Genomic DNA, 57671 nt, shown 5'->3' with positions numbered 1-57671 from the left:
GGATGAGGCTGTCCCCGGCGTTGACCAGGCCGGTCACGACCGGTCCGTCGTCGTCGGTGAGGGCCGTCCAGCGGTTGTCGAGACCCGCCATCGCCAGGACGGCGGACTGCGGTTCGGCGTCCAGGCCGAGCCAGGCGGCGGTGGCGGGGAAGCGGCGGGCGGCGGCCTCGAACACCGCCGGATCGGTCAGCGCGGCGCGGGTCGGATCACCGGTGGAGAGCACCAGGTGCAGGGCGAACGTGTCGTTGTCGGAAGGGAAGACACCCGCGAGGGCGAAGGGGACGGCCGAACCGGTCTTCACCCGGCCGGGGTCACGCGGGCCCTCGGCACGCAGGCGGTACCAGCGGCACAGATAGGCGATACCGATGCGCTGGTTGTCGACCACGGGCGGGCGGCAACCGGCTTCGACGAGCCAGCCGGGAACCGGCGAGCGCCGGCCGGACGCATCGACGACGAGGTCGGCCCGGTGCGTGTCCGCGCCCACCCGCACACCGCTGACCCGGGCAGGGCTGCCCTCCCGGACGGTCAGGCCGCTCACCCGGCAGCCCCGTCGCAGTTCGACGCCGGGTTCGTGCCGCACGGCCGCGGCCAGGGCGGCCTCCAGCACGATGCGCCGGGTGCGCACGGTCACCAGGTCCTCGTCGCCGGGCCGGTGCGGCGGATGCTCACCGAACCAGTCGAACTCGTGATACTCGCGGGCGCCTCGTGCCAGCAGGTCGGCGTAGACATCGGGAGTCTCGGCGCGCAGTACGGTGCGGACGGGAGCCAGCAGCGAGTGCGGCTGCGCGGCCTGCGGGACGCGTGGACGGTGCCAGGCGAAGAAATCCCGGTCCAGGTCCTCTCCGGCCTGCCGCGCGTCCTGTTCGAACAATGTGACCGTGTGACCCCTTCGGCCGAGCATGAGCGCCGTCCCCAGCCCGCTGATGCCCCCGCCTATCACCGCAACCCGCGCCACCGAGCTCCCCTTCGCGTCGTGTTGCGCGATGAGCGTACTACTCGATGATCTTCGGTCGGGAACCGCCCTCGTCCGTCGGGAGGATTGCGGGCACGCTCGGCCGCGGCCGCCCGTCGACGCGCGTCCGGGAAGGATCGGCAACACACGCTGCTCATGTCCCCTCCTCATACGCTCGGGACGAAGGACGTCAGATGCCCTGTGTGTCCGCGCTGAGGAGGCGATGGTGCTCGGTAGGGAAACGCGGTTGCTCGCGGGCGGCGTGATCGCGGCGTGCGTGGTGCTCGTAGGCCCCAGCACGCCGGCCGGCCCCCTCTTCGGCAGGCCACAGGCCGTCAGTGCCGAAAGGGATGTCGTACCCAACCGGGTCATGACGTGGAACATCTGCAACCCCTGCGAGGAGAGCAACACCGACCGGGCCGCGGAGATCGCCAGGTACGCGCCCCAGGTCATCGGCCTGCAGGAAGCGTGTGGGCGTGACGTCGAGAGGATCCGGGAGTATCTGGAGACCCGTCACGGGCTGGTCTACCACGTCGAGTACGGACCGGTTCTTCGGAAGTGGAGCCGCTGCGGGGGAGCGCCCTGGCGCCCGGGAGCGTACGGCCAGGCGATCCTCTCGGCGGCACCGATGACCGACCGCCTCAACGTCGAATACCCCGACGGAGGGTCCGAGGACCGCGGCTACATGGCGGTCACCACCACGGTCGGCGGTGAGCGCGTCCGGGTCTTCAACACACATCTCGCCGAACGACGTCAGGAAGTAGTGCGCGCGAATCAGACACGTGTGCTCGCCCCGGCGGTGGCCCGGCACGACCGCGCCATCGTCCTCGGTGACTTCAACGCCGTACCGGACGCTCCCGAACTCAACCCGATCTGGGCACTGGCAACGGACACGGACCCCCAGTGCCGCCCCTCGCTCTACGGCGCCTGCCAGACCACCGCCGACTGGAACACCAAGTTCGACTACGTCTTCCTGCGAGGCATCACCTCGCGCACGCACCACGTCCGGCCCAGCGCGTACTCGGACCACCACATGCTGTACGCCGACCTCGACCCGCTCCAGGCGGCGCCCGGGCGATAGGGCCCATCACACCGCGACGGCACACCTCCGGGAGCCGAGCGCGGGAGCGTCGGGGTGTGCGGCGGCCGAGGTCCGGTGGGACGAGTTCCGGGCACTGGCGGGAGACCGTCCGCCGGCGACACCGGACCCGGCCCGTCCCGGCCGTTCGGACGATGACATGCCCCGCTCGTGATCGGCGGTGTCGCCCGACTCGTCGCGGCACTCGCCGGTGCGGGCGTACGGCCGGCCGAGGGCACCGCGACGTACGCCGGGACGCGGACCGCATGCGGTACGTCATGCGGTCTCCGCACCACTGAGGGTCCGGACAGGCACGCGTCGCCGAGGGTGTGTGCGGACCCGGCCCGCGCGGAACGGCACCATTCGCTCGCCATACCGGCACAGTGCTAGAAATGGGACATGATCGGTCCTTATCGCCGGTCCAGGACGGGAGCGGCGCCGTACGGCGACGGACGCTCCACCGACTCGTCCCGCCGTTCGGGGGAGCGGCATTTCGCAGGGCGCCGTCTCACACCGCCGCTGAGTGTCCGCCCGCTGGCCGCACAGGTCTTCCTGCTCCAGGTACTGATCATGCTGGTGCTGATCGCGGCGGCGGTCGGGGCCCTGGTCGTACAGGGGCGCTACGAGGCCGAGCAGGGCGCCAAGCACCGCTGTCTGGCTGTGGCGGAGGGGTTCGCGCAGCCGCCGGGTACCGCCGCCGCGCTGGCGTCGCCGGATCCGACGGCTCTGCTCCAGCCGGCGGCCGAGGCGGCCAGGAGGGGATCCGGCGTCGACTTCGTCACCGTCCTGGACAGGCAGGGGGTGCGGCTCACCGACCCCCTGCCCGAGCTGATCGGCACCAGGACGGCGGGGGTGGAGCGGGCCGCCGCGGGAGAGGCCTTCACCGAGACGTTCAACGGCGAGCCCGCCGACGCCGTGCGCGCGGTGGTCCCCGTCATGGACGCCGACGGGCAGGTGGTCGGCATGGTCAGTGCCGGGATCCGGTTCGACACCCTGGGGCAGGTGCTGAACCGCCAGGTCCCGGCGATGGTGGCCGCCGCTGCGGCCGCGCTCGCGCTGGCCGTCGTCGGCACTGCCCTGGTCAGCAGGCGGCTGCGTCGGCAGACGCACGGTCTGGGCCCGGTCGAGATGACCCGGCTGTTCGAACACCACGACGCCGTGCTGCACGCCGTGCGCGAGGGCGTCCTGATCGTCGGCGGAGACGGGCGCCTGATGCTCGCCAACGACGAGGCGCGCCGCCTGCTGGACCTGCCGCGGGGCGCCGACCGCAGCCCCGTGGCGGAACTGGGGCTCAGCGCCCGCCTCACCCAGCTGCTGGAGTCGGGCGAACCCGTCTCCGACGAACTGCTCCCGGCCGGTGAGCGACTGCTCGCCGTGAACACCCGCCTCACCGAGCCCTACGGCGGCGGACAGGGCCTGGTCGCCACCCTGCGCGACACCACGGAACTGGAGGCCCTGTCGGGTCAGGCCGAGACGGCGCGGGGACGGCTGACCCTCCTGTACGAGGCGGGCGTACGCATCGGCACCACGCTCGACATCCGGCGCACGGCGGAGGAGCTCGCCGAAGTGGCGGTCCCGCGCGTGGCCGACTTCGTCACCGTGGAACTCCTCGACCTGGTCCTGCACGGTGAGGAGCCCACCGGCGCCGTCCGGCGCATGCGCCGCACCGCGCTCAGCGGCGCCCGGGGGCATCCGCTGCAGCCGGTGGGGGACCTGATCCAGTTCGTGGTGGCCGACACCCCGATGGTGGCGGCGCTGCACCGAGGCAAGGCAGTCCGCGTGGCGGACCTGAACACCGCGCAGGACTGGCGGGCCCAGGACCCCCGGGGAGCCCGCGAGGCGCTGGAGTACGGCATCCACTCGATGATCTCCGTTCCCCTGCAGGCCCGGGGCGTGATCCTCGGCATGGTCAACTTCTGGCGGGGCACGGGCTCCCCTCCCTTCGAGGAGGAGGACGTCGCGGTCGCCGAGGAACTGGTGGCACGGGCCGCCGTCGCGATCGACAACGCCCGCCGCTACGCCCGCGAGCACACCATGGCCGTGACGCTGCAGCGCAGCCTGCTGCCTCATGACGTGCCGGAGCAGGAGGCGCTGGAGATCGCGTGGCGCTATCTGCCCGCGCAGGCCGGGGTGGGCGGCGACTGGTTCGACGTCATCCCGCTGCCGGGATTCCGGGTGGCGCTGGTGGTCGGCGATGTCGTGGGGCACGGGCTGCACGCCGCGGTGACCATGGGCAGGCTGCGGACGGCGGTACTGAACTTCTCCTCGCTCGACCTCGCCCCGGACGACCTGCTCGGCCACCTCGACGAAATGGTGGCCTCGTGGGACACCCAGACGTCGAACCCCGACGCCCATGACGCCCAGGTCACCGGAGCCACCTGTCTGTACGCCGTCTACGACCCGGTCGGCGGGCGCTGCACCGTCTCCCGCGCCGGGCATCTCGCACCGGCCGTGGTCGATCCCGACGGCGGCGTGAGCTTCCCCGACCTGCCTCTGTCACCGCCGCTGGGCGTGGGCGGGCACCCCTTCGAGGTCGGTGAGCTGGACCTGCCCGAGGGCAGCCGGCTGGCGCTGTTCACCGACGGACTGGTCGAGGACCGCGGCAGCGACATCGACGAGGGCCTGCACCGGCTCCGCACGGCCGTCGCCGGTGCGCACCGCACGCCCGAGGAGACCTGCCGAGCCGTCATCGACTCGATGCTGCCCGAGCATCCCAACGACGACGTGGCCCTGCTCGTCGCCCGGACCCGGCTGCTCGACCCGGCCCATGTCACGACCTGGGACGTGCCCTTCGACGCCACGGCCGTCTCCCGCGTCCGCAAGGAGCTGGGCCGCCGGCTCGACGACTGGGGTCTGGAGGCGTCGTCCTTCAGCACGGAACTCATCCTCAGCGAGCTCCTCACCAACGCCATCCGGTACGGCGCCCCGCCCATACGGGTCAGGCTGCTGCTGGGCCGCACCCTCGTCCTGGAGGTCTCGGACGGCAGCAACACCTCACCCCGCCTGCGCCGCGCGGCCACCACCGACGAAGGAGGCCGCGGCCTCTTCCTCGTCTCCCAGTTCGCGGACCGCTGGGGCACCCGTTACGCGGCGAACGGAAAGGTGATCTGGGCCGAACAGACCCTGGGCCGCACCCCCGACCCGGACCCGGCCGCACTGATCGACGAACTGGCCTGGTGACCGTGAGGCCGCTCCGGCGGGCGGCCCGGAGCTCATGCCGCGTGCGCGCCCCGCGCGGCGGACTCGGGCGCCGATCCGGAGGCCGATCCCGGCACCGTCGCGTGCGCTTCACCGGCGACGGACCTCAGACGGCGGCGCGCACGGGCGTGCCGGGGCCCGGAGACCGGAGCGGACAGCCAGTTCTCGACGTGGTCCAGCAGAAGCAGCAGCACGCAGAGCCCCGGCAGCAGCAGGGCCGCTATGACGATCACGGCAGCGTCCTTTCGTCGAACCGTGCCGAGCGAGTGCCCGGATCACGCGGGTTCGTCGCGGGCAGGGTGTGACGATTCGGTGAAGGTGCGCATCCGGTGCCGTACCTCGGGTGCGGCCGCAGGGGACGCGGCCGCCGGAGCCCCCGCCACGACCAGGCCGCCGGAGCCCCCGCCACGACCTTTCTGGGCCCTCGACGTGCGTCAGCGGTGTGTCAGATCCAGTCGGACGTCGACGACCCCCTCGACGGCGCGTACCGCACGGGCGATCACGGGTGCCAGGCCGCGGTCGGGGAGGGACCCGCCGAGCGTGGCCACGCCGTCGGACACCGACGCCGTCAGGACGTCGCCGTAGGGCAGCGTGCCGAGCACGCCGTGGCGGATCTCCTCGGCGATGTCCTCGTCGGAGCGCAGGAACACCTTCAGCAGATCGCCGCGGCTGACCACGCCCTGCAGGAGTCCCGCGCCGTCCACGACCGGCAGGCGCTTGACGTGCCGTCGGGCCATGATGCGTGCGGCGTCGGCCACGGCGGCGTCCGCGTGCACGGTCACGGCCGGGGCGCTCATCAGCTCCCCGGCGGTCACGGCGCCCGCCTTGACCCGCTGCGCCAGGTCGCCCTCCTCCGTGTCGCGGAACTCTTCCTTGGCGAGCAGATCGGCCTCGGAGACGACTCCGACGACGCGGCCCTCACCGGCCAGTACCGGCAGGGCGCTCACCTTCCACTGGTCCAGCAGCTCCACGACTTCCTTGAAGGGCGCCTCGCTGCCGACCGCGACGACCGTGTGGGTCATCACGTCGCTCACGGTGTAGGGGGATTCGGGCATCGCGACCTCCCGAGGTGGGACCGAGTGCCCGGTGGGGGCGCTCACACTTCGACCCTGCCGGACCGCTCGCGCGAGGCACAGGTGCCCAACGGCCTGAACGGGGTACCGGTCGGCCCCGGCCCACCGCCCCCACCCCAAAGGCTTCCGTGGACCCGCCGTTGGGAGACCGGCCAGGGCCGGTCGGCCCCCTGCCGGGCCCTGCGGCCCCTGCCGAGGACCGTGCCGGAGAGGGAGGCTCGAATCGCAACCCCCGGTCCAGATCGCAACCCCCGGTCCAGGAGGTGGAAGGTCATGACCCGCAGCGTCATCGTCGGGCTCGACGGCTCGCGCGAGAGCCGTGCGGCGGCCGAGTGGGCGGCACGTGAGGCGCGGCTGCTCGGCGTCCCGTTGAAACTGGTCCATGTCATGGAGCCGGTGCCGGAGCCCTGGGCGCAGGCACCGCTGCTCGGCGCCGAGACCCAGCAGCACTGGGCGGAGCGCATCCCCCGCGAGGCGGCTCAGGGCATCCGCCTGCGCCACCCGGGCCTCGACGTCGGCATGGAGCAACTGGAGGGCCGGCCCGCCGAGACGCTGCCGGACGAGGCGAGGAACGCCGAGCTTCTGGTGCTCGGCTCGCGTGGGCTGGGCGGGTTCGGCGGATTCGTGGTCGGCTCGGTCGGCCTGTCCGTCGTGGCACACACCGAGCGGCCCGTCGTCCTCGTCCGGGCGGGCGAGGAGGCCGCCGACGAGCACGAGACGCCCCCGACCGGCAGCCCGTCCGCCGAGACCCCGTTCCGGCCCGTCGTCCTCGGGCTCGACGTCGAGAGCCCGGACGCGGCGCTGATCGAGTTCGCGTTCGCCGCCGCCTCCCGCCGCGCCACCGCGCTGCGGGTCGTCCACGGCTGGAACCCGCCGCCGTACTACGCCTACGGCCTGTCCGCGAGCCTCGAACTCCACGGGGCTCTGGCACGGCAGCAGAACCACGCGCTGAGCGACGTGCTGCGGCCCTGGCGCGAGAAGTTCCCGGACATCGAGGTCACCGGGGAGTCACCCTACGGATCCGCCTCCGACCACCTCGTCGACGTCTCCCGCGAAGCCTCGCTGATCGTCGTGGGGCGCCGCCTCCGCCGTCATCCGTTCGGTGCGCACATCGGGCATGTGACCCATGCCGTCCTGCACCACGCCGTCGCCCCCGTCGCCGTCGTCCCGCACCCCTGACCGACCCGCCGCTGAGCAGGCACCTCGACCCGGCGCGCCCGTCGCCTGGGCCGGCCGGGCCCCGACGCACCCCGGTCGGCCCTACGGCGCTCCACCGATCCGCTGGATGCTCGAAGCACGAGAGTCCTGGAGGAGGCACCATGCCCACGACCACCAGTGACAAGGGCGATCCGCCACCGGTCCACGCCCTGCTCACGGACGGCACCACGGTGTGCGTCCGGCCGGTCGTGCCCGGCGACCACGACCGGCTGGAGGCGCTGTACGAGGAGATGTCCCCGGAGAACCTCAGGCTCAGGTTCTTCGCGGTGAGCCGTCGGTCGGTCGCCATGGCCGCCGACCGGGCCTGTGCCCCCGCCCGCGCGGGCCACCGGGCGCTGCTCGCCGAGACGCGGGACCGGATCGTAGGACTCGCCGAGTACGACTCGGGCGGCGACAAGGACTCCGCGGAGATCTCCATCGCCGTGGCCGACGGGGTGCATCACCGCGGCGTGGGCACCCTGCTCGTGGAACACCTCGCCTCCGCGGCCCGCGCCGAGGGCATCGCCTCGTTCACCGCCGACGCACTCAGCGAGAACTACGAGGTGCTGCGCCTCTTCGTCGACCTGGGACTGCGCGTCACCCGCCGCTTCGACGGCCCCGAGGTGCGCTGCGCCGTCGGGCTCGACCCGGACGACACCTATCTGTCCGCCGTGGAGGCCCGCGGCAGCCACGCCGACGTGGCCAGCCTCCGGCCCCTGCTGCGGCCGGACGTGGTGGCCGTCGCCGGCGCGGGACGCAGGCCCGGCTCCGTCGGCCGCGCGATCCTCCACCATCTGCGCAGCGGCGGCTTCACCCGGCGGCTGTTCGCGGTGAACCCCGCCGCCGACGCGATCCTCGGCGTCCCCTGCCACCCCGCCGTCGGTGCCCTGCCCGTCACCCCCGACCTGGTGGTCGTCGCCGTACCCGCCGCCGCGGTGCCCGACACCGCCGAGGAGTGCGGCAGGGCGGGCGTACGGGCGCTGCTCGTGGTGACCGCCGGACTCGACGACGAGCAGGCGAAGGCGCTGCTGTCGGCCTGCCGCACCCACGGCATGCGCCTGGTCGGACCGAACTGTCTGGGCATCGCCAACACCGAACCCGGCCTTCGGCTCGACGCCACCTTCGCCTCCGGCCACGCCCGCCCCGGCACGGCGGGAGTCGCCGTACAGTCCGGCGGGGTGGGCATCGCCCTGCTCGACGGGCTGTCCCGCCTGGGCATCGGCGTCTCCTCGTTCGTCTCCCTGGGCGACAAGTACGACGTCAGCGGCAACGACATGCTCCAGTGGTGGGAGCACGACGGCCGGACCGACCTCGCCCTGCTGCATCTTGAGTCCTTCGGGAACCCGCGGGCGTTCTCCCGTACGGCACGCCGGGTGACCCGCCGTATGCCGGTACTCACCGTGGACGCAGGACGCACCGAGGCCGGTCGCCGCGCAGCCGCCTCACACACCGCGGCCGCCGCCACCCGCATCATGACCCGCCAGGCCCTGTTCACCCAGGCCGGCGTCACCGCCACGCGCTCGATCGGCGAACTCCTCGAAACGGCGGCGCTGCTGCACTCCCAGCCGCTGCCGGAGGGAGCTCGGGTGGCGGTCGTCACCAATGCCCGCGGCGCCGGTGTCCTGGTGGCGGACGCCTGCGCGGAGGCGGGCCTCGCGCTGCCGCCGTTCGCCCCCTCCACGATCGACGACCTGCTCGCCGTACTGCCCGAAGGTGCCACGACCGGCAATCCGGTCGACGCTACGGCGGCGGTGACCGAAGACCAGCTCGGCGCGTGTGTCGACCGGCTCGTGCGCTGCCCGGGCGTCGACGCCGTACTCGTGGTCCTCGTGCCGACCGCGGTCGCCGAGGCGACCGGGGACGACCTGGTCCGGGCCCTCACCAGGGCCCCCGGACGCAGGGCCCGGCCCGTCGCGCTCGTACGGCTGGAACAGGCACAACCGGTCGAACTGCTGCCCGCCGCAGACGGAACCATCCCCTCGTACGCCGAACCGCACGCGGTGGCACGGGCGTTGGCCCATGCGGCCCGGCGCGCTGCCTGGCTCGCCCGCCCCGCAGGCACGGTGCCGGAACTCCAAGGCGTCGACAGCCCGCGCGCGCACGCGGTGGCCGAGGCGTACCTCGCCGCCCACCCTGACGGCGGCTGGCTCGATCCGCGGTCCTGCACCGACCTGTTGGCCTGCTACGGCGTCTCCCAGACGCCGTGGGCGTGGGCCGAGACGGAGGACGAGGCCGTGCGCGCCGCCGAGCGGCTGCGCGGACGCGACGGACGCGTCGTCCTGAAGGCGTACTGGCCCGGACTGGTGCACAAGAGCGTCGAGCGAGCGGTCCTGCTGGACCTTCGCGGCGAGCCGGAGGTGCGGGCGGCCTTCAAGGACCTGCGAACGCGGTTCGCCGGTCTGATGACCGGCGTGGTCGTGCAGCCACTGGCCGCGCGGGGCACCGAACTCCTCGCCGGTGTCGTCCAGGACGAGGTCTTCGGGCCCCTCGTGCTGTTCGGGCACGGCGGTACGGCCGTCGAGGTCCTCGCCGACCACGCGGCCCGGCTCGCCCCGCTCACCGACCACGACACGCACGATCTGATCACGTCCCCGCGCTGCGCCCCGCTCCTGTTCGGCGCGCACGGCAGCCCGCCCGTCGACCTCGAAGGACTGGAACAACTGCTGCACCGGCTGTCCCGCATGGCGGCGGATCTGCCGCAGCTCGCCGAGGCCGACCTCAACCCCGTCCTCGCGACACCGGACGGGGTCGTCGCGCTCGACGCCCGGGTCCGTCTGCTGCCACGCCGGTCCCACGACCCCTACCTGCGTCGACTCCGCTGAGGAGGTCAAGCCATGAAGCACGACAAGGTCGGCTCCGTGATGACGAGCGACACCGTCCGCGCCGGGTCCACCACACCGTTCAAGGAAGTGGCACGGCTGCTCGCCGACCACCACATCAGCGGGCTTCCGGTGATCGACGAGGACGACAAGGTGATCGGTGTCGTCTCCGAGACGGACCTGACGACGCGCCAGGCCGTGACGGACGACACCGGCTCCGGACCTTGGCACCGGCTGCGGCCGAAAGCGCTGACGCGCGGCGCCCGGAAGCAGGCCGGGAAGGCCGCGGCTCGCACCGCGGGTGAGCTGATGACCACACCCGCGGTGACCGTGCACGCCGACGACACCATCGCCCAGGCCGCCCGCACCATGGCCCGGTGGCGTGTGGAACGGCTGCCGGTCCTGGACGAGGAGGACCGGCTCGTCGGCATCGTGACCCGGCGCGATCTGCTCCAGGTCTTCCTGCGCCCCGACACGGACATCCGCCACGAGGTCGTCCAGGACGTGCTGCTGCGCACCCTGTGGCTGACGCCCGGCAGCGTCGACGTCTCCGTCGACGACGGTGTGGTCACGCTCACGGGCGGGGTGGAGCGCAGGAGCGAGGCGGAGATCGCCGTGTCGATGACCCGCCAGACCGACGGAGTGGTCGCGGTCGTGGACCGGCTGACCCACCGGCTCGACGACACCGGATCGCAGCCCGACGAGCAGGCCCCGCACGGCGTGGCCGACGACTGGCTGCGCGGGTGGTGACGAGCAGGCCCCGCAAGGCGTGGCCGACGACGGGCTGCGCGGATGGTGAGGGCGGGTGCTGCAAAAGGGAGGACGGGCCATGCGCGTGACGGGCGGGCGGCAACCTGCCGCCCGCTCCGCGCGGTTCAGCAGGCGGGGCCCGGGTCGGCGCGCAGGTTCCACTCCACGTCCACGACACCCTCCACCGCGCGCACCAGGCGGGCGGCGACGGGCACCAGGGAGGTGTCCCCGACACGGCCGGTGAGGGTGACCACGCCGCCCGAGACGTCCACCCGGACCGGCTCCGGGGGAGCGGGGAACAGAGGGGCGACGACCTCCCGGCGCACCTCCTCGGCGATCTCCTCGTCCGGGCGCAGGAAGACCTTCAGCAGATCGGCCCGGCTGACCAGCCCCTCCAGCACGCCGTCCGCGTCGACCACCGGCAGCCGCTTGATCCTTCGCTGCGCCATGACACGCGCGGCCTGGGCGAGGGTCGTGCCGGCGCGCACGGTCACCGCGGGGGCCGTCATCAGCTCCCCGGCGGTCACGGCTCCGGCCTTCGCCAGGTCGGACAGCCGGCGCAGCTGGACCTGCCGGGCGGGGTCGCTGTCGCGGAACTCCTCCTTGGGCAGCAGATCGGCCTCCGAGACGACTCCGAGGACGCGGCCCTCGCCCTCCAGCACCGGCAGGGCGCTGACCTTCCACCGCTCCATGATGGCGACGATGTCCTTGAACGGGGCCTCCCGGCCCACCGACACGACGGTGCGCGTCATGACGTCGCTCACGAGGTGCGGGCTGCCGTACATGGTCTCCTCCTGAAGGACTCTCACAGGTCGGATGCGGACGACGGACGGGTCGAGGAAGTGCGCGGGGCCCGTCCTGACGAGCCGACCTGTCGCTTCCAGCGTGTGCCTTCGGGGCCACGTGGACCACGGGCCGCTCGGGCCCGTCCCGGAGTCCGTTCGGCCCAGGCGGCGGAGGCCGCGAGACGGTCGGCCGCGGGTGGGGTCCGGTCGGCCCTATCCGGCCCCGCCGGCCCGGTGGAAGCGTGGGAGGAGAGGAACCTCGCGGCGGGAAGGCGGTGGGGACCATGCAGTCACCCCTGGTCGTCGGCGTCGACGGTTCCGACGGCGCTCTCGTGGCCACGGACTGGGCCGTGGACGAGGCCGTACGGCACGGGATCTCCCTCCGCATCGTTTATGCGTCGCTGTGGGAGCACTACGAGGGAGACGTGCCCGCCTGGAGCCCGGACCGCCCCTCGGAGCAGGTTCTCGCCGAGAACATCGCGTGGACGGCGGTGGAGCACGCGCGGCGCAGGGCGTCCGGCCTCGTCGTCTCGACCGAGGTCCTGCCCGAGGACGCGGCCGCCGCGCTGCTGTCGGAAGGGGCGGCGGGGCGGACCGTGGTCGTCGGTTCCCGGGGCCGGGGAGGACTGGCCGATCTGCTGCTCGGGTCCGTCGGGCTGGTCGTGGCCGCCCGTTCACCGAGCCCCGTGGTCGTCGTACGGGGCGAGCGCGCGGCCCTGGAGTCGCGCCACGAACGCGTACTGCTCGGCGTCGGCGGCGCGGACATCGACGCCCCCGCCGTTCACTTCGCCTTCGGCGAGGCCGCGGCCCGCGGCTGCGAGCTGGACGTCGTCACCGCATGGCGCCGCTCCGCCCGCGAACCGGCCCCGGCCGGTCACCCGCTCATGACCGCGGGCCCGGCCTCCCACCTCGAACGACGCGCCGCCCGGCTCCTCGACAAGGCGATCGAGGCGGCGTCCGAGGACCACGCGGGCGTCCGGGTGCGCCGCACCACCCTGGAGGGACCGGCCCGCACGGTGCTGGTCCAGCGTTCGGCGGCCGCCGACCTGCTGGTGATCGGAGCCCGGCGGCGCGCCGGGCTGGTCGGCATGGAACTTGGAGCGGTGGCCCACCGGGCCCTGCACCACGCCGCCTGCCCGGTCGCCGTCGTACCACAGGGTCACCGCGCGACAGCGGACACCCGAGCGGATCACAGGGCCGAGTGGCCCCTGCCCGCCGGGTGAGGCGGGTGCCAGAGTGAGAGGTGTTCCCTCGGTGTTCCCCCGGACGTACGCCGGCCCGTGGAACCGTCCCTCCCGAGGAGGAGTCATGACCAGCGACATCCTCGCCCGTCCCGAGCTCGGCACTGTCGTCGTCGGTGTCGACGCCTCCCCGACCGCGCGGACCGCCGCCCTGTGGGCCGCCGCCGAGGCCGACCGCAGAGGCAGGCCCCTGCACCTCGTCCACGCCGCCGACACCGACCGGCGGGCCGTGTTCGCCAGAGCGGAGGCGATCCAGGCGGTCCGGGAGGCCGGCCGCGACCTGCTGCTCGCCACCGCCTCGGCCGTCCAGAACCGCTTCCCCGAACTCACCGTCACCCGCGAACTGAGCCGTCAGGAACCGGTGGCGGGTCTGCTGGCCACCGCCGGGCAGCGCGCCACGCTCGTGGTCGGCCGACGGGGCCTCGGAGGGTTCGCCGCCATGGCGCTGGGCTCGGTCAGCCTCGGTGTGGTCTCCCGGGCCCGGGTTCCGGTGATCGTCGTACGAGGCGATGGCGATCGTCCGGAGACGGGCACCGTGACGGCGGCCGTGCGGGGCGCCTCCGACCTCGGCTGGCTGCTGATCGCCGCCGCGGAGGCCGAGGCCCGCAAGGCCTCGCTGCGGATCCTCTCCGTCTGGAACGTCCTCGGACACATCGGCACCGTCGCCACGATGCTGGACGACCTCGACGACATCGCCCACGCCCGCGTCCACGAGGTGAAGCAGCTGGGCGACGCCGTACGGCGGTCCTGCCCGGGTCTGATCGTCCACCACCATGTCGAGACGGCCACCAGCACACCGGGTCTCCTGGTCGAGGCGAGCGCGCACACCGACCTCCTCGTCATGGGGAGCCACCACCGCGCCCTGGGCGTCGGGCCGGCCCTGGGCCGGGTCGCCCACACCGTGCTGCATCACGCGCACTGCCCGGTGGAGATCGTCCCGCCCGACTTCGCCGCCCCCGCTCAGCCCCGGTGACGCGGACGCGCTCGCCGCCGGGCGCGCCGCCGTCGGAGGAACTCCAGTACCCCGGCGCCCGGCACTGCGCCCGGTGGGGTCGCCGACGGGGCCGCCGCCCAGCCGCACGAGCATGTGCACACAGCCCATGGCCGAGTGGGGGCGCGGGCCGTCTCCCGCAGGTCGGGCCACGGGGAAGGTCGCCGCCGAACTGCCGGAGATGCGCGGCCGGCAGCCCCCGCGCCTACCCGCCTCAGGCGGCGGCCGGGAGAGCGGCGACGCGGCGAGGCCGTCGAGCGTCGCCTGCGGCAGCACCCGCCACCGTGCCTGACCCGCAGCCAGTCAGCGGGCTCGTCGTCCCCGGCGCCGAGAACGACGATCCGCGGCCGCTTCTCGAAGCGCGGACCGCCGGGCGCCCGGCGATCCGCGGGACGGGGTCGAAATCGCACTCACCCCGTGCCGGCGCCGGGCCAGGGGGCCAGGGCGTGACGACGACCCGATCGCGGGGACAGCACCGCGGGCCAGGCGTCCACCACCTGCCGACCGCCTCGCGACCGAGCCCGGTGCCCGGCTCCGGCTCGACCTGCGGCATCTCTCCCCGTACGACCCGCAGATCGCGGCCGGGGACGGTGCTCGCCCCCACGCGTACGAGGGCGTCTGCCGGGTCCTCGATCGCCGGGTCCTGCACGACGTCCGGGGCGATCTGCCCTGCGGTGTGGTGGACGAGCGCACGCATTGACCTCACCCCCCACCAGACCTGGCGCGGGGGTCCGGGCCGGGGAAGGGCCGTCCGGTCCCTCGGCGCCGGTCCATGTGCCCGCTCGCGGTGCCGACGGGACGTCAGGTCGCCAGCTGGTAGACGCTTCGGCCCACCAGGAACAACCCCGCCGTCAGCGACACGGCCACGAGCGCCCTGTTCTGGTGGCTCTGGAGCCAGGCCCGCAGCCTCCCCAGGCGGTCGTGGGCGGAGCCGGGCGCGACGGCCGCGTAGATCTCCATCGCCAGCAGACTGCTCGTGGCGAGAACGCAGTACACGGCCAGTGCCAGGTAGGAGGAGGTGTGGGAGAGGTCTGCCTCCACCACCGTCGCCGCGCCGGCCGCCACGAGCCCCCAGGGCTGGAGCAGGGGACCCATCCCCGTGGCGGCCCACACGGAGATCCGGTCGAGCCGCCCCATCATCCCGCCCGAGGACGTGTGCCGAGGGCCGTCGGCCTCGTCACCGGTGTTGTGCCGCGGCCCGCGCCGATGCCGGTACCAGCCGTACCCCACCAGTCCCACGCCGATGGCGAGTTTGACGGCGGACGAGGCCGTGGACGGCGTGGACCGGGCAGCCGGCGGCTTGCCGTCGGTGGCGAACAGGACGATGGCCAGAACGCCCACGAAACAGGCCAGCCAGCCGAGGATGAAAGCCAGGCCCTTCCAGGTCCCCTTACGAGCCGACAGCACCAGGACGAATGCGGTGACCGACAGCGGGAACACCGCGATAGCGAGGCCGATGATCACCAGGTCGAGCACCATCACGGCTCCCGCGCGGGCTGGCGCACCCGACCCGCCAGGCCGCTGTCGCGCATGGTTCCATCTTCACCGCGCCGTCAGAACCGCACAAATCCTCTACGGCGTCGGGGCGGGGGCACCGTCCGCGACGGCTCCCCGCCGACCTCGCCACCGGTCGTCACCCCCTTTCGCGCTCCGCCCGCTCCCGCCGCGACAGGCGGGCGCAACGGCGGCACGCCGGCAGCATGCAGCCAGGGACAGGAGCCGACGGAGCCGGAGGGAGAGGTCCGGACGGTGAGCCGGGCGGCAAGCGGCGGCACAGGCGCGGACGGGGGCGACGGACCGCGGACGACTCAGCCTCCGGCGGCTCCAGGCTGCCGGAGCTGCGCAGGCGGGTCGAAACACGGTTCCCGGGCGGCTCCCCGCCTGGGAACCCTCGATCGGCCGGGCCCACCACCCGCACCGGGACCTGCCGCCCCGGCGGAGGCGGAACCGTCGGGTAGGCCGCCGGGTTCGGGCGCCATGGGGCCCGATGTGCCGGCAGGCGAACTGATCGCCCTCGCCCACGAGGAGAGCGAAGGGACACTCATCCCCCGTGCTCTACAGGCGTGCACCTCGGTGTGTCTCCTGGGACAGGCGGGACCTGTCGGGGACCCGACCCCGGGGTCAGGCCGCCCGTACGCAACACACCTCCAGCGTCAGGTCGAGACGCCGCCCGGCCAGCCCCCGGGCCGCCGTCACGCCGAAGTCGGTCCGGTCGACGCGGGTGACGGCACGGAGGGTGAAGGCGTCCGCGAACACCTCGGAGTCCACGACCGTGAGGCGGACCGGCCGGGAGACTCCGCGGACGGTCAGCGTGCCGGAGACCGTGGTCCCGAGCACCCGGTCGGCGATGAACGTGATCAGCGGGTACCGGTCGGTGTCCAGGAACCTGGCCGACCGTACGTCGGTGTCGCGCCGGGTGTGACCCGTGGAGAAGCTGGCCGCTTCGATCGCCACGCGGATGCGCGACGTGTCGAGCGGCGCCGTGACCTCGACGGTGCCGACGCGGAGGCCGAAGGTGCCGCGCACCGGCAGCAGGCCGAAGAGATGCCTGCTCCTGAAGGAGATGGACGAACTGTCCGTGTCGATCGTGTAGTCACCGAGCCGGGGCGTCGTGGTGACGGTGTGCCCTGTCGTATCCATGCCCCCATTCCACGGCGGCGGGCGCACCGCGCGGCAGGGCGAGCGGTCGGTTCCGCACCCGACGAAGGCATGCTCACGCCGCCCGGCACCCTACTTTCGTAGGGTCCGCCCGAGCCGCAAGTAGCCGGTTCCGGCGGCTCGGTCGGGCCGGAGAAGGGGATGCCCTACGGTAGGCGTCATGACCGACGGACCATGGCACTGCCGGCACCGGCTCGCCGTGGACGGGCTGATCGCCGCCGCCTTCGTCCTGCTCGACACGGGACTCACACTCACCGGTGCCACCTGGTGGCCCGACCGACCCGACACCCTCGCCTGGGTCTTACTGGGCCTCCAGGCGCTCGCCTGCGCCTCCCTCGTCGTGCGCCGCGCCGCCCCGCTGACCGTCGTCGGCGTGCTCGGGGCTTTCACGCTCGTGGTGTCCCTGCTCGTCGAGCCGCTGGACCTGCTGACCCCGGCTCACCCGGGCGGCGTGTGGGCCCCGTTGGCCACGCTGCCCGCCGCGTACGGGCCGATCTTCTACCAACACGATCGCCGCACCGCGTACTTCGCGCTCGCCGCCTTCACCCTCGTCGTCATGCGGCCGTGGGAGCCGTCCGTCACGACCATGACGATCGGGCTGCTGCGTACGGCGGTGGGGCCGCTGCTGGCGCTGTACTTCGACACCCGGCGCACGCTGATGAGGGCACTGGTAGAACGCGCCGAGCGCGCCGAACGTGAACGCCATCTGCTGGCCGAACAGGCCCGCGCCGAGGAACGTGCCCGCCTCGCCGGGGAGATGCACGACGTGGTCACCCACCGGGTGAGCCTGATGGTGCTGCAAGCGGGAGCGCTGAAGGTGACGGCCTCCGACGACACGACCCGGCAGGCGGCGGAGGACCTACGTGCCGCGGGCTGCCAGGCGCTGGAGGAACTGCGCGACCTGGTCGGCATTCTGCGCACCGCGCCCGAGGGCGACGGAACCCCCTCGGTCGCGGGCTTCTCCGACCTGGTCGCCGAGTCCGTGGCGGTGGGGATACCGACCGAGCTGATCGAGGAGGGCGACCCCGCCCTGGCATCGCCCGTCGTCGGACGCACCGCCTACCGTGTGCTGCGCGAGGCGCTGACCAACGTGCGCAAGCACGCGCCCGGTGCCCGGGTGAAGGTGAGCGTGCGCTACGACCAGGCCCGGATGCGGCTGACGGTCCACAACACACCACCTGTCGGAACGCCCCGCGGCGAGCTGGCCGGGACCGGTTCCGGTCTGGGCATCGCCAATCTGCACCGGCGTATCGAGCTGGTGCGCGGCACCCTGCGTGCCGAGCCGTGTTCCGACGGCGGGTTCAGCGTCGAGGCGACGCTGCCCGCGTTCGTCCCGACGGCGGAATCGGAGGTGTGACCATGGCCCGGGTGGTGGTCGTGGACGACGAGCCCATGGTGTGCGTGTTCCTGCGCACCATTCTCGGCTCGGCCCCGGACATCGAGGTCGTCGACGAGGCGCACGACGGAGCGGCCGCCGTCGAGGCCGTGCGCAGCGGCCGCCCCGACGTCGTCCTCATGGACCTGCGCATGCCGGGCATGGACGGCCTGACCGCCATCGAGCACATCACCCGGCTCGCCGACCCGCCGCACATCGTCGTGCTGACCACCTTCGACGCCGACCGGTACGTGCTACGCGCCCTGCGGGCGGGAGCGATCGGCTTCCTGGTGAAGTCCACGCCCCCGGAGGAACTGATCGGCCTCGTCCGCGCCGCCGCCCAGGGCCACACCGTGCTCTCCCCGGCCGCAGCCCGTCGCCTCATCGCCGCGTCCACGGACACTCTCTCGGCCCGCGACCGCGCCCGGGAACTGGCCGGTTCGCTGACCGAGCGGGAGACCCAGGTCCTGGCCGGTCTCGGCGCGGGTCTGTCGAACGCCCAGATCGCCGCGCGGCTCTACCTCTCCGAGGCCACGATCAAGGGCTGTGTCTCGCGGATGCTCGACAAACTGGGCTGCGTCAACCGCACCCAGGCGGGGCTGCTGGCCCACGACGCGGGGATCGTGGAGATGTAGCGAGGAGTCACGAAAGGCCCGCGGCCGAGAGCGCCGGGTGCCACTACACTGCCGCGATGTCGCCAGGCGACACAGCAACTGGCCGGACTGGAACGGTGGGAGAGGTCATGGCAACGGGGGGATGGGGTCCTGGACCCGGCGCGGGGCAACCGGGCGGCAACGGACCGGGCGGCCAGGGCTGGGGAGATCCCTACGGGCCCACGCCCAACGGCCCCGGCGGCCCGAACGGTCCCCATGGCCCCTACGGGCCGAACAACGGCGGCAACCCGTACGGCCCGCCGCCCACCCCGAACCCGTATCCGAACCCGTATCCGGACCCCTACCCCTACGGCCCGCAGCCCGGCGCGCCCGTTCCGGCAGCCCGTCGCCGCAGCTGCCTGTGGTACGTCTCGCCCGTCTTCCTCGGGTTCGCCGTCATCCGCTCCGCCCACCGCCTCGCCACCAAGCTGTTCGTCCACCAGAGCGGGGACCGGATAGTGGACCGCACCGTGGACCGTGTCCAGGTGGCCCGCACGGTGGTCGGTATGGCGGCCACCCTCGGACTGATCCTGATCTACGGCGTGGAGAAGGACCGCTGGGGCAATGCGGCGGAGGAGGGCCTGGGCAACGCGATGGTCATGCCGCTGCTGCTGATCTGCGCGGGGCCCCTGGTCATCCTGGGCTTCATCTTCTACGCGCCCCCGCATCTGCGACCGCACCTGCGGTCCCGGCTGGGCGCCCCGCTCAAGGCGGTCGGCTGGTACGTGCTGACCCTGGTCGTCCTCGTCACGACCATCTACGTCGCGGGCGGCACCAGCCTCAAGGACAACCTGCACGGCTGGCAGATGCTGCCGTTCGCCCTCATCGTGTTGGCGGCCGTCTTCTGGGGACTGCCCTTCCTCTTCCTGGCGTCGCTGTACTCCGCGCGCAGCGCCTTCAACACCGCACATGTCCACCCGATGCTGCCGCCCGTGGTCACCGGCGTCCTGATCTGGGTGCTCGCCCTGTTCAACCTGATCGGCAACGGCATGCCCGAAGGCCCGCCGGTGGCCCGGTTCTGCTCGCTGCTCGGCGGACCGCTGTCGGTGACCGCGGTCTCGGCGTGGGAGATGTGGCGCCTGCGGACCCGCTTCGGAGTCACTGTCCGAAGCTGAGGCAGACCTCCGTCATGGCGTGCCGCGGTGTTGCCGGGGCAACACGCACGTTGCGTGCAACGCGACTGGCAACGAATCCCGAGCGCGGTGCGCGGACCAGGTCAAACACATTGACCCGCAGCCGGGTTGAAGCCCGCAACACCTCTCTGCGTGTGCTGCGCCGAGCATCGCGGCGCGCAACGGGAGCGGGACGGTCCATGCTGTGTGTCCCGAGCGGCGAGCGGCCGTTCGCACCGACGACAGGCTTCCTCGCCCTTGGGCCGGACGCCATGAGGGGAGAGGTCCCATGGACAGCCCTTTGTTAACAGCCAGATCGGCTCTCGTCCTTCTGCTCGCGGCGCTCAGCGGTGGTGTCGCGACGGCTCTGTCGCTGGCGGCCGGCGAGGGCCGCTTCCGCGGCGTCCTGGTCGGACTGGGCGTCGCCGCCCTGGCCGTGTCGTTCTTCAACCGCCTCATCGAGCACGACCAGGCACGCGCCTGCCGACACGTGCAGGAGCGGACCAAGGGAGAAGAGCGTGGGTGAGCTCAGGCCGCTGGGAAACGACCTGCCGGACGCCTCCCGCGCCCTGGCCGAGGCACTCAGAGAGCTGTTCGAAGGGCTGGACATCTCGGTACGCCGCTACGCCGCCCGCCGGCAGTGGGACCCCGGCACACTCTCCCGCTACCTCAGCGGCAGCCGGATCCCGCCCTGGAAGGCCGTGCAGGACCTGTTGGCCGACGTGGGGGAGCACCGCGGCGTGGCCGTCCGGCCGGACCGCACCGCCACATCCGACGGGCTGTGTCAGGGCCCCTTATGGCGCGATCTCGAACACCGGCGGCTGAAGCCCTGCGAGGCATGACCTGTCGGCCGCGTTCGGCGTCTCGAAGAAGGAGAGCGTGATCGCTTGCGCGCAGGTCGACTCGGCGAAGGCGACATGGGCGACGTAGGGGACCGTGACCTGGGTGGAACTGCTCAACGTACGAGCGGCATAGGCCCCGTTGCTCGCCGCGGTCTGGGCGTCGAACCCGGCCGACATGACGAGCGTGGGGATGTCGCTGCGCGTCACCTGCCGGACCGAGCGCGGTGCCGGGGGGACGTCCCAGGCACGGCAGTCCGCGTGGAGCCAGGCGAGTTGGGGCGCGTTGGCCAGCACCGAGCGGGGGAACGACGGGAACGCCCGCCGCCCTGCCCGGATCACGTCGGCCTCGCTCTCGAACGGTGTCCACTCGCGGCAGAAGACACCGTAGGCGAGCCCGTGGGCGACCCTCCCGACGGCCTGCGGACTGAGCTTGCCGCCCGCCCACTGCTCGGCGATCCGCTGCGGATCGCCATGGGCCAGTTCGTCGATGGAGCGGGGCACTCCGGCCGCCAGATGGGTGGCGGAGGTCAGCCAGGTCACCAGGACACCGCCGTCGATGACGACCTTCACCGGCTCCGGCCGGCCCGGCACCGTGACGGACGTGGTGACCGGCCGGGCCTCCACCTCACGGACGAGGCGCTCGAAGGTGGCTTTCAGGTTCGGGTAGCGGCTGTCGCAGGCGGGCTGCTGCGCACAGGCCTCGAACAGGCCGTCGAAACCCTCTCGTGCGGCGCGCCAGGTCACCGCTCCTCCGGCCAGCGAAGGCGGCAGGACACCGTCGATGCCCACCGACCGGACGCCCTGCGGGTGCAGACGCATGTAGAGGAGCGCCAGGTCGGTGCCGTAGGAGATGCCGAACACGTTCCACTGTCTGATGCCGAGTGCCCTGCGCAGATCCGCGTAGTCCGCCGCGCTCTCGGTGCCGTCGTAGGCGCTGAGGTCCGCCCCGCGACGAGCGAGCTGATCAAGGCAGGCGCGCGTCGCCTCGACGTGCAGGCGCCCGGTGGACGGCGCGCCGAGGACGAGGCCGACGGCGCGTGCGTTGAACTCGTCGATGTTCGGGCAGGTGAGCGCCGGGTCGGCCGAGTACGTGCCCCGCTGGGACATGAAGATGACGTCCCGGTCGCGGTTCAGGCCACCGTCGATGGCCAGTTGGGCCTCGGAGACCGCGTCGTCGCCGGGCCCGCCGGCGAACCACACGATCGGGTCGCCCGCCGGTGTGCGGGTGGCCGCCGGAACGATCGCGACTCCGAGGGTGATCTTCCGTCCGTTGTGCCGGGAGCGGTTCTCGGGCACGGTGAGCGTTCCGCAGTGGGCCCCCTCCAGAGCGGGGATCGGGTCGGCCGTCCTCGGACAGGGGCCCGGCACGAAGCGGGCGTGGCCCACGGTCCGGGCGACCGTGCCGAGCTGCGCCCGGGCTGTGGACTCGGCCCGGGCGGGCAGCGCGGCGGCGCCGACGACGAGGGCTCCCGCGGCGACCCCGGCCACCGTGGCCGGGAGCCGTCGCCAGGCGCGGCGGTGGTGGGGCGGGCGCAGGGACATCATGAGTTCTCCGGGAGGGGCGTGATGGTGAACGGTCGCGGCGCGAGTCCCGCCACGCAACGGGCGTCGGGCGCGGCCGGCCGCGTGAGGAAGGAGGCCAGAACCTCCTGAGCGCACGGCGACTGGGGAACCACCCAGTGGCCGATGCCGGGAATCCGCAAGGCGGTCGAACGGGACAGCGTGCGGCCCGCGTACGGGCCCCAGCTCGCCCCCGTCTTCGCGTCGAAGGTGCCGGACACGATGAGCGCCGGGACCCCGCTGACGGTGGTCACCCGCTGGATCGCGGTGCGGTCCGGTACGTCCCAGGCGCGGCACACCTGCTCCTGGAAGGGAAGCTGCGGGGCCTGGGCCAGCACCGTGTCCGGCCACCCGGGAAAGGCCCGCCTTCCCGCGTTCAGCAGGTCGGCCGCCGAATGGCCCGGCACCCACTCGCCGCACGCCACCGAATTCGTCAGCCCGTAGGCGAACTCGCCGACGACGGGCGTCGCACCCGCGGCCCGGGCCCGCGCGAAGCGGTCCGGATCCCCGTGGGCGAGTTCGTCGAGCGCCGCGGGGACGTCGACGGCCGGTACGGCGTTGCCGACGAGCAGGTTCACCAGCGCGCCCCCGTCGAGGACCACCCTCACCGGGTCTCCGCCCCCCGGCGGCCGCGCCGTCAGGGTCAGCGGGTGCGCCTCAAGGCGGCGGACCTGCCTGGTCAGCGTGCGCGGGAGGTCCGGGTAGCGGTTCTTGCAGCGGGGCTGTGCCTCGCAGGCCGCGAAGATCGCACCGATCCCCTCCCGAGCGCTGTCCCAGGTCCACGGCAGGCTCACGATCTGCGGGGGCGCGACCGAGTCGATGGCCACCGAGCGGATGCCCTGGGGGTGCCGGCGCAGATAGGTGAGGGCCAGATCGGTGCCGTACGAGTAGCCGTAGACGTTCCACCGGTCGATCCCCAGCGCCCTGCGCAGGTCGGCGAAGTCCGCCGCGTTCTCGGTGGTGTTGTAGGCGCTCAGCTCGATTCCGTCGGCTGCCAGACGGTCCCGGCACTCCTTCGCGGCCCGCACCAGCAGCCGCCCGGTCGAGGGCGCGTCGTAGCGCAGCCCCACGGCGTCCGCGGAGAACCGGTCGATCTCCGGACAGGCGAGGTTCGGCTGCGAGTAGAGCGTGCCGCGCTGCGCCATGACGATCAGATCGCGATCCCGGTTCACGCCGGAGGCGATCAGGAAGGGGATGCTCCCGAGCGCGTCTCCGCCCGGACCGCCCTCCATGAACACCACCGGGTCCCCGGGCGCCGACGCCGACGCGGCCGGAACGACGGCCACGGCCAGCCGGATGGTCCGACCGCGCTGGCGGGCGGAGCGATCCTCGGGAACCTCCAGGAACCCGCACCGCCCCGGGATCGGCTCCGGCGTGGCCGGGCAGGGAGCGGGCACGAAACGTGCGCGGCTTCCGGGTTGCGGCCCGGTCGCCGACGCGGCACCGCTCGGTGTCGGGGCGAGGGCACCCAGGAGGGCCAGCCCGGCGGCGACGAGTGCCGTCCGGTTCCGCGCGCCCCGGGGGCGTCGTCGCGGGTACCGGTACCGCGTTCGCCTCCGTACAGCGATGCCGCTTCCGCGAACGGGCGGCAGACAGCCCTTCCTGATGTCCTCTTCCGCCATGTGATCCCGTCTCTCTCATGGCCTCGGCCGCGCCGAGACCGCCGACGACGCCGACGACACCACGCGAGTCCGCCCGCCCCCTGTGCGTCAGGGGCGCGGGCGCGGCGTAGGGCCAGCCTCGGCGCGAGGGCGGGCGTCCACCACTCGTGAGCTCCACTCGGAGCAGTACGGCCGCGTCCGCGCAGGGGCACCGCCGGCTGAGGCGCTCGCCCGGCTGCAGGGTCGCGACGCACCGTCCGCGGGGCCCGAGGCGGAACTGTGGATGGGGGAACACCCGGCAGGGCCCGCGGGCGTCAGACGCGACGGACGGACCCGCACGCTGTGGGACGTGGTGAGCGACGACCCCGAACGGGAACTCGGCGCGGACTGCGTCGCCCGATTCGGCGGTCGGCTCCCCTTCCTGCTCAAGGTGCTCGCGGCGGACCAACCCCTGTCCATCCAGGTGCACCCCGACCGGAAGCAGGCTCACGCCGCGTTCACCGAGCAGGCGGCGAGCGGGGGACAGGGCCCCTACTCCGATGACTGGCCCAAGCCCGAACTCCTCTACGCCCTCAGCCCCTTTGAGGTCCTCGCCGGCTTCCGCACGCGCGCGGAGGCAGCCGCCGTACTCGACCGCCTCGGTGTGACCAGGCTCCGCCCGGTGGTGGCGCTCCTCGACGGTGAGGGTGACGACACCGCGCTCACGGCGGCACTCCGGGCCCTGCTGGAATGGCCGGCGCGGGACCGCGTACCGCTGGTGCGTGAGGTCGTGCAGGCGAGCGCTCGACTGGCGGATGAGCCGGGCCCACACGCGGAGGCGTACGGCGCGGTGGTGCGCATGGCACAGCACCACGTCGACGACCTCGGCCTCGTGGCCTCGCTGCTGATGCGTCATCAGGTCCTCGCCACGGGAGACGCGTTGTACATGTCGGCCGGCGGACTGCACGCGTACGTACGGGGCGTGGGCGTGGAGCTCATGGCGGCCTCCGGCAATGCGCTCCGCGCGGGTCTGACGACGAAGGAGGTGAACGTTCCGGAGCTGCTGCGGATCACCGATCCCGCGGTCCAGGTCCCCGTCATCCGGCCGAGCGCGGTCGCCGACCCGAGTCATACGCAGGTGTTCGAGTGCCCGGTGGAGGAGTTCACCCTCTACCGCACGGAGCTCACGGCTACGGCCGTTCCGCTCGTGCCGTCGGCAGGGCCGCGCATCGTTGTGTGCACGGCGGGTGCGGCACGGTTGCGCGGCCCGGACGGCGAGGTGGTGTCCCTGCGCCCGGGCGCCTCCTGTTTCCTGCCCGACTCCGACCGGGGGATCACCGTGGAAGGGTCCGGGACCCTCTTCGTGGCGGGCACCGGACTGGCCGCACACCGGCCCTGAGCCCCTCGATGCGCGGACACGGGGCCCCGGGAGAGATGTCAGGCTCACCCGTAATCATCTCTTGACAACGTTGTCATGAGTCAATGTCGTCGGACTCACCGCCTCCGCGGCCGGAGGCGACCCAGGCGTAGAACAGAGAAATGAGCACTTAGGTGTATGCAGCAATCGACATCGGCGGCACAAAGATCGCGGGAGCGCTGATCGACGACGCGGGCGGGATCGTCGAGCGGGCCGAACTGCCCACGCCGGCCCGCGAGTCCACGTCTCGCCTCAGCGGCACCGTCGACGCCGTGATCGACGCGCTCGCAGCCCGTCCGGCCTGGGGCGCCGTCTGCGCGATGGGCATCGCCAGCGCCGGGCCGGTGGACATGGTCAAGGGCACTGTGAGCCCGGTGAACCTACCCGCGTGGCGCTCGTTCCCGCTGGTCGAGAGCGTGCGCGCGCATCCACTGGTGTCGGACGCCATCGAGCCGGTGCTGCTCGGCGACGCCGTGGCCGTGGCGGCCGCGGAGCACTGGCTCGGTGCCGCCCGGGGCGTCGGCAACGCCTTGTGCATGGTGGTCTCGACCGGCGTCGGTGGCGGCTACGTGCTGGACGGCGAACTGCATCCCGGGCCCTCCGGCAACGCCGGGCACATCGGGCACATCTCGGTGGACATGGACGGCCCGCCCTGCGCGTGCGGCGCGCGGGGATGCGTCGAGGGGTACGCCAGCGGCACCGCGATCGCCCGCCACGCGGTGCAGCTCGGCTGGACCCCGCCGCCGGGGCAGGAGGCGACCGCGGCAGCCGTGGCCGTCGCGGCGGGCGCGGGCGACGACCGCGCCCTGGCCGCCTTCGACCGGTCCGCCAGGGCCCTGGCCGCGGCCATCGCAGGCAGTGCCACCTTGCTGGAGATCGAGGTCGCGGTGATCGGCGGGGGAGTCGCCCAGGCCGGAGATCCAGTGGGACGGAGTGAGGGGCACAAGCCGAACCGTGGCCCGACCGCCGGGCTCCAGCGCGGGCAACTCCTCGACCCAGAGCGCCGCAATGCTCACCGAGTGACCGCCGGCGGGCGAGAGATTCCCGATGTTCCACATGGGCTGGAGGACGCCATGACCAGCAATCGGTATCCTGCGTCGCGCCTCGGCGGCCGGCCGGAGCGTCAGGTCCGCTCGGATCAGTCCATTGCGGATCTCGGAACACCGCCAATGACACCAGGCTGCGCTCCGCTCAAGGAAAAGCTGTTCGGCCGCCTCGGCGAGCTGCTCCCAGAACGTCAACGGCAGCGACTGCCCGTCCCCGAGTTCCTCCAGCAGGCCAAGACCGACTTCCCACTCGTCGTGGGCGAGGTAGTCCCATACGTCTCGCAACGTGATGTCGTTCTCGGTGGCGATCTCTTCCGGGACCAGGAGAGCAGCCGATTCCAACAGCTCGACGACGTCCATGTGAGGGAACGGACCGCCGCTAGTTCACGGATACCGCGGCGTACGCGAGCGCGACCACGAAGACCAGGCAGGCGACGGCCAGAACCACCACGGCCGCGGCGATGAGGCCGCTCACACCGGTGATCGCCGTCCAACCCCACCGAGTCGCCCGCTCGGCCCGCCGGACCGCCTCGCGGTACTCGTCGTCAGGAAATCCGTAGTCGCTCATGGCACCCCCTGCGGGAAGGCTACCAAGTGCGTGTCCCGCCCGAAGACGGCCCGTCACGCGCGGTTCGGTGCCGTTTCCGGCTCGGAGCGGGGTGCCGCCGCCCGGCGCGGGAGCAGCAGCGGCGTAGCCAGCAGGAGGACCCCGGCCAGGCCGATGGCCGTACCGGGGCCGAGTACGCTGCCCAGCACGCCCCACACCGCCGTCAGCAGCGCGGTCGCGGCCTTCGTCGTCACCGCCCAGGCGGACAGCGTGCGGGCGACCCTGTCGCTCGCCGTGCGCTCAAGGCGGTACGTGGCGTGGACGGGGTTGAAGATCCCGCAGCAGAAGATGAGCCCGAACTCGACGCCGATCACCAGCAGCAGTCCTCCGGTGCCCGGCCCGACGAACGCCAGGCCGAGTGGCCAGAGTGCGCGCAGCACTCCGGCCGCGACCAGGACCTTGTGCTGTCCGAACCGGGCGACGAGATGCCGGGCCAGCCGCGAACCGAGCAGTCCGCCGATCGAGGGCGCCGCGAAGGCGAGGCCGTACTGCCAGGCGGCGAAGCCCAGCCGGTCGAGCATCAGGACGGCCAGCAGGGGCTGGGCGGCCATCACCAGGCCGTTGAACAGGGCGGTGTTGAAGAACAGCGGACGCAGCGTCGCGTCGGCGAGGATGTACCGCCAGCCGTCGAGCAGGTCCCGGGCCCGCGGGCGCGCGGCATCCCGGCGCTCGGGCTGCGGCTCGTGCCCGCCCACAACACCGCCTACACGCGCGGCGGTTACCTGAAGGAGAGCAAGTACGGCCTGCGCAAGGGCGCGCTGTTCGCCGACGACGCCGACGCGAAGGTCACCTTCGGGCACGCCGAGCGCTGCACAGCGGAGGACTGCTCCTCGCTGACCAAGGACACGGCGAAGAACTGGCCGGACGTGCCGTTCGACGCGATCTGCTCCGACGGCGACAACGAATGCGACGCGTCCGGCCCGGCCTTCTTCACCCGCAAGCGTCTGACCCAGGTCAACACGTTCTCCTGGTCGGCCGCGGAGACCGCCTACAAGCCCGTCGACACCTGGGACCTCACCCAGAAGTACCTGGACGGCGGCGACATCGGCGACAGCAGTGACCAGACCCTGGCCCTGATGTCGATCCGCCGCACCGCCAAGGCGGGCACCGAGATCGTCAACGAACCGATCGGCTTCACCTACCAGATGCGGCCCAACCGGGTCGACGGCACCGACGACATCCTCCCCCTGCGGCGGCCGCGCGTCTCCACCGTCACCTCGGAGACCGGCGCCCTGACGACGGTCACCCTGTCGTCGGAGGAGTGCGTGCGCGCCGGCGTCATCGGCTCAACAGGGCGTCCTCGGGTCCTACTCGCTGCAGTACGACATCACGAAGTCGAAGGGGAACACCCTCACGGTCAAGTACCGCGCGTGGACGGACATCGACAACGAGTCCTTCGTGCCCGGTCACTCCAAGTGGCAGGAAAGCTTCAATGGCACTCCGCAGTACACTGGCGGCTACTTCGCGGGATACAGGGTCGAGATCAAGTGGCAGGAAACGATCTACAAGTAGGCAGGGCGTGAAGGTTCTTCGTGGTTGCGCGATAGCCGCCGCCGTCCCCGTCCTCTTCCTCGGCAGCCTGTTCGTCCTGCAGGGGTGCGACGGCGGCACGTCGGACGAGCTGAGCTCGCAGCAGGTCGCCGGAGTCTGGAAGGGCTCCGGCGGCGGCCGGGTCGAGTTCGACGACGACGGCACGTTCGAGATGTCGGGCATTCCCCGCACCGCCATCGAGTTCGGCTTCACCGACCCGCCGCCCGGAAACGAAAGGCTCTCCGGGCGGGGCCGGTGGAGTCTCGACGGCGACGACGACCGCAGCGGCACCGTCGAGCTGCGCTTCGCCGCCGCGGGTTCCTTCTCCGACGACTCCGAGTCCACGCTCCTCCAGGTCGAGGAGGCCGGCGACCGGCCGAGCCTGTACTTCGACACGGACGCGGACGAAGGCTACGGCTACGAGATCCACCGGGAGGCCGCCTCTCAGTAGCGGCAAGCACCACGGCAGGGCCTCTTGGCCGCTCGGGGTCGCGATTCCGATGCGGCGGTTCCGTGAGGCCCTGTCGTCGTTGCCTTCGGCAATTGGCCTTGCGGTCCGCCGGGGCGGTGCGCAGTGCCGTATCGCACCGTCGCGCCCGCGCCGTAACCATCTCGCCCTCGGCGCGGACGGCAGCCGGACGCATCACTTCTGGTCACGGCTCAGTCGCAGGTGGTGAGTGTGAAGGTGCTTCCGGCGGTTCCGCCGAGGACCTACGCGGCGGCGAGCCTTCGCTCGCCCTCTCCGTTCAGCACCCCGAGGGCGTATCCCTGCACCGCCTCCACCCGCATGCAGGCCCTGACGCACCGCCCGCCGGGACGCCTCTCGACCCGGACCCACTCGGTCAGGTACTCGACGATCTCCATGCCCCGCCCCCGCTCGCACGGGTCGCAGTCCCGCTCCGGACGCAGCCCGGGACCCTGGCTGGAGTCCAGGACGGCGACGTGCAGGCGGCCGTCCTCCACGGTGAGCGCGAGGCGGAGCGTCAGCTCCGCGCCCCCGTATTGGACGGCGTTCGCCGCGAGCTCGGCAACGACGAGTTCGGCGGTGTCGCACGCGTCCTGGTCCAGCCGCCATGTGCGCAGTACGGCGGTCGTGAAGTGGCGGGCCACGGGGACCTGTTCCGCCTGGGCGGGCACGGTCAGGACGGCGACGTGCGGATCGTCGATCCGGACCGGGGGGGACTGAAGGAGCGGAGCGTTCTTGCTGTGGTACATGGCTACCTCTGGAGGCAGAGGGGGGCAGGGGCGGCGGTCGATGAGGGCCGGGTGGTGCTCCGCGGCTGCCTGCACCGGATGGGGCGATCTTGGGGCTGTGACGAATGCCGATCGCCGCTTTTATGTTTACGTAAACATAAGCCGGTTCCGCGGGATTCTCAAGAGGTGGAGCGCACTGTCTTCGGACTGGCCCGGACCCTCCCGCTGAGACCCGGGCCGCAAGGCGCTCACGCCACGAACCGTTTCTCTGCGAGCAGCCCCGTCAGGAGCGCGGCAGCCGTGTCCGTCGGCCTGGCCGGCGCCGGGAGGTGGACCGGCAGGAAGTGCGTGCCGCTTCTGCGGTGCCGTTCCCGTACGTCGTCGCGGCCGCCCGGGTGGGCGGTCGAGCCGGCGGGGGAGTCCGCGGTCGAGGCCACCAGGACGATCACGCCGTTGCGTGCGAGCACCTCGGCCGTCAGGCCGACCCTCAGCACATCCGCCCCGAGTGGCCCGTCGGCGTCCAGAGCCGCCGCGCGAGAGCCCAGCTCCCGCAGTCTTCTGGCCAGCTCGCGCGCGACGGCCGCCGTGCGCGCGCCGGAGGCGCCGGTGAGCCACACGGTCACACCGCAGGCGCAGGGTCGGGGGCGAAGCTGCATGGCGGGGTCATCCTCGATTCACGGTGGGAGGATCGGTGCGGGGCAGCGGCGGTCTCCGGCGCGCCGTGGGGCTCCCGGAGAAGGCCCACCACAGGGCGCCGTACGCGATCACGACGCTCGCGACGCACAGGGCCGCCTCCGGCGCGTCCGTGCGCGTGGCAAGGCCGCCGGCCAGCAGCTGGCTCGCTCCGAGGGACAGGGTGAAGAGCATGAAGTCCACGCTGAGGACCCGCCCGCGGATGGCGTCCGGGGTGGCTGCCTGCAGGGCGTAGGACGACAGTGTGGCGTTCATACTGCCGCCGACGTGGGCCGTCACGACGAGCAGGACGGCCAGCGGAAACCAGTCGACCGCGGCGAAGCCGGCGTAGGCGAGACCGAAGGTCAGGGTCGAGGCCAGGGTGAGGAGACGGCTGCGGTCGCCGCGCCCCGACAGCAACCGTCGCCCCAGGGCGGGGCCGATCAGCGCGCCCACTCCGCGGGCGGCGTACAGCAGGCCCGCTCCGAGCTCACCCACGTGGAACACGGTGGCGCACAGGGCCGGAAAGAGGGCCAGGACGCCGTTGCCCAGGGCGGTGCCCGGTTTGGCCAGCAACAGGGCGATGACACGGCGGTCCTCGCGGGCGAACGACGCGGTCTCGCGCAGGTCGTCCCGCACCCTGGTCCGTGTTTTCCGCTCCCGTCCGTCTCCGAAGGGCCTGCGGACCCGGCGGACCAGGGCCGCGGAGACGCAGAAGGAGGCCACGTCGAGGGCGAAGCACCAGTGGGTGCCGACCGCGGAGGCGAGCAGCGCGCCCAGCGAGGCGCCCACGGCCAGCATGACACCCCAGGCGCCGCCGACGAGGGCGTTCGCGGTCAGCAGGTCCGCCTTGGGCACCAGGTTCGGCAGCGCGGCGTTGGCGGCGGGAGCGTGGAAGGCCTTCACGCCCGCGACGCCGCCCAGCGCGATCAGGGCGATCCACGCGGTCGACTCGCTCCGCACGAGGAGCAGGGTGGCGATGAACCCGGCGGAGAGCAGGTCGCACACGATCATCAGCCGACGGCGGTCGACACGGTCGACGATCACACCCGCGTACGGGGACAGCGCGGCGATGACCAGTGTGTCGGCGGCGAGGACCAGCGCTCCCCACAGGGGGTCGCCGGTCAACGTCTGGAGCAGCGACAGCAGCGGGATCATCGCGAACCAGTCGCCGCCGAGACTGACCAGCTGGGACAGGTAGACCCGCCGGAAGTCGGCTTCCTGGCGCAGCAGTTGCCGGGCGGTCCGGGGTGCTGCGGTTGCCGTCGGTCCGCTGTCCGTCGCGTCAGTGCCCTTCGGCACGCAGGACCTCACGGAGCTCTTGGGTCTTCCCCGAGAGGAAGAGGGTCAGCCGGTGGCGGTGCGGCTCGGGCAGATGCTCGACGAGCTGGTCGTCGACCTGGGTGAGGAAGCCGTGGCCGAGCTTCAGGGCCGTCGCCATGGCGTCGTCGCTGTTCTCCAGCAGGGCGAGCATCATGATCCTCAAGTCGCCCAGGCACATGTCCCGTTCGTACGCGACCAGCAGTTCGGGGGCGTGTTCGCGCACGATGTCGCCGGTGACCACCATCATGCGCATGCGGGCGGCGATGTTGTCCGGCTCGTACAGGCGCTGGGTGATGGAGCGCTCGCCGGCTTCACGGATGCGCCAGTGGTAGACGACCTGTCCCACCACGTCCACGGACCGGGCCTCGATGTGGGCCCGTACGGTGACGGGCGCGTCCTCGTACTGGGCGAGGGAGAAGGCGAATCGGTGACCGTCCCAGAACGACCTGCGGAAAACCTTGTTCCAGATCATCCGGTCGAGAATCAGGTCGTGGTCGCGGGTGATGTGGGTGCGGCGGCGCGCGCGGGAGAACACGTCGGCGTAGCGCGGATGGCGGTGCGTCCCCGCGGAGTTGAGGCGCCGGACGTCTCCGGAGGCGAAGTCGGAGCCGGATTCGTCGAGGGATTCCACGAGGGCCCGGTACGCGGTCGACGGCACGACGTCGTCGGAGTCGGCGAACGCCAGATAGGTGCCGGTGGCCTTCTCGAAGCCGGCGTTGCGGGCCGCGCTGAGCCCGCCGTGCGGCTGGGTGACGAGAAGGAACCGTTCGTCGCGCGCCACCCACGAGGCCGCGATCCGCAGGCTGCTGTCGGTCGATCCGTCATCGACCAGGACGACCTCGATGTCCTTGAGTTCCTGCGCGGCCAGGGACTCCAGGAGTGCCGGGAAGTAGGGGGCGACGTTGTAGAAGGGCACGACGACGCTGAGTGTCGGCATCAGGGTGTACCTCGGTCCTGGGAGCTGCGGGCGAGAATTCCTGTGGCACAGGCGATTCCACCCGCGCCCTTGGTGAGTTCCGGTGTCGCGACGCGGGCGACGCACTCAACTCCGTGCCGTGCCAGCACCGTTGCCGTGGCGTCGGCTCCCCTCGGCATGAGGACCATCCGGGGTGCCACGGTGACGAAGTTGAATGCGAGGTGGCTGCGCACGTCCTCGGACTCGGGGACGTCGACGACGGTGAAGCCCAGGTCGCGCAGATGGCGGACCTCGGCGGGGTCCATGAGCGAGGTGCGGGCGGCGAGCAGGTCGGCGTCGAGCACCTGGAGCACACCCAGCAGATGCTGGATCCCGGCCGGCACGGTCAGCGGGAGCACCCGCGCGCCCTGCTGCCGTACCTCGTCCTCGATCTGCCGTGCGCCCGCGTGGTTGGTGCGCACGCCCAGTCCCAGGGCGACGAGGCCGGAACGCAGCCACAGGGCGTCGGCACCCTCGAAGACGCCGTCGGCGCCGATGGTCCGCGCCACGGGTACGCCGAGCCCGGCGCAGAGCCTGAGCGTCTGCAGTTCCTCGCCCGCGCGGACGGCGCTCGCCATGCGGGGGATCACCGCGCCCGCCCCGGTCATCCACAGCAGATCGCGCGCGTACATCGCGTTGGCGCCGCGGTACGGGTTCCCGCCGAGGGGCGACGGACCGGGCAACTCGTGCACGGTGACGCCCAGCGCGTCGTACGCCTCGGCCAGCGCGTCCATGTCGCGCCGCAGCGCCGTGTGGTCCAGCCGTTGCAGGTGCTGGAGCTCGTCGGGCGCACCGGCGGTGAGGACTTCGGCGGGCGGGCAGTGCAGTACGACGTCGGTGAGCCGGTCGAAGTCGCGGCAGACCCGCAGCCGCGCCCAGGTTCCGCCGGTGGCGACGTCGTCCTCTTGCCGTCCCGGGCGGGGCCGCCAGCCCGGCCCGTGGTAGGCGGCCGCTGTCACACCCATGTGTCCTCTTCCCCTTTCCTGTAACCGAGTTCGTCCGCGACCTCCCGAACGACCGGATGGTCGACCGCGGGCAGCACCAGACCGGCCCGCTGCCGCCAGCGCGCCGGGCCGGGCCGTGCGGTCGCCATGACCACCGGGAGCCGGACCGGCTGACGCGGCTGCGGGATGCCGGCGAAGGCGAAGACGGAACGCAGGGTTCCCTCCCGGGTGGCGGGATCGGTGATCCGCTCGAACGGCACCCGCAGGACCGCGTCCGCCGTGCCGGGCCCCAGTTCGTCGAGGGCCGCGCGGTGCGCGCCCGCCCACTGCGCCGCGCACACCTGCTCCAGCGGCTGGTCCACGAGCTTCTCCCAGCCGGGAGGGATGTCGAAGTTCCACCATCGCCGTGCGGCGGCGCCGAGTTCGGAGTAGCCGTCGATCGACAGTGTGTGCCGGTCGGAGACGTCGTACGAGAAGAATCCCCGGTCGCGCCAGCCGTCGTAGAGCCCGTTCACGCTCGCGGCGGGGTTGCGGACGAGGTGGATGACCCGGATCTCGGCGTGGGGCAGCAGCCGGCGCAGCAGGGGCAGCCGGTAGGCGTCGACGGACGACTTGATCACCACGGGGAGGCGCCGCAGCGCGCCGCTGTCGGCGGCCGTACGCAACTGCGGTACGACGAAGGGCGGTTCCTCGATGGCGTAGCCGTCGTGGGGCGGGCGCAGTTCGGCGGTGCGCGGTTCACCCCGCAGCGCGGGCGGCAGGTCGTAGAACGACGGATCGATGCGGGGATGCGCCACGCGCAGGCGGTGCAGCACCGCCGCGAACAGCGTGGCGGGATCGTCGCGGTGGGAGGAGCTCCGTACGGCGTGCTCGACGGCGTCCCGGACGGTCGCGTACTCGATCTCCTCCAGGGGCCATTGCAGGGCGATACGCCGTGTCACTACGGCCGCGTAGCACGCCCGGTCCGTGTCGCTGACCGGGGGACGGGCCGGTCCCGAACTGAGCAGGGAGGTGAAGTCCCTTGAGAACTCTTCCCGGTTGAACGCGACGTCCCGCGCCAGCGCGTCGGACCCGTCAGGGCCCCGGTCGAGCCCGTTCAGCTTGTACAGCGCGGTGTGCTCGCCCGAGAGGGACAGCACGTCCGGCTGGTCGGAGAGAATCTGGTGGAGGAGGCTGCTGCCGCCTCGGGAGGAGGCCACGACGGCCACGACACGGGTGACCTGCGTCAGATCGACGTCCGCCGACACGTGTTCGGGAGCGGCGGCGCGTACCTGCGCCCACGTACGGCGGGCGGCCGCCGTACACGCCTCGCGCGACGGGACTTGGGACACCGGCGTCATCGCCCGCCCACCTCACTGTCGTCGGCCGCTTCGAGGACGACGGCACCGCCCGGGGGGACGTCGATGGTCAGCGGCCCTCCTGGATGCCCGCGCTCGGCGGTCAGCCGCTCACCGGTCGGCGACAGGACGGCGAAGCGGAGCCCTGTCGACTGGGCGTCCACCGTCAGACGCGTCGTGTAGCCGCCGTTGAGGACGAGTGCGGGCCGGTCGACCCGGCAGGCGGTGGACGGCTGCAGAACGAACACGACATCACGCTCGTCCGCTGCGGCCCGCAGGACCCTGTGGGAGGCGTCGTCGGCGGTCCGGTGCCGCAGAAAACCGCTGCTGTTGTCGTCGCGGATCCGGTGGTACCACCTCAGGACGTCCTTGGCCTCGTCGGACAGTCGCGCGAAGTCGGTGCCATACGCCGGGATCCCGGCGGCCATCATGGAGATGACCGCCACGGCGACGTCCTCGGGTGAGTCACCGGGGCCGAACGTCTGGTAGTCGTTGAGCGCGGCGGGTGTGTACGCCTGGGCATGCAGGGTCCGCAGGAAGTTCGTCCGGGGGTCGAAGGGGGCGTCGCCGGCGCGCATGCAAGTGCCGTACGGCGTGAGGAACGCCGTGCCGTAGTTCTGCTTGAGCTCCACGATGTAGTCCGGGGCCACCGCGTGGGTGCGCCGGTCGGCTTCCTCCAGCATCAGACGCAGTCCGGTGAGCATCGAGTCCAAGTCGTGCTCGTGGTGGGGGCTTTCGCACCGCAGGTCGGGTACCCAGTTGAACAGGTCGTACTTGGCCCCGTGGAAGCCGTACTCCCGCGCCAGCCGTACGCAGATGTCGGCCATCACCGCGCGTGCCTCGGCGTTCATGAAACAGAGGGAGTAGAACTGGGTCTCGCCCAGGACGGGTTCGCCCGATTCCGGGCCGATGAGCAGATGGCGGCGGTCGGCGAAACATCGCGCGGCGGGGCCGACCGCGTGCGGTGCGCACCAGATGACGACCCTCGCCCCCAGCGACTCGGCCCGGCGCACCAGTCCTGGCATGTCCGGGAATTTGACGGGGTCCGGCTGCCAGTCGCCGATGTTCAAGGGCGTCTCGTACGCGGTGTCGAGGCCGGGCCCGAACCAGCCGTCGTCGATGATGAAGTTCCGGACGCCGACATCGAGGCCGATCTCGATGTTCTCCAGGACCATGTCCTGGCCGATGTCGTCACTGGCCCAGTCGGTCCAGCTGCACCAGAAGGGTTCGAAGGACTCCGCGACGAGACGGTCCTGGAGCCCGAAGAGCGTCCTGGTCCGCTCGGAGAAGTCCCGCAGGACATCCAGCCAAGGGCCGTGGCTGCCCTTCTCGGGCCGGGTCAGGAGATAGACGTGCTCGGTCAGGACGCCGTCGGAGCTGTCGGAGCCGTCGGAGCCGTCGGCTCGGGTCGCGGACCGGGGCAGCGGGTAGTCCTCCGTCCCGCGGCGGATGCTCACCTCGACGCCGCCGGTGTGGACGTTCAACGCCCGGTTGGAGACGGGTTCCAGGAGGTTGAGGTCGGTCTCGACCAGATCCCCGATGACTCCCATGGCCAGCTCCACGTTCCCGTCACGCCCGGTGAACATGTAGAGCGGCACCTTGACGTCGTCGATCCTCGACCGGGCCTGTCGGCCGTACTTCCAGAACCCGGTGACATGCATCAGGTTCATGAACCACCGCCCGCTGTCCGGCGGGACGACCTCGTCGAAGTTCCCCATCGGTGCGCGCAGGCGGTACTCGACGGAGACCGTCCGCCGCCCGGCCGGCGGACGGACGTCGACCCGGTAGGGCGCCGTCGCGCTCACCCGCACCTCGGTGCCGTCCTGCACGAGGTGAGCCGCTTCGCCGAGCGCGAAGGGACCCATGTGCCTCTCCTCTCCGGAGTCGAGGCGGACGACGAGACGCATGTGCGGCAACGCGCGCATAGCTGTGCCCTTCTGGCGGCGATACGGGGGATGGGGCCTCGGCGGGGACTCGACGGGGGAGCGGCCGGGCGGGGTGATCGCGTGCAGCCGGGAGTCAACCACAATCAAACATGAACGGGCAACAGATTGGAACAACTTCCAATTCAAACGAACAGAGGGTGAACGGTGAGGCTGAGCAGGCGAACTGACGGAGCGTCGGGCGTTGTTCTGAACCGTCCGCCTTGCCCTCACCCGCGCGTTGCGCGCCTTCCGTCTCGGCCTGTGTCCGCGTGCTCGCGTCGCAGTTCCGTGGCGCTGCTTCCGGGCCGACATCGCAGCCATCGGGGGTGCCCGTGGTCGGCAGTACGGGCAGGAGGAGCAGTCCTCGTCCCCGGCGGCAGGTTGTCTGCGGCTTCGACGGCAGCCGCGCGACAAGTGATCAGGTCAGGGGTGTTCGCAGAGCTGAAGCAGGCCGCCCAGGGAGAAGGCGGCGGCGCCGACGAGTGTGCCCCAGTTGGCGACACCGGCGTTGATCACACTGTTGGTGGAGAGGTGGGTGTACGCGGCGAGCGCCGAGACCATGAAGAGCAAGGAGCCGAACTGGTTCACGGCGACGATCCACCAGCCGAGACTGCGGCAGCGCAGACACGGCCCCCGGCCGTGGCAGATCTCGACGAACCCGAGATGACCGGCGATCAGGAACAGCACGCAGCCGATCACATCGGGAGCCCAGATCTGCCGGTTTACCTGATGGGCCGTCAGCCCCTGGCGGAACGAGTCCACGAGGTCGACGGCGAACACCAGCGTGCCGGCGAAGAGGACGAACGCACTCAGCCAGTCGACCCGCGACGGCTCGTAGCTCCACCAGCGCCAGTCGCGGGTGACCAGTCGGCCTTCGCCGCCGGGCTCGTGGCGGGGTGCGTTGACGGCCTGGAGCAGCGAGACGTAGCCGCCGGTGTTGAAGAAGAGACCGCCGGCGAAGTAGATCGTGGCGCAGGTGAGGGCGTCGCCGGAGCCGAACTGGGCGATACCCGCGCCGACCGCGAAGAGGGCTCCCCCGATGACGAAGGCGGTCGCGGCGGTGGCGTTGAGTCTGCGCAGACGGCTCAGGGAAACCCTGTCCGCGCTGGTGTGACTGCTGACGCGTGCGCCGGGCGCACGGACGGCGATGACACCGCGCCGCCGGGCGGGCCGCGACTCCCACACCGCGGTGCCACCACCGGGGGGTCGCCAGGTGAGCCGGGTGGTGAACGGTCCCGCGCCTTCGGCGCGCTGCTCGGCGGACCTCATGCGGGCGGGATGACGGCGAAGCCGCCTCGGGAGTCGACCGGGGGACGCCGCCGCCCGCCGCCGCCCCACCACAGCAGGCCGTACGTCGAGAGGACGACCAGTGCGCCGACGACGACGCAGCTCCCGGTGGCGGGACCGCCGCCGGCGAACCCGAGGATGACGACGGGGAGCAGGCCGGTGATCAGGAGGCACCAGGAGGGTGCCTTCGGACCCCCCTCGGACCCCGTCGGCGTGCCGCGTCCTTCGCCCGGTCCACCGGGAGCGGGCTGCCCCTGCCCCTCGGAGTACACGGCCGCGGTCGAGGAGGACGCAGGACCGCCCGGACTGTCCCAGGCGCTTCGGCCGGCACTCCGGCCGGAGGCGTCTTGTGCGTCGCTCATGGCACATCCCGGGTCATTGGGCGCATGGGGCACCTGGCTGCGTGCCGCCGCTGAACAGGCACCGACTCTGCCAGAGCAGACCGTGCACAACGGTTATTTCTTGAGCGTTTTATTCGCAGGAATCCGAAAAGCGGGCAACGCCGTCCGTCGCCGAGCAGCTCACCCGCGACGGTCCTGGAGGCCGCCGCGCAACACCCCGGGAAGCAGGCCCCGCCGACCACAGCCGACCCTCGGGTGGCGTACGCCCGCTGTCGGACCCGCGTACCCGCCCATAGCCTCCGAGAGACAGGGGAGAACCATGCGAGAGGTGCACCGGTGGCTCTGCACAACGCCGAGGAAGCGGCCGCCGACCCGGCCGCCGACGTCTTCACATCGCCCATCAGCGAGCGACCCCTGTCCAAGCGGACCATGCCGGAGCTGCCCTCGCCCCCGAACACCGTCTACCAGTTGCTGCGCGGCGAGCTCCTGCTCGACGGCAACGCGGCGCAGAATCTGGCCACCTTCTGCACCACCTGGGCCGACGACGAGGTCCGCCACCTGATGGACCTGTGTCTCGACAAGAACATCGTCGACAAGGACGAGTACCCGCAGACCGCGGAGATCGAGTCCCGGTGCGTCAACATCCTCGCCAGCCTGTGGCACGCGCCGGCCGGCTCCGGCGGGAGCGAACCCGCCGTAGGGTGCTCCACGACCGGCTCCAGCGAGGCCGCCATGCTCTGCGGCCTCGCACTGAAGTGGCGGTGGCGCGACCGGCGCCGCGCCGCCGGTCAGCCGGCCGACCGGCCCAACCTGGTGTGCGGCCCGGTGCAGGTGTGCTGGGAGAAGTTCGCCCGCTACTTCGACGTCGAGTTGCGCCAGGCCCCCGTGGAACCGGGCGCCACCGGCCTGCAGGCGCACCAACTGCGCCAGTACGTCGACGAGAACACCATCGGCGTCGTCGCGATCCTGGGCGTGACCTACACCTGCACCTACGAACCGGTGGCGGAGATCGCGGCCGAACTCGACCGCATCCAGGCGGAGACCGGACACGACGTCCCCCTCCACATCGACGCGGCGTCCGGCGGCTTCATCGCCCCGTTCCTCCACCCCGACCTGGAGTGGGACTTCCGCCTGCCCCGCGTGGCCTCGATCAACGCCTCCGGCCACAAGTACGGCATGGCACCGCTCGGCGTCGGCTGGGCCCTGTGGCGCGACAAGGCGGCACTGCCGGAGGACCTGGTCTTCCACGTCGACTACCTCGGCGGCGACATGCCCACCCTCGCCCTGAACTTCTCCCGCCCCGGCGGACAGGTCGTCGCCCAGTACTTCATGTTCCTGCGCCTCGGCCGCGAGGGGTACCGTCGCGTCTACCAGGCATGCGCCGACACCGCGCAGCACCTCGGCCGGCAGATCACCGGCATGGGCCCCTTCACCCTGCTCTACGACGGCGCCGGAGCACTGCCCGCCGTCTCCTGGACCCTCACCGATCCGGGCTCGACCCGATGGAGCCTGTACGACCTCTCCGACCAACTCCGGATGCGCGGCTGGCAGGTCCCGTCCTATCCGCTCCCGCCCGACCGCCAGGAGACCGTGATCCAGCGCGTCCTCGTACGACACGGCGTCGACCGCGACGAGATCGAACTCCTCGCCGAGGACATGCGCAGAGCGATCAGACGCCTCAACGAGGGAAACCCCCACGACGCCGACCGGGTCAGCTTCCACCACTGATCATGGTCAGTGGCGTCGTCCGCCGACGCCGGCGCCGTTCTCGTCGGAGAGTTGGCCGAGTCCGGCAAGGAGCACGGCCAGGTCACCGCTGCGCCGAGGGGCGACTACCCCGTCAGCGGTCGGTCGCTGTCGTCGCCGGCAGGTCTGCCCACGGGCGTAGGTTCAGAGCCCCGTGACCTTGCCGCTCGCCAAGAGCTCGTACACGAGGGTGATCGTGCGGTGGCCGGCCGGCGGCAGGGCGATGTCCCAGCGGGCGATGCCTTCGTCGTCGACCGTGTCGGGGGCCGGGGAGCAGGCTTCCTTGCGCAGGCGTACGTCCACGGCCGAGACCTCGGAGACGGGGATGCGCTCCCGCAGGACGACCGTCTGCTCGCCCTGTGTCCCGGGGGCGGTGAAGCGGGACAGGTGCAGACGTACGGTGCGGGTGACGGTGGTGCGCTGGGTCATGGTGGTGGTGTCGCGGGACTCCTCGGTGTGCCGCAGGACCCGGTAGCCGTCGTTGCTGCCGAAGGCGAGTTCGACGGGTCCGCCGGGGGCGGTGAAGTCGAGCGTGCCGCGGCCGCTGAAGCCGCTGCCGCGCACCAGGTCGACGGGCCCGGCGAGCAGCGCGTGTCCGGTCGGGTTGTCGAACCGCACCAACTGGGTGACCAGCGGTGACAGTTCGGGGGAGCTGGCGTACTCGCTGGCCGCGGGCGTGGTGACGGAGGAGAGGGGGACACGGTGGGCGCGTCCGTCGGTGGGGACGGTGACGGGGGCGGGGGAGTGCAGCACTCTGGTCCGGCCGCCGTCGTCCACGCCGGGCAGGCCGAGCACGGGGGCGGGGCCGAGTTCGGTGATCTCCTGTTCGCGCAGTTCCACTTCGACCGTGCGCCGTTCGGCGGGAGACCGGTCGGTCAGTGTCAGCCGGTCCTCCGTGAGGCGCGGTGGCTCGGTGGCCGAGGCCGAGCGGGCCGTCGACAGCGTCAGGTGTACGTCGGACCAGTCCTCTCCGGTGCGCTGCCAGACGACGGCGTCCGTCTCCAGGGTCAGGGTGTCCCCGTCGAGCACGGCCCGGTAGGCGGGGCGCCACAGTGCGCAGGCAGTGAGGTGGCTCAGCCGTAGACGGGCCGGGCCTTCGGCCGCGGAGTGCACGGTCAGCTCTATGTGGCCGAGCAGTTCGGCCGGCTGCTGCTCGGACAGGAGGATGGCGTGTTCGGTGGCCTGGAGTTCGGTGGCGAGCGCCGTCAGCCGGGCCTGTGCGGCGCGCAACTGCTCGCTGTGTCCGTCGCGTTCGCCGTCCACGCGGTCGAGTTCCTCGGCCCAGCGACTCGTGTCCGTCTCGCCCGAGCCGGTTCCCTCGCTGATCTCGCGCAGCAGGTCGATGGCGAGGCGGCCGAGCAGGTCGAGGCGGGTGCGCAGCCGGTCGCTCCGCTGTTCCAGCGCGTGCTGTTCCTCCTGCAGGGCGTGTACGCGCCGGCGCAGTGCCGAGTCGTCGGCGGTGGGCAGCGGTTCGCGCGGTGTCCAGGCGCGGACGATGCGGGCGTCGAGAACGCTTGCCCGGTGGTCGGCGGTCAGCTCGGCGTGGAGTGTGCGGTCGAGGGCGAGCGCGCTGATCGGGCCGAGGCGCAGCCGCTGCACGCCGGCCCGCAGGTCGAGGGTGAGGGCGCGCTCGACCTGGGCGCGGTCCTCCAGGCAGGTGACGGCGGTGACGGGGGCGGGGATGAGTTCGGGATCCGTGGGCATGGGGTGTGTCAGCTCCTGCGGTTGCCGCCGGCCAGGGCCTTCGCGGCGGGGATACGGATCTCGTAGCCGCCGTGCAGGGCGGCGGTGCCCCCGGCGGGCAGGTCGATGCGCCATACGCGGGTGCCCGGGGCATGGTGGTCGGGTCCCGCGGTGTCGTCCGGGACGGTCCAGTCGGCCCGTTCCTCGATGCGGACGTCCGCGTCGGAGGTGACCGGCACCTGCTCATGGACCTCGACGCGGACGGACCGGGCCAGCCGGTTGGCCACGTCGACCTGTACGCGGTGGTCCAGCACGGTGACGTTGTTGCGCAGGCCCGCCGTGGACTCGTTGAGGTGTGTGCGCCGGGTGACCTGGATGCCTTCCGCGGGCCCGAGGCCCATACGGCGGACGCCGCCGGGCGCGAGGGTGGGCAGCGCGGCGGTGAGCAGGAAGTCGTCGTCGACGGTGACCTCCACCGGGCCTGCCAGCAGCGCCTGGTCGGTGGCGTTGGACAGCACCAGGGTCCCGTACACCCGCTCCTGCGCGGACGGCACGCACAGGTACTCGGTGCGCAGGCCGACGGGGATCTCGCTGATGGTGACGGTGTGCCAGGTGCCGTCCGAGGGGATGTCCGCGCGGGCGACGGCGTCGTAGCGGTGGTCGAACGAACCCGCCGACTCACGGGGCCGTACGGCGTGTCCGGGCAGTGGCAGCGAAGCCACCGTTTCGGCACGTCGGCGGTACTCGACCGCCACCGGGTCGAAGGGTGCGTCCGGGAAGAGGCGACCCCTGCGGTTCGCGGGCTCCTCGGGGCCGTTGAGGACGAGAGCGGCGTAGTCGAGCTCGTCGCCGGTGGGCTGCGGTGGGCCGGTCACCGGCGCGGGGGGTGGCGGTGGTGGCGGGGCGATCGGGCCGGAGGGGGCCGGTGGCACGGCGGCGGCGGGGGCGGCGGCGGGCGCGCCGCCCGCGCGGGAGCGGCTGGGCTGTCGCCTCTGTGCCTGCGCGAAGTCGGGCACCGCGCCTTGGAACGACTGCGGCACCTGGGTGCTGCCCGGATCGGCGGGGCGTGCGGGAGGGGCGCCGAACAGCGTCGCCGTCGGGGGCATGGGGACGGGTGCGGGCGCGGTGCCGCCGGCGACGGCCGGGGGAGCGGGCGCGGCTCCGACGGCCACGGGTGCGGTGGTCGGTCGCCGCGCCGGGCGCGGGCCCGCGGAGTCGTACCCGGTGAACAGGTCGGCCAGGCCCGCCGGGGGCTCCCGCCAGCCGGACGGCGCGGGGGCGGGCTGACGGCGGCCGATCCGAAGGGAGCGCAGCTTCGGCAGGTCGGTGCGGCGCCGCAGATCGGCGGTGGCCAGGGCGATGCGGACCCCGCTCCAGTCCTCGCCGGTGCGCTGCGCGACCGAGGCACGCAGTACGAGGCTGCCCGAGTCCGCGCTCTGGCGGTAGGCGAGCCGGTAGGCCGGTACCCAGACGGCGCCCGGAACCCCGTACTCCAGCTCCAGTTCCACCTCGCCCGTCCCGTCGAGGGTCAGCACGGCGCAGACCGTGGTCTCGACGTGGGCGGAGGGCGCGTCGGTGGAGCTCCTGGTCCAGCGGTCGGTCGCGACGGTGAGCTCGTGCTCGACGCGGAGCAGTTCCGTCTCCAGCCCGGCGAGGCGGTGGTGCAGGGTCGTCAGCCGTTCGTCGACGAACTCGGCGAGTTCCAGCCATGCCTCGACGGGAGTGCGGCGGTGCGGGTCCTCACGCTTGCGGGCCGGCGGGACCGGGCGCAGGTCCGTGATCTCCTTGATGCGGGTGAGGAGTCGGTCGCGACGGCCCTGTGCCGCGGCACGCGCGTCGTGCAGGCGCTCCACATCCTGCCGCAACTCGTCCAGGGAGTCCGTGGCGGACGGCTCCGCGTCCACTTCCACCCGGACCTCGGTGACCCGCGCACCGGCGTCGCCGAGCACGCGGGCGCGCAGGGAGCCCGGGTCCATCGAGCGGGGGAGTCCTGTGACCCGCACCCGTCCCCGCGGCGGCACCGTGCCGCGTGCCAGACGGCTGCACATCGCGCCCTGCGCGTACACCACGACCGCGTCGAGGGCCGATGCCCACCGCGGTGTCTCCTCGGACTTCATGCCTTCAGCCCCCGTCATGTCCGTGCCGCGCGAAGCCTAGCGCGCGCGGTGGTGGTGGCGGGAAATCCCCTGGCCTCGCCCGATCGAGGCGACGTCGCCTCGTGCCGGTGCCGCGCACCGGAGTTCCGTCGGTCATCCGGCTCCTGATCCCACCATCCGTCACCACGGCAACTGTGACTGACCGGCGGGAACGGCCACCGGCGGCCCTTCCTGGCTTCGGTTGCCGTCGCCGCGCGGGCCGTCCCGATGCCGCGTGCATGTGCGAGCACGCGCACCGCGGCATCGGCTCGTCACATCGGTGCGCTGTCGGCCGGGAAGGCGCCGCCATGGCCCGGGACGATCAGGTCCGAGGCGGCCAGGACCCGCAGGCGGGAGGTCCGCAGGGTCCCGAGGTCGGGGGCCACCGGGTCCTCGACGGGGCCGTTGGGTCGCCACCACAGGTCGCCGACGAAGGCCACCACGCCCTCGCCCGTGCCCGCGAGGAGCGTGATGTCCTCGGGGCTGTGGCCCGGTGTGCGGATCAGGCGCAGCGAGGGGGTGAGTTCATGGCCCTCGGCGTCGCGGTCGATCCACTGGTCGGCCCGGTAGACGGCCTTGTGGTCGTGCACCCGGGCCTGCCCGAACAGACCGACGTTCATGATGTTGTCGGGGTGGTGGTGGCTGAGGATCACGTCGGTGATGTCGTCGGGTCCGAGGCCCAGTTCGGCGAGCGGGCCGAGGATGCGGTCGCGGTGCGCCACCATGCCCGGGTCGACGATCACATGGCGGCCCGCGTCGTGGACGTAGGAGACGGTGGCGGCGACCCCGGGGCCCGTGGACAGGGTGTAGCCGGTGGTCAGGATCGTGAAGGTGGCGCTGCGGCCGAGCGGGGCGTCGGTACGGGTCTGTGTGGTGATCGCGTCTGTCATGTTCTCGATCTTGGCGTGTCGGCCGATCTCCGACGAGTGGCAGTGATGCCATTGATCGCAGGAAACGTGCCACTCGTGCCACACTCCTCCCGTGCCCGCCTTCCGGACCGTCGCCGCGTACGCCCCGCCCGGGGTCGGCATGCTCGCCGCCGGCCTGGTCTGCGAGGTCTTCGGTCCGCACGGGCAGCAGATCCCCGGCTTCGACCTCGCCCTGTGCACCGACCGGCCGGGCCCCGTGCCGACCGACAGCGGTATGCCGCTCGCGGTCACCCACGGACTGGACCGGCTGGCCGGCGCGGACCTGGTACTCGCCCTGCCCTGGGCGGACTTCCGCACGCCGCCCGCCCCGGACGTGCTGCGTGCCCTGACCGCCGCGTACGAGCGCGGGGCGCTGGTCGCCGCCCACTGCGTCGGCACGTTCGCGCTCGCCGCCGCGGGACTGCTGGACGGTCACCGGGCCACGACGCACTGGCGGTTCGCCGATCTGCTGGCCCGACGCCACCCGAACGTGGTCGTCGAACCCGATGCGCTGTACGTCGACGAAGGGCGGATCGTCACGGGTGCCGGAGCCGCCGCCGGGTTCGACCTGTGCCTGCATCTGATCAGGCGGGAGCACGGGGCTGCCCTGGCCAACGGCGTAGCCCGCGACCTGGTGCTGCCCTCGCACCGCGACGGCGGCCAGGCCCAGTACCTGGCCGCCCCCGCCCCCTCGGACGGCGAGGACGCCCGGCTCGCCCGGCTGCTGGCGTGGGCCCGCGAACACCTCCACGAACCGCTGTCCGTCACCGAACTGGCCCGGCGGGCCATGATGAGCAGACGCACCTTCGCCCGCCGCTTCAACGCCGCGACCGGCACGACCCCGCACGCGTGGCTGCGCGAACTGCGGCTGAGCCACGCCGAGGAGCTCCTGGAGACCACGGACCTCGCGGTGGAGGAGATCGCGCGCCGCGTCGGCTACGGCAGCGCGGCCGTACTGCGCGAGCAGTTCGTCCGCCGCCGTGGGGTGCCGCCGCGTGCGTACCGGCAGGCTTTCACGCACACGCCGTAGCTCGGCCGCGGGTCCCCGGCGGCCCGACAGCCGTGAGACTCCCTCCCACCGCGGCCAACCGCGTCAGCTCCTCCGCGGCGCGGTCCGTCCGGGGCGGTACGCGGAGTCGACGTTCGCGGTTCGCGCTGGTGCCACAGCCACACGGCCGTGGCACCGGCATCGCCCCCACCCCGCGAGCCGCACGGGACCGCGTTGTCAGTGGTGGCTGGGAAGCTGGTCGGATGAACGGTGATGAGCAGCTGCTGCGCGGCCGGGTCTACGGCCGTGACCACGACGACCCTCACCCCGGCCCGCTGCCGGGGCGGACGTACGCCGCGCTCATAGGCGGGCCCCTGGACGGGCTGTTGCTGGACATCACGGGCTGGGGGACGCGGGAAGTCGACGACGGGGCCGCCCTGTCCACCGAGCTCGGCCGGTTCCCCGGCGGTCGTTCGCTGTACGGCCCGCGCCACGGGGAACCCCGCGCAAGCACACCCGGCGTCGTGTGCCGCTTCCACCACCGCGGCGACACACCCTGACCCGCGCGGGCGAGACCCCGCTCGCCGCTTCGGCGCTGGGCCGGGAGCCTGAAATCCGGCGGCCCGCGGTCCCGTTGACGTCCCGGTCGGGCGCGGGCCGAAGCAGGATGGGCGTGACCAGCACGATCGCAGGGGTGGTGCACACCCGCCGCGGCACGCCATGGGTGCCGAGGTCTGCTGAGGCCGGACTCGTCGGCCCGCCGCGGCCCGCTCCGCCCATACGCAAGGAGCACGTATGGCCACGTCGGCCCCGTCCGACCCGACCACCGCCCAGGTCATGATGACCCTCGCCGCGATCGCCGCCACGGCGGCGGTGCCGCGTCCGTCCGGTGAGATCCAGGAAGAACAGATCCTGCGCGCCAGGTCCGGCATCACCGAGCGGCTACGAGGACTGAGCCGCGTACGCGGCAGGGCGTCGAGTGCTGGTGCTGCTCGGCGGGCGGCCGGCGACTCTCGGCGGGTGACCGGGGACGCCCGGGCTCCGGCCACTTCCTGCCCACCCGCCCTCAGCGTCGACGCGATGGCCCGGCTGTCCTGACCGAAGGACCCGAGCGGCCGGCAGGCACCCCGGCCTGCCGGCCGCCGCCGTTCCGGTCCGCGGAAGTGGTGTACGGGTTCGGCCTGATCCGAGGGTTCGTGCTCCGGGCGCGGACAGATTCCCTGCCGACCTGTCAACATCGTGTAGGTGAAGCCCTGTTGAGGGCCGGATGGGGGTGAGGACCTTGCCGAGCGACCCGCTGTTCTCCATGGAGGCCCGGCTGCGGCGCTTTCGGGCCGAGGGCGACCCGGAGGTGCTGCTCGGCCCGGAGGCCCGGGACGAGGCACGGACGCTCACCGAGGCACTCGCGGCCGGCCCCGGGCTGGCCCACCACCTCACCCTCGGCTCGTACCACTGGTGCCGCAGCAGCCTGGTGTCCGCGCGCCAGGCCCAGCGGGAGGCCCAGCTGGCCGCCGACCTGCTGCTGCCCTGCTACGTCGCCGGGCTGCCGGGCCTTCCCGAGGAACTCGTCCCTGCGCTCGCGGGAACGGTCCTGCGCGCAGCGACCGACGACTGCGCCGGGACGCTCTCCACCCCCGAGGGCGTCCCCTCGCCCCCGCTGCTGGACCTGTGGCGGCGGGCCCTGCGCGACGCCCCGGCAGCGCTCCGCGACGAGGTCCTGACCGGCTTCCTCCCGTTCTCCGGCTCCTTCTCCTTCACACCGGAACAGACCGACTGCCTCCTGGAACTCGCACGGGCCGTCCTCGACGTCACCCCCACCGGCCACCCCGACCGCGCCGTACGCCTGCTCACGCTGGCCCGCACCCAGGTGATCCGGTTCGCCCACTCGGACACGGAAGCGGACCTGGACGCCTGCCGGGAGGCCTGCCGTGCCGCGCAGCAGATCGTCCCCGCGGATCACGCCCTCGCCGCGGAGCTCACGGTTCTGTGGCGCAACACCGAACGCCTGCGGCTGCGGCGCACGGTCCGGCCCGCCGAACTGGACGAGGCCGTCGCATCAGCCCGCCGCGCCCTGGCGGCCGCCCCCTCCGCGGCGGATCGCCGGGAGCGGCAGTGCGCGCTCGCGGCCGCGCTGCACGCACGGTTCCGGGCCGCCGGCTCGCTCACCGACCTCCGGGAGGCCGCCGACGCCTACGAGGAGCTCGTACGGCAGGCCCCGGCCGACGACTCCGTCGCCCTGCGCCTCGACGAGACGGTCGCCCTGGCCGACGTACTGGCCGAACTCCCGCAGCGGAGCAGGCTGCTGAGCGACCTCGACCGGGTCGTCGGCACCCTCCGGCTGCTCGTCGACGACGACGCCGTCGCGCTGCCGCTGCGCGTCCTGGCGCTCACCAACCTCGTTACCGCCCTGACGACACGCTTCGGGCGCACCGGCCTGGGCGCGGACCTCGACGCCGCCGTGGAGTCACTGGATGCCTTCGCGCGCGAACTGCCCGCAGACGCCCCCGACACCGCCGAGGTCACCCTGCTCCACGGCCGCGCCCTGGAGCTGCGGGCCCAGCGTCTCGAACAGCCGGCCGACCTGGACGCGGCCGTCCTCCGCTTCCGGCAGGCCGCCGAGACCCCCTCGCCGGACGAGACCGTGCGGCTGAACGCGTGGGGGCATCTGGGCTCGGGGCTGCGCGAGCGGGGGCAGGCGACGCAGAGCCGCGGTGACCTCGACGCCTCGGTGGAGGTGTGCCGCCGGGCGGTCGACGCGACCCCGTCCGGACACCCCCTGTCCACGTCCCTGCGCACCAACCTCGCCGCCTCCCACAACGCCCGCCACCGCCTCACGGGCAACCTCACGGACGTGGACGCGGAGATCGCGATCAACGAGGAGCTGATCGTCGACAGCGGCGCCGAGGATCCGGAGCATTCCCTGCACGTCTTCCGCCTGGGCCTCGCACTGCACCTGCGGTTCCGTGCCACCGAGCAGCAGGCCGATCTGGACCGCGCCGTCGACACCCTGCGCACGGCCCTGGAACTGGCACCACCCGGCAGCCCGCAGGCGGCGACGGCGCAGCAGGCCCTGCGGGCTGCCTACGCCGAGCGGTACAAGGTCACCAAACAGTGGGGAGACCTGGAGGCCGCCGCGACGGCCGCACAGGGCAACTCGGCACCGCCCGCCTTCCCCGACGTCCCCGCGGACGGGCACCTGGCCTACTTCGACAACGGCGACTGGGTGACGCGCCTGCCGGGCCCCGGCTGGAACGACGGGCTGATGCCCCTCGTGCTCAAGCTGCGCGAACACCTGGACACCGTCCCCGCCTCCTCGCCCCAGTGGCCGTACGTCAAGCACCTCAAGGCGCTCCTCGACCGGCCGCCGCAGGAGTTCGGCGGCGTCGCGGGGCTGCGCAGGGCGGTCGACGAGTACGGCGCCGCCCTCGAACCGATCCCGATCCCGATCACCGACAGCGGCGGCATCGACTACGACGGATACCTGGCAGCGCTCCGCGACGAACTCCGCGACCCCGCCGAAAGGCCGTACGGGGAGATCCGGGTGCAGACGGTCGTCGACGTCCAGGCCCTCGCGCTGGCGGAGCGGGAGCCGGTGGGGCCCCAGTACACCTACATGGTGCTGGCGTGCGCCCTGCTGGCCCGCCACGAGCGCTCGGGCGATCCCCGTGAGCTCAGCGCGGCCGTCTCCGCCGCACGCAGCGCCGTCGAGGCCGGCCGGCCAGGCGCCCCGGAACGGGCCGCGCAGTATTGCTTCCTGGCCGACGCCCTGCGCATACGCCACGAACGGACGGGCGAGCGCGACGATCTGATGGCCTCCGTGGCGGCGTTGTACGACCTCGCCCGGCTCCTCCCGCCCGGCGGGACCCCGCGCGGCCGACTGCACTTCAACCTGGCCCGCGCCCACCGGCTCGCCTTCGAGCGCTGGGGCGACGCGCAGGACGAGGCGGCTGCCGTACGCGAACTGGGGCACGCCCGGTCGGCGGTGGCCGACGACCATCCGGACCACCGGCTGTACACGGCGGTGGGCGTCCGGTGGGCGCGGGACGACGCCGACGCCCTGGACGAGCTGGTCGGGGCCTTTCGCGCCGTCCTCGCCGCCCTGCCCGAGGACGACCCCGACCGGGCGCCCTGCCGGTCGAGCCTGGCGGAGCTGCTCGCCGTGCGTCACCGTCGTGCGGGGGACCGGGAGTCGCTCGACGCGGCGGTCGACGCCGGCCGGCTCGCCGTGGCAGCCGTGAGCGTGCCGGGGGCGGCGCTCGCCGCCGACCTGGTCCGCACGGCCGAACTGCTGCGTCTGCGGCACGAACTGGCCGGCGACCCCGCCGACCGTGCCTTCGCGATCGACGCGCTGACCCGCGCCGCGACGGTCGTGACGGCATCGCCCGCCCTGCGGATCGACGCCGCCCGCGCCGCCGCGGATCTCCTCGCGCCGGACGACCCGCGCGCGGCGGCACGGGAGCTGACCGCCGCGGTACGGCTGCTGCCCGAGGCCGCCCCCCGGCAGCGGTCGCGGGCGGCCCGGCAGGACGCCCTGGCCGCCTTCCCCGGGCTGGTCGGCGACGCCGTCGCCCTCACACTCGCCACCGGGGCGGGGGCGGCCCCGGCCGCCGAGGCCCTGGGACTGCTGGAATCGGGCCGGGCCGTCCTGCTCAACCAGGCCCTGGACCTGCGCGGCGACGTCCCCCTCCTTCGACAGCACCACCCCGGGCTGGCCGGGCGTCTGGAGAACCTGCGGGGCGCGCTCGGCCGCCGGGAGACCGACCCGGTCGAGGGGCCGCCGTCGGCCCGGTCGCCGCACCACCAAGGGCATCTGTCCGAGGAACTGGCCGATCTGCTCGAAGGCATCCGCCAGACCCCCGGGTTCTCCTCCTTCGCACAGCCCCCGTCCCCGCGGGCCCTTGTCGCCGAGGCGGCCGAGGGGCCGGTCGTCGTGTTCAACCTCAGCGCCCACCGCAGCGACGCGCTGATCGTCACACCGGGCGGTGTCGAAGCGCTTCCGTTACCCGCCCTCACCCCCGCAGCCGTGCAGGAGCGCGCACGGGACTTCCACCGGGCCCTGGGGCGGGCGACCGCTCCCCGCGTGGCGCTCCAGCAGCGGGCCGAGGCACAGGAGAGCCTGCTGGGGCATCTCGCCTGGCTCTGGGACCACGCCACGGGGCCCGTGCTGGACCGCCTCGGCTTCGGCTCCGCGCACACCGGCAACGCCCCCTGGCCCCGGGTGTGGTGGATCCCCGGCGGTCTCCTCGGACGGCTCCCGCTGCACGCCGCCGGCCACCACGACGACCCGCCGCGGGCCCCGGACCGCCGTACGGTGCTGGACCGGGTCGTGTCCTCGTACTCGCCGAGCGTACGGGCGCTGCGGTTCTCCCGGGAGCGCCGCAGAAGCCTGCGCGGGCCCGCCGACCGGGCGCTGATCGTCTCCATGCCGACCACCCCCGGGCTCCACGCGCCCCTGACCAGCGCCGCGCGGGAGGCGGAGCTGCTCAGGAGGCGGCTGCCGGGGTCGTTGCTGCTCCGCCCGCCGCAACCGGGCTCCGGCGAGGAGGACTTGGCGACCAGCAGCCGGGTGATGGCCCGCCTGGCGGACTTCCCCATCGTCCACTTCGCCTGCCACGCCCTGTGCCACCCCACGGACCCGTCGCAGAGCACCCTGCTGCTCGCCGACCACGCCACCGCCCCGATGACGGTGCAGCGCCTGAACACCCTCAGCCTGGAGCGCGGGCAACTGGCCTACCTCTCCGCATGCAGCACCACGGCCACGACCGCCCGCACACTGCTCGACGAAGCCCTCCATCTGACCTCGGCGTTCCAGCTCGCCGGCTTCCCCCACGTCATCGGCACCCTGTGGCCGGTGACCGACACCGGCGCCCTCACCGTCGCCGACACCTTCTACGACCGTCTCGGCACGGACGGCCCCATCGGCGACGCGGCTCTCGCGCTGCACGAAGCCACGCGCACGCTCCGCGACCGCTACCCGCGGCTCGTCAGCGCGTGGGCGGCGCATCTGCACACCGGTGCGTGAGAGCACCGCCCAGGTCTGACGATGCTCATCGCGGCGTTGGAGAACGTCCTTGCAGCGATCGACGACGAGTACGCGGCCGACTGCCGCCTATCAACCACAGAGGAACGGACCACCCGGTGAAGCCCTCACGCGGCGTTCTCGCAGCTCCCGGACATTACCCTACGTACTCATGCGATTGCTGTCCGTATCTCCCGTGGCCGGTCCGGCGAGGTTGGGATGGCTGGACGCCCTGCGTGGCATCGCGGCACTCGTCGTGGCGTTCGACCACTCCTCCTCCACCTTCATGTCGGACTTCCGGCGGGAGCTGATGCCGGAGTTCAACACCAGCAGGTACGGCATCATGGTGTTCTTCCTCGTCAGCGGCTACATCATCCCCGCGTCCCTGGAACGTCGCGGCTGCGTCCGGACGTTCTGGATCGTCAGAGTGTTCCGTGTCTACCCGCTGTGGGCGGCCGTCGTCGTCGTGACCCTCGTTCTCGGCCTGTTCGGTGTCGCGAGGATCCGTGACTTCGGAGCGGAGGAGGCCGGGGCGGTGGCCGTCGCCCATGTCACCTTGCTCCAGGAACTGCTCGGGACCCCCAGCCTCCTGCTCGTGCTGTGGACCCTCTCGTACGAGATGGCGTTCTACCTGCTGGTCGTCGCGCTGTTCACCGTCCGGGTGCAGCGGCCGGCGACAGTGGCCGTCACCCTGGCCGTGCTCGCGGCCGTGAGCGTGACGGCGGGCGTGATGCCGCAGGACTCCGCCCTGTCCGGCGTGACCGGCACCGGCCCACTGATCGCGTTCGGTTCGATCGCCATGGTGGCCGCCATCTGCTGCGCGAGCGCCACGCCACCCGCACTGCGCGTGTTCGGGGGAGTGCTGGGCGGGGTCGTGGCGCTCGTTCTGGTGTGCAACGGCACGGTCCCCTTGTGGGAAAGCCTGGTGATCCTCGCCGCGATGTTCCTCGGCACCGCCGTTCACCGGGCCGAACACGGCCGGAGCACCTGGTGGCACGCGGCCGGCACAGCGGTCGTGGTGGTCGTCTGCGCGGTGTGGAGCGCCTACTGGTACGGCGACGGGGACCTCTTCACCCGGCGCGGGTGGATCCTGGCCTTCCTGCTGGCCGTGCTCACCTTCGGCATCGGTCTGGCATTGCGCCGACGGCACCTGCCGAGACCGCTGACCGGGCTGGGAGTGATCAGCTACTCCGTCTATCTGGTTCACCCGGTCCTGCTGGCGGTGATCGCCGGCACGATCGCCCGGCGGTGGCAGAACAACCTCGCCCTGGAAGCGGCCTTCTTCGCCGTGCTGATCCCCCTGTGCGTCCTGACCTACCGTTACATCGAAGCGCCGTGCCACGCATACGGCCGCAGACTGGGCCGCCGGGTCCAGCCACCGTGACACACGCCCGAACCGCCCGCCCGCGCGGTGCCGTTGCCGAGTGCACGGACTCGGCCCGCGACCGCAGCGCCCAAGGGGCGGCTCTAGCCAACCCACCCCCGCAACAACTCCTCCCGCTCCGCCTTCCGGGGCGATCCCCCCTCCCAGGCGCGGCCCCACTCCGACATCGCCGTCAGCGTCGTGGCCATCGTGGCGGCTCCCTCCGTCAGGCGGGCCAGGAGAGCGCGGGAGAGGTCGACCTCGGTCCGGGTGTAGCCGACGGCTGCGGCCGTGTAGGCCGGCAACTCGTGTCTGCCGTCGGCTGATTCCACGTAGAGCGTCATGAGCGGCGGAGCGTCCTGCGACGGGCCGCCCTCGGCCGCGGCCAGGTTGATCACCGTGCTCAGCGCCAGACCTGTCACCGTGCCGACCTGCCGCCGCAGGGACTTCACGGGTACGTCCGCCACCGTCAGAGCGTGAACGTCCTCCCACAGGTGGAGGCGGGACCGTCCGTCGCCGAGCGCGATCACGCCCTCAGGGGTCAGGCGTACCCCGCGAGCCAGACCGGACGGCTTCGCGCCCACGTACACGTCGCCCTCGGCGATCCAGAACAGGCCCACCATGGCCATGCGTCGCTCACTGCTCCCGGTGACGGCGCCGCCGTCGTGTCACACATCAAACGATCAGGTCGTTTCCGTAACGCGGGAAGGAACCGGAAAGTTTCCGACTGCTCGCCCGAGGGCGCGGCGGGACGAACGCGGCCCGCCGCAAGCCGGGAAGCCGCCTGAGCGGGCCGGGAAGACGGCCTGCTCGAAGGTGTGAAGTCGAGGCGATCCTCGTCCGCTGCGGCGACCCCGCCAGGAGACTGTCCTCGGGTGGGGCGGGCGTCGCGCGTGCGGGGGAGAGGTGCGCCGTACCGGCCTCACCCGATCCACGGCGACAGGGGGAACAAGGGTGGCGTCGCGGCGCACTCCGCTCGGAGACAGGGCTCGTTACTGGTTCGACAGCACGTTGACACGCGGCGTCCCGGCGCTCGTGGGCTGGCTGGCCGTGCTGTGTCTGGTGGTCGTGGTCCCGGCCAGCGCCGTGGTCGTGTGGACCGATCCGAACGCCCCGGCACCCCTCCCGGCGAGGCTGGTGCAGGTGTGGCGTCTCACCGGCGAGACACTGCGACTGGGCGGTGCCACCGGGGCACCCCTGAGAGTGATGCTGTCGGTGCTGCTCGCCCTCGTCGCCCTGCTGTACGTCTCCACGCTCGTCGGCCTGGTCACCACGGCCCTGACCGAGCGGCTCCTCGAACTGCGGCGGGGCCGCTCCACCGTGGTGGAACGAGGCCACGCCGTGGTGCTGGGCTGGTCGGAGCAGGTGTTCACGGTGGTGGGGGAACTGGTCGCCGCCAACGCCAACCAGCGGCGTGCGGCGGTCGCCGTGCTGGCTGACCGGGACAAGACCGAGATGGAGGAGGCGCTGAGCACGAAGGTGGGGCCGGGCGGCCCCACCCGGCTGATCTGCCGCAGCGGCCCCACCACCGATCCGGCCGTCCTCGCCCTGACCAACCCGGCCGAGGCAGGAGTCGTGGTGGTCCTGCCGCATGACGAACCCGACGCCGACGCCCAGGTCGTCAAGACACTGCTGGCCGTCCGGGCCGGGCTGCCCGACCCGGACTCGGGCCCACCGGTCGTCGCCGCGGTGCGCGACGAACGGTACCGGCTGGCGGCGTCCCTGGCCGCAGGACCGAACGGCGTCGTCCTGGAGAGCGACACGATCAGTGCCTCACTGATCGTGCAGGCCGCCCGCCGCCCCGGCCTCTCGCTGATCCACCGTGAACTCCTGGACTTCGCCGGAGACGAGTTCTACCTGATCAGTGAACCGGCGCTGATCGGGCGTTCCTTCGGCGACGCGCTGCTGTCGTACACGACATCGAGCGTCGTCGGACTGATGCGAGGACATGTCCCTCTGCTCAGCCCGCCGTCGCACACGCCCATCGGCCGGGACGACATGCTCGTCGTCATCTCCCGCGACGACGACACCATCCACTGGGAGGACTGCTCCCCACTGGTCGAGAAGTCGGCGATGGCGAGCGAACAGCCGTCGCCCGCGCGGCCGGAACGGGTCCTGCTGCTCGGCTGGAACCGCAGGGCACCTCTCGTGGTCGACCAGTTGCGCCGCTGCGCCCGGCCCGGCTCGGCCGTCGACGTGGTCGCGGAGGACGCGGATGTCACGCTCCGGGAAGTCGACGATGCCGACCGGGAGTTCGGCGCCGGTCTGGCCCTGACGCTGCGGCGGGGCGACGCCACCCACCCCGACACACTGCGCGACCTGGACATCGAGTCGTACGACAGCGTGATCGTGCTCGGCCGGGACCCCGGCCACGCCTCGGACGAGCCCGACATGCGCACCCTCGTGACCCTGTTGCTCCTGCACCGGATGGAGCGCGCTGCCGGATGCGAACTCCGCGTGGTCACCGAGCTGATCGACGACCGCAACCGGGCCCTGGCCCCGACCGGCCCCCGAGCCGACGTGATCGTCAGTGGCGAGCTCATCGGCCTGCTGATGGCGCAGATCTCGCAGAACCGGCACCTGGCAGGAGTGTTCGAAGAGCTGTTCTCCGCCGAGGGTAACGGGGCCCACCTGAGACCGGCGTCGGAGTATGTCCTGCCGGGTCACGCGACGCCCTTCGCCACGGTCGTGGCCGCGGCGCGCCAGCGGGGCGAGTGCGCCATCGGCTACCGCAGCCACGCCGACTCCTCACAGGGTCCCGCGTACGGCATCCGGATCAACCCGCCCAAGACCGAGACCCGTTGCTGGAGCGTTCGCGACGAAGTCCTGATCGTGGGCAAGGGCTGAACTCCGGCCCCTGACCGCCGTGCCGCGCCGGGACACGGCGGTGCGGTGGAGCGTGGCCGGATGTCGCGGTCCAGGGCGGCTCCGGCCTGCGATCCGAATCGATCAGCTTCATGCTCCTATTGATCATTGTGAGTTATTCCTGAGCAGATCCGCCTGGGGTCGCGTTGGTCGACCTACGGTGCTTCACGGGGCGGGTTCCAATCCGGTGCCCGCCGTTGCCGAAAAACCAAGGGGAGGCGCTGATGGCGAGTGTGGAAGTGTCGCTGAAGGAACTCATGACCGGAATCGAGGGGGCGCTCGGGGCGGCCGTCGTCGACTACACCAGCGGCATGGCTCTCGGAACTCTGGGCGGAGGCAAGGACCTGGATCTGATGGTCGCGGCGGCCGGGAACACGGATGTCGTCCGTGCCAAGGTCCGCACCATGGAGCATCTGGGCCTGCAGAGCGAGATCGAGGACATCCTGATCACGCTCGGCGGGCAGTACCACCTGATCCGGCTGGTGAAGGGTCGCAACGGCAACGGCCTGTTCCTCTACCTCGTCATCGACAAGGCCCGCTCGAACCTGGCCATGGCTCGCCATCAGCTCAAGCGGGTCGAAGAACAACTCGAGGTCTGACCGGCCACCGAGACCGGGCTGACGCATGCTCGCGATGTGCAGAATTCTTCAAGTCATCACATGGGAAGAGTTCCAACTCATGAACGAGAGTCGCCCGGCCCGAGGAGAATGAGCAGAGAGGACCCGTGGCGCGGTCGTTTCGGCATTGCCGCGCCACGGGAAGCCATCCCCGACCGGCAGGAAGAGCGCAATGCGAGTCCCTCTGTATCAAGCGAAAGCGGAGTTCTTCCGTATGCTCGGGCACCCGGCACGCATCAGGGTCCTGGAACTGTTGCAGCACGGGCCGGTCGCGGTGCGGGACTTGCTCGCGGACATCGAGATCGAGCCCTCAAGCCTCTCGCAGCAGCTGGCCGTGCTGCGCCGTGCGGGCATCGTCGTGTCCATCCGGGAGGGCTCGACCGTCAGCTACGCACTCGCCGGTGGCGATGTGGCCGAACTTCTCCGCGCGGCCCGCCGGATCCTCACCGAGCTCCTGGCCGGGCAGAACGAACTCCTCGTCGAACTGCGGCAGACCGACGACTCTCCGCCCGTGACCGCGCCGACCCAGACCGCCGCGGAGAGCGTCCGCTGACCTCGGCCGGGCCGCATCACGCCACCGGCATGACCGACCACACCGAGGCAGACGCCTCGGCCTCCTGACGGCAGCAGACCGGTGCGGTGCCGGTCTGCTTCGCGGATGAGTGGGCATACGGCGGTGAACCGGCGCGCGCAGCCGCCGCCGGACGTCGCCGCGAAAGACGGTCAGGGGAGGACCCATGCCCACCCAGGTGCCCGAAAGACCCCGGCAACTGCCCGGTGAAAGGAACGGCGCGGGTCCTGCAGGAGCAGGGCACGAGCGCCTCGCGCTGCCCCGTGGCCTCCGCTGGTCCGCCAGGTGGATCGGCGCCCTGACCATCTGCCAGGCAGCGCTGATGACGGGCCTG

The 57671-nt window shown here is 72.4% G+C and carries 44 protein-coding genes and 5 pseudogenes (2 of these 49 only partly in view); 26 read left to right on the top strand and 23 right to left on the bottom strand.

Annotation, left to right across the window (positions count from 1 at the left end; genetic code table 11):
* On the bottom strand, positions 1-955 hold the 5' portion of the coding sequence (locus ABZZ79_RS07830) for an FAD-dependent oxidoreductase (protein ID WP_356687569.1). 419 nt of this gene lie to the left of the window's left edge; the window shows 955 of its 1374 coding nt (coding positions 1-955); its start codon is at positions 953-955; its stop codon lies beyond the left edge, outside the window.
* A gap of 220 nt (positions 956-1175) precedes the next feature.
* Between ABZZ79_RS07830 and ABZZ79_RS07825 the strand changes: the two genes are divergently transcribed.
* Together ABZZ79_RS07825 and ABZZ79_RS07820 are read left to right on the top strand one after the other, a co-directional pair.
* Positions 1176-2033 (top strand): endonuclease/exonuclease/phosphatase family protein, encoded by an 858-nt coding sequence (locus ABZZ79_RS07825; protein WP_356687567.1) that lies wholly within the window; start codon positions 1176-1178, stop codon positions 2031-2033.
* A gap of 567 nt (positions 2034-2600) precedes the next feature.
* The gene (locus tag ABZZ79_RS07820) at positions 2601-5210 is read left to right on the top strand and encodes a SpoIIE family protein phosphatase (protein WP_356687706.1); all 2610 of its coding nucleotides are present in this window, start codon (positions 2601-2603) and stop codon (positions 5208-5210) included.
* 32 nt (positions 5211-5242) lie between these two features.
* On the opposite strand, the gene ABZZ79_RS07815 is transcribed toward ABZZ79_RS07820, so the two are convergent.
* Entirely contained in the window at positions 5243-5461 is a 219-nt protein-coding gene (locus tag ABZZ79_RS07815; protein WP_356687565.1) for a hypothetical protein, read from the bottom strand.
* A 201-nt stretch (positions 5462-5662) separates the two neighbouring features.
* A complete protein-coding gene (locus ABZZ79_RS07810; protein WP_356687563.1) occupies positions 5663-6283 on the bottom strand; it encodes a CBS domain-containing protein in 621 nt (206 codons plus the stop codon).
* Between the two features lie 291 nt (positions 6284-6574).
* On the opposite strand from ABZZ79_RS07810, the gene ABZZ79_RS07805 reads away from it, so the two are divergent.
* The 3 genes from ABZZ79_RS07805 (at position 6575) to ABZZ79_RS07795 (ending at position 11067) form a co-directional block, all read left to right on the top strand.
* Positions 6575-7480, top strand: coding sequence for a universal stress protein (locus ABZZ79_RS07805; RefSeq protein ID WP_356687561.1), 906 nt, complete (start codon positions 6575-6577; stop codon positions 7478-7480).
* A gap of 140 nt (positions 7481-7620) precedes the next feature.
* A complete protein-coding gene (locus ABZZ79_RS07800) occupies positions 7621-10320 on the top strand; it encodes a GNAT family N-acetyltransferase (protein WP_356687559.1) in 2700 nt (899 codons plus the stop codon).
* 12 nt (positions 10321-10332) lie between these two features.
* Positions 10333-11067, top strand: a complete 735-nt coding sequence (locus ABZZ79_RS07795) for a CBS domain-containing protein (protein ID WP_356687557.1) — start codon at positions 10333-10335, stop codon at positions 11065-11067.
* 125 nt (positions 11068-11192) lie between these two features.
* On the opposite strand, the gene ABZZ79_RS07790 is transcribed toward ABZZ79_RS07795, so the two are convergent.
* A complete protein-coding gene (locus ABZZ79_RS07790) occupies positions 11193-11852 on the bottom strand; it encodes a CBS domain-containing protein (RefSeq protein WP_356687555.1) in 660 nt (219 codons plus the stop codon).
* Positions 11853-12136: 284 nt separating this feature from the next.
* On the opposite strand from ABZZ79_RS07790, the gene ABZZ79_RS07785 reads away from it, so the two are divergent.
* Together ABZZ79_RS07785 and ABZZ79_RS07780 are read left to right on the top strand one after the other, a co-directional pair.
* Positions 12137-13075, top strand: coding sequence for a universal stress protein (locus ABZZ79_RS07785; RefSeq protein WP_356687553.1), 939 nt, complete (start codon positions 12137-12139; stop codon positions 13073-13075).
* A gap of 85 nt (positions 13076-13160) precedes the next feature.
* Positions 13161-14066, top strand: a complete 906-nt coding sequence (locus ABZZ79_RS07780; protein WP_356687551.1) for a universal stress protein — start codon at positions 13161-13163, stop codon at positions 14064-14066.
* Positions 14067-14885: 819 nt separating this feature from the next.
* Here the strand turns inward: ABZZ79_RS07780 and ABZZ79_RS07775 are convergent.
* Both ABZZ79_RS07775 and ABZZ79_RS07770 read right to left on the bottom strand, forming a co-directional pair.
* Complete coding sequence (locus tag ABZZ79_RS07775; RefSeq protein WP_356687549.1) at positions 14886-15563, bottom strand: GAP family protein; 678 nt, start codon at positions 15561-15563, stop codon at positions 14886-14888.
* 642 nt (positions 15564-16205) lie between these two features.
* Complete coding sequence (locus ABZZ79_RS07770) at positions 16206-16724, bottom strand: YceI family protein (protein ID WP_356687547.1); 519 nt, start codon at positions 16722-16724, stop codon at positions 16206-16208.
* Between the two features lie 178 nt (positions 16725-16902).
* Here ABZZ79_RS07770 and ABZZ79_RS07765 point away from each other — a divergent pair, with 178 nt between their 5' ends.
* From ABZZ79_RS07765 to ABZZ79_RS07745, 5 genes and pseudogenes are all read left to right on the top strand, one after another.
* Positions 16903-18099 (top strand): histidine kinase, encoded by a 1197-nt coding sequence (locus ABZZ79_RS07765; protein WP_356687545.1) that lies wholly within the window; start codon positions 16903-16905, stop codon positions 18097-18099.
* Between the two features lie 2 nt (positions 18100-18101).
* Positions 18102-18752, top strand: coding sequence for a response regulator transcription factor (locus ABZZ79_RS07760; RefSeq protein ID WP_356687543.1), 651 nt, complete (start codon positions 18102-18104; stop codon positions 18750-18752).
* 107 nt (positions 18753-18859) lie between these two features.
* Entirely contained in the window at positions 18860-19885 is a 1026-nt protein-coding gene (locus ABZZ79_RS07755; RefSeq protein ID WP_356687541.1) for a hypothetical protein, read from the top strand.
* A 298-nt stretch (positions 19886-20183) separates the two neighbouring features.
* Complete coding sequence (locus tag ABZZ79_RS07750; RefSeq protein ID WP_356687539.1) at positions 20184-20408, top strand: hypothetical protein; 225 nt, start codon at positions 20184-20186, stop codon at positions 20406-20408.
* Positions 20401-20640, top strand: a pseudogene (locus ABZZ79_RS07745) (response regulator); the annotation flags it as partial. The gene ABZZ79_RS07750 and the pseudogene ABZZ79_RS07745, both read left to right, overlap by 8 nt.
* Before the next feature lie 36 nt (positions 20641-20676).
* On the opposite strand, the gene ABZZ79_RS07740 reads toward ABZZ79_RS07745, so the two are convergent.
* Positions 20677-22269 (bottom strand): alpha/beta fold hydrolase, encoded by a 1593-nt coding sequence (locus ABZZ79_RS07740; protein ID WP_356687537.1) that lies wholly within the window; start codon positions 22267-22269, stop codon positions 20677-20679.
* On the bottom strand, positions 22266-23570 hold the full coding sequence (locus ABZZ79_RS07735) for an alpha/beta fold hydrolase (protein ID WP_356687535.1): 1305 nt from the start codon (positions 23568-23570) through the stop codon (positions 22266-22268). The genes ABZZ79_RS07740 and ABZZ79_RS07735 overlap by 4 nt, the downstream gene beginning before the upstream one ends.
* 418 nt (positions 23571-23988) lie before the next feature.
* Here ABZZ79_RS07735 and manA point away from each other — a divergent pair, with 418 nt between their 5' ends.
* Entirely contained in the window at positions 23989-25263 is a 1275-nt protein-coding gene (gene manA / locus ABZZ79_RS07730; protein WP_356687533.1) for a mannose-6-phosphate isomerase, class I, read from the top strand.
* Positions 25264-25415: 152 nt separating this feature from the next.
* A pseudogene (locus ABZZ79_RS07725) lies at positions 25416-26201 on the top strand (ROK family protein); the annotation flags it as partial.
* On the opposite strand, the pseudogene ABZZ79_RS07720 reads toward ABZZ79_RS07725, so the two are convergent.
* Together ABZZ79_RS07720 and ABZZ79_RS07715 are read right to left on the bottom strand one after the other, a co-directional pair.
* Positions 26202-26687, bottom strand: a pseudogene (locus ABZZ79_RS07720) (hypothetical protein); the annotation flags it as partial. It lies immediately after the preceding pseudogene.
* A gap of 261 nt (positions 26688-26948) precedes the next feature.
* A pseudogene (locus ABZZ79_RS07715) lies at positions 26949-27629 on the bottom strand (MFS transporter); the annotation flags it as partial.
* Between ABZZ79_RS07715 and ABZZ79_RS07710 the strand changes: the two are divergent.
* A pseudogene (locus ABZZ79_RS07710) lies at positions 27630-28223 on the top strand (hypothetical protein); the annotation flags it as partial.
* Between the two features lie 230 nt (positions 28224-28453).
* Positions 28454-28915, top strand: a complete 462-nt coding sequence (locus ABZZ79_RS07705) for a hypothetical protein (protein ID WP_356687531.1) — start codon at positions 28454-28456, stop codon at positions 28913-28915.
* A gap of 260 nt (positions 28916-29175) precedes the next feature.
* Here the strand turns inward: ABZZ79_RS07705 and ABZZ79_RS07700 are convergent, their stop codons facing one another.
* The 9 genes from ABZZ79_RS07700 to ABZZ79_RS07660 form a co-directional block, all read right to left on the bottom strand.
* Positions 29176-29679, bottom strand: a complete 504-nt coding sequence (locus ABZZ79_RS07700) for an ATP-binding protein (protein WP_356687529.1) — start codon at positions 29677-29679, stop codon at positions 29176-29178.
* Positions 29680-29906: 227 nt separating this feature from the next.
* Positions 29907-30314 (bottom strand): adenylyl-sulfate kinase, encoded by a 408-nt coding sequence (locus tag ABZZ79_RS07695; RefSeq protein ID WP_356687527.1) that lies wholly within the window; start codon positions 30312-30314, stop codon positions 29907-29909.
* Positions 30315-30321: 7 nt separating this feature from the next.
* Positions 30322-31632 carry an MFS transporter gene (locus ABZZ79_RS07690; protein WP_356687525.1) on the bottom strand — a complete coding sequence of 437 codons (1311 nt, stop codon included), beginning with the start codon at positions 31630-31632 and terminating at the stop codon, positions 30322-30324.
* On the bottom strand, positions 31616-32590 hold the full coding sequence (locus ABZZ79_RS07685; protein ID WP_356687523.1) for a glycosyltransferase: 975 nt from the start codon (positions 32588-32590) through the stop codon (positions 31616-31618). The genes ABZZ79_RS07690 and ABZZ79_RS07685 overlap by 17 nt, the downstream gene beginning before the upstream one ends.
* Positions 32590-33573 (bottom strand): arginine deiminase family protein, encoded by a 984-nt coding sequence (locus tag ABZZ79_RS07680; RefSeq protein WP_356687521.1) that lies wholly within the window; start codon positions 33571-33573, stop codon positions 32590-32592. The genes ABZZ79_RS07685 and ABZZ79_RS07680 overlap by 1 nt, the downstream gene beginning before the upstream one ends.
* The gene (locus ABZZ79_RS07675; protein ID WP_356687519.1) at positions 33564-34892 is read right to left on the bottom strand and encodes a hypothetical protein; all 1329 of its coding nucleotides are present in this window, start codon (positions 34890-34892) and stop codon (positions 33564-33566) included. The genes ABZZ79_RS07680 and ABZZ79_RS07675 overlap by 10 nt, the downstream gene beginning before the upstream one ends.
* Positions 34889-36754 (bottom strand): alpha-galactosidase, encoded by a 1866-nt coding sequence (locus ABZZ79_RS07670; RefSeq protein ID WP_356687517.1) that lies wholly within the window; start codon positions 36752-36754, stop codon positions 34889-34891. The genes ABZZ79_RS07675 and ABZZ79_RS07670 overlap by 4 nt, the downstream gene beginning before the upstream one ends.
* Positions 36755-37237: 483 nt before the next feature.
* Positions 37238-38083: a hypothetical protein gene (locus tag ABZZ79_RS07665; protein WP_356687515.1), complete on the bottom strand. Its 846-nt coding sequence runs from the start codon at positions 38081-38083 to the stop codon at positions 37238-37240.
* Positions 38080-38463 carry a hypothetical protein gene (locus ABZZ79_RS07660; RefSeq protein WP_356687513.1) on the bottom strand — a complete coding sequence of 128 codons (384 nt, stop codon included), beginning with the start codon at positions 38461-38463 and terminating at the stop codon, positions 38080-38082. The genes ABZZ79_RS07665 and ABZZ79_RS07660 overlap by 4 nt, the downstream gene beginning before the upstream one ends.
* A gap of 321 nt (positions 38464-38784) precedes the next feature.
* Here ABZZ79_RS07660 and ABZZ79_RS07655 point away from each other — a divergent pair, with 321 nt between their 5' ends.
* On the top strand, positions 38785-40170 hold the full coding sequence (locus tag ABZZ79_RS07655) for a glutamate decarboxylase (protein WP_356687703.1): 1386 nt from the start codon (positions 38785-38787) through the stop codon (positions 40168-40170).
* Positions 40171-40332: 162 nt separating this feature from the next.
* Here the strand turns inward: ABZZ79_RS07655 and ABZZ79_RS07650 are convergent, their stop codons facing one another.
* From ABZZ79_RS07650 to ABZZ79_RS07640, 3 genes are all read right to left on the bottom strand, one after another.
* Positions 40333-41892, bottom strand: a complete 1560-nt coding sequence (locus tag ABZZ79_RS07650) for a mucoidy inhibitor MuiA family protein (protein ID WP_356687511.1) — start codon at positions 41890-41892, stop codon at positions 40333-40335.
* 8 nt (positions 41893-41900) lie between these two features.
* Positions 41901-43988, bottom strand: a complete 2088-nt coding sequence (locus tag ABZZ79_RS07645) for a DUF4139 domain-containing protein (protein WP_356687509.1) — start codon at positions 43986-43988, stop codon at positions 41901-41903.
* 290 nt (positions 43989-44278) lie between these two features.
* Positions 44279-44896: an MBL fold metallo-hydrolase gene (locus ABZZ79_RS07640; protein ID WP_356687507.1), complete on the bottom strand. Its 618-nt coding sequence runs from the start codon at positions 44894-44896 to the stop codon at positions 44279-44281.
* Positions 44897-45035: 139 nt separating this feature from the next.
* Between ABZZ79_RS07640 and ABZZ79_RS07635 the strand changes: the two genes are divergently transcribed.
* The 5 genes from ABZZ79_RS07635 to ABZZ79_RS07615 all read left to right on the top strand — a co-directional run bounded on the left by ABZZ79_RS07635 (position 45036) and on the right by ABZZ79_RS07615 (position 53305).
* Positions 45036-45944, top strand: coding sequence for a helix-turn-helix domain-containing protein (locus ABZZ79_RS07635; RefSeq protein WP_356687701.1), 909 nt, complete (start codon positions 45036-45038; stop codon positions 45942-45944).
* A 221-nt stretch (positions 45945-46165) separates the two neighbouring features.
* Entirely contained in the window at positions 46166-46462 is a 297-nt protein-coding gene (locus tag ABZZ79_RS07630) for a hypothetical protein (RefSeq protein WP_356687505.1), read from the top strand.
* 235 nt (positions 46463-46697) lie between these two features.
* Positions 46698-47000, top strand: coding sequence for a hypothetical protein (locus tag ABZZ79_RS07625; protein WP_356687503.1), 303 nt, complete (start codon positions 46698-46700; stop codon positions 46998-47000).
* 184 nt (positions 47001-47184) lie between these two features.
* A complete protein-coding gene (locus ABZZ79_RS07620) occupies positions 47185-51924 on the top strand; it encodes a CHAT domain-containing protein (RefSeq protein WP_356687501.1) in 4740 nt (1579 codons plus the stop codon).
* 169 nt (positions 51925-52093) lie between these two features.
* On the top strand, positions 52094-53305 hold the full coding sequence (locus ABZZ79_RS07615) for an acyltransferase (protein WP_356687499.1): 1212 nt from the start codon (positions 52094-52096) through the stop codon (positions 53303-53305).
* 83 nt (positions 53306-53388) lie between these two features.
* On the opposite strand, the gene ABZZ79_RS07610 is transcribed toward ABZZ79_RS07615, so the two are convergent.
* A complete protein-coding gene (locus ABZZ79_RS07610) occupies positions 53389-53913 on the bottom strand; it encodes a hypothetical protein (RefSeq protein ID WP_356687497.1) in 525 nt (174 codons plus the stop codon).
* Between the two features lie 325 nt (positions 53914-54238).
* On the opposite strand from ABZZ79_RS07610, the gene ABZZ79_RS07605 reads away from it, so the two are divergent.
* The 4 genes from ABZZ79_RS07605 to ABZZ79_RS07590 all read left to right on the top strand — a co-directional run.
* Positions 54239-56131: an NAD-binding lipoprotein gene (locus ABZZ79_RS07605; RefSeq protein WP_356687495.1), complete on the top strand. Its 1893-nt coding sequence runs from the start codon at positions 54239-54241 to the stop codon at positions 56129-56131.
* Between the two features lie 242 nt (positions 56132-56373).
* Positions 56374-56748, top strand: a complete 375-nt coding sequence (locus ABZZ79_RS07600; RefSeq protein ID WP_356687493.1) for a hypothetical protein — start codon at positions 56374-56376, stop codon at positions 56746-56748.
* A gap of 190 nt (positions 56749-56938) precedes the next feature.
* Positions 56939-57319 (top strand): metalloregulator ArsR/SmtB family transcription factor, encoded by a 381-nt coding sequence (locus ABZZ79_RS07595; protein ID WP_356687491.1) that lies wholly within the window; start codon positions 56939-56941, stop codon positions 57317-57319.
* Positions 57320-57503: 184 nt separating this feature from the next.
* A protein-coding gene (locus ABZZ79_RS07590; protein WP_356687489.1) for a diacylglycerol kinase family protein crosses the window boundary here: on the top strand, positions 57504-57671 show its beginning. Its footprint extends 1557 nt past the window's final position; 168 of the gene's 1725 nt are visible here — the first part of the coding sequence; it begins with the start codon at positions 57504-57506; its stop codon lies beyond the right edge, outside the window.

The organism is Streptomyces sp. NPDC006458 (assembly GCF_040612135.1).
Taxonomy (GTDB): Bacteria; Actinomycetota; Actinomycetes; order Streptomycetales; family Streptomycetaceae; genus Streptomyces.
The sequence above is the reverse complement of the archived record's forward strand: the minus strand, read 5'-3'. Positions and strand labels throughout refer to the sequence as shown.

Coding starts and splice junctions, on each gene's coding strand:
- ABZZ79_RS07825 (WP_356687567.1), top strand. CDS start 1,176: ATGGTGCTCGGTAGGGAAACGCGGTTGCTCGCGGGCGGCGTGATCGCG.
- ABZZ79_RS07820 (WP_356687706.1), top strand. CDS start 2,601: ATGCTGGTGCTGATCGCGGCGGCGGTCGGGGCCCTGGTCGTACAGGGG.
- ABZZ79_RS07810 (WP_356687563.1), bottom strand. CDS start 6,283: ATGCCCGAATCCCCCTACACCGTGAGCGACGTGATGACCCACACGGTC.
- ABZZ79_RS07805 (WP_356687561.1), top strand. CDS start 6,575: ATGACCCGCAGCGTCATCGTCGGGCTCGACGGCTCGCGCGAGAGCCGT.
- ABZZ79_RS07800 (WP_356687559.1), top strand. CDS start 7,621: ATGCCCACGACCACCAGTGACAAGGGCGATCCGCCACCGGTCCACGCC.
- ABZZ79_RS07795 (WP_356687557.1), top strand. CDS start 10,333: ATGAAGCACGACAAGGTCGGCTCCGTGATGACGAGCGACACCGTCCGC.
- ABZZ79_RS07790 (WP_356687555.1), bottom strand. CDS start 11,852: ATGTACGGCAGCCCGCACCTCGTGAGCGACGTCATGACGCGCACCGTC.
- ABZZ79_RS07785 (WP_356687553.1), top strand. CDS start 12,137: ATGCAGTCACCCCTGGTCGTCGGCGTCGACGGTTCCGACGGCGCTCTC.
- ABZZ79_RS07780 (WP_356687551.1), top strand. CDS start 13,161: ATGACCAGCGACATCCTCGCCCGTCCCGAGCTCGGCACTGTCGTCGTC.
- ABZZ79_RS07775 (WP_356687549.1), bottom strand. CDS start 15,563: ATGGTGCTCGACCTGGTGATCATCGGCCTCGCTATCGCGGTGTTCCCG.
- ABZZ79_RS07770 (WP_356687547.1), bottom strand. CDS start 16,724: ATGGATACGACAGGGCACACCGTCACCACGACGCCCCGGCTCGGTGAC.
- ABZZ79_RS07765 (WP_356687545.1), top strand. CDS start 16,903: ATGACCGACGGACCATGGCACTGCCGGCACCGGCTCGCCGTGGACGGG.
- ABZZ79_RS07760 (WP_356687543.1), top strand. CDS start 18,102: ATGGCCCGGGTGGTGGTCGTGGACGACGAGCCCATGGTGTGCGTGTTC.
- ABZZ79_RS07755 (WP_356687541.1), top strand. CDS start 18,860: ATGGCAACGGGGGGATGGGGTCCTGGACCCGGCGCGGGGCAACCGGGC.
- ABZZ79_RS07740 (WP_356687537.1), bottom strand. CDS start 22,269: ATGATGTCCCTGCGCCCGCCCCACCACCGCCGCGCCTGGCGACGGCTC.
- ABZZ79_RS07700 (WP_356687529.1), bottom strand. CDS start 29,679: ATGTACCACAGCAAGAACGCTCCGCTCCTTCAGTCCCCCCCGGTCCGG.
- ABZZ79_RS07695 (WP_356687527.1), bottom strand. CDS start 30,314: ATGCAGCTTCGCCCCCGACCCTGCGCCTGCGGTGTGACCGTGTGGCTC.
- ABZZ79_RS07685 (WP_356687523.1), bottom strand. CDS start 32,590: ATGCCGACACTCAGCGTCGTCGTGCCCTTCTACAACGTCGCCCCCTAC.
- ABZZ79_RS07680 (WP_356687521.1), bottom strand. CDS start 33,573: ATGGGTGTGACAGCGGCCGCCTACCACGGGCCGGGCTGGCGGCCCCGC.
- ABZZ79_RS07675 (WP_356687519.1), bottom strand. CDS start 34,892: ATGACGCCGGTGTCCCAAGTCCCGTCGCGCGAGGCGTGTACGGCGGCC.
- ABZZ79_RS07670 (WP_356687517.1), bottom strand. CDS start 36,754: ATGGGTCCCTTCGCGCTCGGCGAAGCGGCTCACCTCGTGCAGGACGGC.
- ABZZ79_RS07665 (WP_356687515.1), bottom strand. CDS start 38,083: ATGAGGTCCGCCGAGCAGCGCGCCGAAGGCGCGGGACCGTTCACCACC.
- ABZZ79_RS07660 (WP_356687513.1), bottom strand. CDS start 38,463: ATGAGCGACGCACAAGACGCCTCCGGCCGGAGTGCCGGCCGAAGCGCC.
- ABZZ79_RS07650 (WP_356687511.1), bottom strand. CDS start 41,892: ATGCCCACGGATCCCGAACTCATCCCCGCCCCCGTCACCGCCGTCACC.
- ABZZ79_RS07645 (WP_356687509.1), bottom strand. CDS start 43,988: ATGAAGTCCGAGGAGACACCGCGGTGGGCATCGGCCCTCGACGCGGTC.
- ABZZ79_RS07640 (WP_356687507.1), bottom strand. CDS start 44,896: ATGACAGACGCGATCACCACACAGACCCGTACCGACGCCCCGCTCGGC.
- ABZZ79_RS07635 (WP_356687701.1), top strand. CDS start 45,036: ATGCTCGCCGCCGGCCTGGTCTGCGAGGTCTTCGGTCCGCACGGGCAG.
- ABZZ79_RS07630 (WP_356687505.1), top strand. CDS start 46,166: ATGAACGGTGATGAGCAGCTGCTGCGCGGCCGGGTCTACGGCCGTGAC.
- ABZZ79_RS07625 (WP_356687503.1), top strand. CDS start 46,698: ATGGCCACGTCGGCCCCGTCCGACCCGACCACCGCCCAGGTCATGATG.
- ABZZ79_RS07615 (WP_356687499.1), top strand. CDS start 52,094: ATGCGATTGCTGTCCGTATCTCCCGTGGCCGGTCCGGCGAGGTTGGGA.
- ABZZ79_RS07610 (WP_356687497.1), bottom strand. CDS start 53,913: ATGGCCATGGTGGGCCTGTTCTGGATCGCCGAGGGCGACGTGTACGTG.
- ABZZ79_RS07600 (WP_356687493.1), top strand. CDS start 56,374: ATGGCGAGTGTGGAAGTGTCGCTGAAGGAACTCATGACCGGAATCGAG.
- ABZZ79_RS07595 (WP_356687491.1), top strand. CDS start 56,939: ATGCGAGTCCCTCTGTATCAAGCGAAAGCGGAGTTCTTCCGTATGCTC.